The organism is Streptomyces bugieae, from assembly GCF_036352915.1.
GTDB lineage: Bacteria > Actinomycetota > Actinomycetes > Streptomycetales > Streptomycetaceae > Streptomyces > Streptomyces endophytica.
In genome coordinates, this window is the sequence record NZ_JAZBJP010000019.1 from 57,672 (window position 1) to 115,342 (window position 57,671).

A 57,671-nucleotide genomic window follows, 5' to 3' on the forward strand; every position below is an offset into this window, starting at 1 on the left:
GTGAGCTGCATCGCGCCGAGCGGGGCCGTGCCGAGCGGCCGCACGGACACCGTGCCGGCCGGGACATCGGGGCGCAGACCGGCGAGGGCGAGCAGTATGTGCACCGCGCCGGCCGCCGACACCGCTGCCGGGCGGCAGGCCGCCGGGTGCGGCACGGGGGCTCCGTCGGCCGTGCGCTGCTCCCCCGCGTACATCTCCGGGAGGCGGTGCCCGAAGCTCTCCGCCGCGTCGAGGACGCCGCGGGTCAGGGCTGCGGCGGCGCGCTCGTGGCCGGCCGCGGCCAGTCCGGCGGCGGCGATCGCCGACTCGTGGACGCGCACCGCACCGCTGCGGTGGCCGAACGGGTTGTAGCCGCTCTCCTTGGCCCCCAGTCCGCGCAGCCCCCACCCGGAGTCCATGGACGGCCCGCTCAGCAGCCTGGCCAGCTGGTCCGTCTGGGCCGCGTCCAGCAGGCCGGGTGCGAGGGCACCACCGCCGAGCAGTCCGGTGTCGAGGAGGTGGGCGGCGGTGGAACCCAGGTACGGGACGGGCCGGCCGTCGGCGGTGAGCAGCGCGGCGGGGCGGCCGCCGGCCCGGTCCTCCAGCCAGAAGTCCCGGCGGAACCGGGCGCGCAGGTCCGCGGCCCACTCGCGAAGGGCCGCGGCGTCGGCGGATCCGCAGGCGTCGAGGAGATCCGCGCCCAGCAGGGCGGCCCGATGGGCGTGGGCCTGGGTCTCGCAGCGGTACGGCCCGCCGGGAGCCGGATCGGGGATGTAGCCGCCGCGGGCGCGGCCCACCGGGTCGGAGACGATCCGCAGCCATCTCAGACACCGTTCCGCGGCGGGCAGCAGCCGTGCGGTCTCCGGCTCGGGCAGTCCCCAGCGGCGCGCCTCCGCGAGCACGGCGGGGAACAGCAGGGTCGCCTCGATACCCGTGCAGCTCGGCGGGGCGTGCGGTCCCGCGTCCCGCAGGGCTCCCGGAATTCGGCCGAAATCCGGCCCTGGTGCGGCCTGTTGGCTACGGGCGAGCGCCCTCAGGGTGCCCGCGGCGAGCCGGGTGCCCAAGGGCAGCAGCATTCTGGCGGCCCACAGCGCCTCGGCCGGTGCCAGCCCGCAGCGCCACGGGAAGCCGCCCGCCAGATAGACGTCCGCGGGCGCAGCCGGGTCCCGCATCGCCAGGCCGTACAGATCGTCCAGGCCGGCCGCCATGAGGGCGTCGGCCCGGTGGTCGTCGCACTCCAGCCGGGCGTCAGACCAGGAGCGGGGCGGCCGGTCTGCACGGGTGCGCGGCGTGAAGGTGCCGCTCCGCGGCCCGGGGATGCGGGCGTCCCCGGCGCGACGGTGCCCGGTGGGGCCGGGCCCCGGTCCGGTCGTCTGCTCCAGTACGGCGCGCAGCTCGATGGTGCGGCGGCCGCCGGCCGGGAGTTCGAGGTCCCAGCGCAGCAGCCCGGCCGAGGCCAGGGCGTCCTCGGGCGGCGGATCGGCGGTCACCACCGCGTGGACTCCCGGACCGGACCAGCGGAGGCCGGAGCCGTGGACGGCGGCGCGCAGCTCGGGGCCCGGCAGGCCGACGGCGACGGCTCCGAGCTCCGCCAGGTCGGTCTGCAGGTGGATCTCGACCGGCAGCCTGACGGGCCGGGTCGCGCTGCTGAGGAAGGTGATCCGCTCGGTGCCGTCGGCCGTCCGCAGCCGCTCCATGCGGATGTCCGGGTCCGGGCCCCGTTCACCGGTTCTGCGGATCGTGCCGACGAACCTGGCCCGGTCGGCGGCGGTCATCCGGCCCTGGACGACCAGCGGTTCACCGCCCGCGACCCGCAGCTCGCAGTGGGACAGGACCCGCCGTCCGTCCCGGTAGAAGCCCTCCAGGCCCTGGCCGGTCAGCTGTCCCGACGCGGGGGACACCGCCAGGGCCGGCAGTGCCACGCAGACCAGCGAGGAGTGGACGGGCTGCGGTTGAGGGGCCCGGGGCGGCGCCGGACGCCGTTCTTCGGACGGCCGGCGGGCAGGTTGGGTAGTGGGGACGATGCCTGGCACGCTCTGCGCTCCCTGGTGACGTCGGGGCTTCGTACGGCCTGCGCCATACAGGTGAACGCTCCGGCCGGCGCCCAGGTCACGCCGGCCGCACAACGACCGGGCGGTCACCGCCGGCTCCGGTCGTCATGACCGCTCCGCCGCCCGCCACGTCCCCCGGTCGTACGCGCCCCGGGGCCCGTACCGCCGCGGGGTCCCCGAGGACGTCCGGAGGGCGGCGTGGCACGGCCGGGCGCCGGGCGCTTCGCGGACCGGGATCGCTTCGCGCCGGAGCTGGGCGCGCAGCCTGTGGTGCTCGCCGCCTCCTCGTGTTGCTCGCGCAGGCAGCGGCGCAGTGGTTCAGGGTCGAGCCCCTCGTTGATCGCGCAGTGCAGCAACTGGGCGAAGGTGTAGTCGGGGTCGAGCGAGAGGGCGCACCCGAGGGCCACCCGCGCCGAGGGGCCGTCCTCCGTGGACCAGCTGACCCATCCGGCCAGGGTGAGCGGTGCCGTGGCGTGCTCGGCATAGCTTCCGGCGCAGCGGCGGGCGAGGGCCCGCCACAGGCGGAGGGCGGGGGCGGCCGCCGTGCCGTCCATCCACTCCGCCGCCCGGTCACGGGTGACCCGGTCCTGGAGCCCGAGGATGAGGCTGGCCGCCTCGGCGTTGGTGATCAGCGCGTCGTCGCAGGCGTCCCGGGCCCGGTTGCTGCCCGCGGGGGTGTCCTGGCGGAAGCGGTGGATCATTGCGGCGGCCAGTTCGAGGGTGTCCTTCCGTACGACCGCCGCGCCGTCCGGCCGGAGCATCCGGGGCAGCAGTGCCCGGGCCGCCGCGTCCAGGGCCCTTTCCTGTTCGGCGGCCCGCTGCCCGGTGCGGGGCCGCAGCCTGGCCTCCATCTCCTTGAGCGAACCGCGCACCTGCATTCCGGCGTAGGCGGCCGCGGCGGCCATGACGGACGTGCCCGGCATCACCATCTGGGTGCCGTCCGCGGGGCAGCACCGGAAGTCGGGGCAGCAGTAGGACCAGAAGCGCCCGTTGGAGAGGCAGAGGGCTTCGAGGACGGGGACGTCGAGCGCTCCACAGGCCGTGCGCAGCCGCTGGGCGAACGGCTGGAGCCGGTCCCTGACGTCGCGGCCGTTCTCGCCCGCCGCGGGCTCCTGACAGAGGTAGACGATGATCGCCGTGGGCCGCGGCGGCCCGTCCTGACCGGCCGGGATCAGGCATTCGGCGAGCTGGTCGGCGACGTCGGGCCATTGCGTCCGGTCCGCCGGAATGCCGAGCCGGACCCGGCCGCCGAACCGTCCGCGCTCGCCGTGCAGCGCGACCAGGACCACGCTGTCGTCCGGATAGAAGCCCATCAAGTACGGCAGCGCGTCGGCCAGCTCGGCCGGGCCTCGCAGGGTGACCTGGGACTCCGCGGACGGCTCCGGAAGCGCATCGGCAGGTGTCGGTACGGAGGGGTGCGGGGCGTCGGCTGCGCCGGCGGGGCGGAAGGTCTCGGTGGGGTCCGCAGGGTCGGTGGGCCGGGGATCGGTCGGCGCGTGGGAGGACTCCGGAGAGGGACTCGGGCCCGGGATCGAGGGGGTGGGAGGGGGCGAGGGGTTGAAGGGCGCCGAGGGCCTCGGGGAGCTGGAAGGGGTGGGCTGGGTGGATGGCGTGGGCGGCGTGGATGGCGTGGACGGGGTCGAGGAGGTCGAAGGGTTCGGAGGGGTGGGTGCGTCGGAGGGCGACGGGGACGTCTCGGAAGTCGCCGGGGACGTAGGTGAGTTGGGGTCGGTCTTGCGCTTTCGCGGTTCGCTCTGCGGATTCATGGCTCGAAGATCTCGCGATCGGTCGCTGCGCCGCGACCCCTGTGGATAACTCTGGGTGACGAGTTATCCACAGGCTCGGGCGGGGTTCGCGCATTGTCAGTGGCATCGGGTTGCATGGGGGCATGAGCAACGAAGATCTGCGTGCCGCGGCCGATGCCGTCCTGACCCGGCTCGTCGGCGATCCCGGCGGTACGGCCCGGCTGCGCGAGGACCAGTGGCGGGCGATCGAGGCCCTGGTCGCCGAGCGTCGTCGCGCGCTGGTCGTGCAGCGCACGGGCTGGGGCAAGTCGGCGGTCTATTTCGTCGCGACCGCGCTGCTGCGCGAGCGCGGCAGCGGACCGACCGTGATCGTCTCTCCGCTGCTCGCCCTGATGCGCAATCAGGTGGAGGCGGCGGCTCGGGCCGGGATCCGCGCGCGCACGATCAATTCGGCCAACACCGAGGAGTGGGACACCGTCCAGGCCGAGGTGGCGGCGGGTGAGGTGGATGTCCTGCTGGTGAGTCCCGAGCGGCTCAACAACCCTGATTTCCGTGATCAGGTACTGCCCAAGCTCGCGGCGGCGACGGGGCTGCTGGTGGTCGACGAGGCGCACTGCATCTCCGACTGGGGCCACGACTTCCGCCCCGACTACCGGCGGCTGCGCACGATGCTCGCCGATCTTCCGCCGGGTGTGCCCGTGCTCGCCACCACCGCGACGGCGAACGCGCGGGTGACCGCCGATGTCGCCGAACAGCTCGGGACGGGTGAGGGGACGGCCGAGGCGCTGGTGCTGCGCGGTCCGCTGGACCGGGAGAGCCTGAGTCTGGGGGTGCTGCCGCTGCCGGACGCCGCACACCGGCTGGCCTGGCTCGCGGACCATCTGCACGAGCTCCCGGGTTCGGGGATCATCTACACCCTCACCGTCGCCGCCGCCGAAGAAGTCACCGCCTTCCTGCGTCACCGCGGGCACACGGTCGCGTCGTACACCGGCAAGACCGAGAACGCCGACCGCCAGCAGGCCGAGGACGATCTGCTCGCCAACCGCGTCAAGGCGCTGGTGGCCACCTCCGCCCTGGGCATGGGCTTCGACAAGCCCGATCTGGGGTTCGTGGTGCATCTGGGCTCGCCGTCGTCACCGATCGCGTACTACCAGCAGGTGGGCCGGGCCGGCCGTGGCGTCGAGCACGCCGAGGTGCTGCTGCTGCCCGGCCGGGAGGACGAGGCGATCTGGAAGTACTTCGCCTCGCTGGCCTTTCCTCCCGAGGAACAGGTGCGCCAGACCCTGGACGTGCTGGCCGCCGCCGGCCGGCCGGTGTCACTGCCGGCCCTGGAGCCGCAGGTCGAACTGCGCCGCTCGCGCCTGGAGATCATGCTCAAGGTGCTCGACGTGGACGGCGCCGTGCAGCGCGTCAAGGGCGGCTGGATCTCCACGGGCCGGCCCTGGGCGTACGACGCGGAGCGCTATGCCTGGGTGACGCGGCAGCGCGAGGCCGAGCAGCAGGCGATGCGCGACTACGCCACCACGACCGGCTGCCGGATGGAGTTCCTGCGGCGGCAGTTGGACGACGAGGCGGCGGCCGCCTGCGGCCGGTGCGACAACTGCGCCGGTGCGCGGTTCAGCGCCGAGGTGTCGGCCGCGTCGCTGGATGCCGCGCGCGGTGAGCTGGGGCGTCCGGGCGTGGAGGTGGAGCCGCGGCGGATGTGGCCGACGGGGCTGCCGGCCGTCGGCCTCGACCTCAAGGGGCGCATTCCGGCGGGCGAGCTGGCCACGACCGGCCGGGCCCTGGGCCGGCTCTCCGACATCGGCTGGGGCAATCGACTGCGCCCGATGCTCGCGGCACAGGCACCGGACGGTCCGATTCCGGACGATGTGGCCTCCGCGGTGGTCACGGTCCTCGCCGACTGGGCGAAGGGGCCCGGCGGTTGGGCATCCGGCGAGGCGGACGCACCGGCCCGCCCGGTGGGGGTGGTCTGCCTCTCCTCGCGTACCAGGCCCCAGCTGATCCACTCGCTGGCCGAGCGGATCGCGGCGGTCGGCCGGATGCCGTTCCTGGGCGTGGTGACCTCGGAGGAGGACGGCGCCGACACCAGGATTCCGCGCAGCAACAGCGCCCAGCGGCTGCGCGCGCTGCACGGCTCACTCGGCGTACCGCCACAGCTGGCGCAGAGCCTCGCGTCCGTGGGCGGTCCGGTGCTCCTGGTGGACGACTACGCCGACACCGGCTGGACGCTGGCGGTGGCCGCCCGTCTGCTGCGCCGGGCCGGAGCCGAGGGGGTGTTTCCGCTGGTCCTCGCCGTGCAGGCGTAGGTGACGGTCCGGGCGTGATCAACGGGCGTTCGGTGGAACCGTGGCCGTCGGGGGTCCGCTGCCGACGGCTCGGGCCGGGGCCGGCTCACGGGTGCGACAGCAGGGAACATTCGTCACACATGGCGCGATTCCAGTCTCCTGAGGGAATTGCTCGTTGCCCGCATGCCTGTACGACCGCAAGAATTGGAGGTGCTTCCCCGTACCGGCCGTTCCGCGGTCACGCTCGGTCATGCCCTGGTGCTCGGACGTCAGGACTCCGACCGATGCGCTGACGCGTGGACGAAGGGAGGACCATGACCTTCGACTTCGTCCCGCCGCCGCGCCTTGCGCCGCCCTCATTGACCGATCCCGCCGCCCGGCTGGGCCGGATGCTGGAGCCCGCCGAGTGGGCATCGGCAGGCATACCCCTGCTGCGCAATCCCCGTGAGGTCGTCGCCGGTCTGCACGAGCGGCATCGTCCGGGGACGTCGACGGCGATCGTGGCGGTGCTCGATCCGCAGGATCGGGTGACGGCCAGCGCGTCCTTCACCGAGCCCGCGGCCGCCCCCGACGGCTGGGAGTTCCGTAATGCCTTGCTGGCGCATCTGCGCCGGGTGATCCCGCACGACCTCCGGTTGCGCGCCCCGGTCCGGACGGCTGTGCTGCTCTACTGCCGTGACGGGGACCCCCGTTGGACGGAGACCGACGGGGCGTGGATGTGGGGGCTGCGCGACGCCTGCACGCTGCACGGTCTGCGCTGCGGCGCGTACATCGCGCTGACCCCCGAGCGCTGGCAAGTCCTGGGCGAGGGCCGGGGCGGGCGCCGCCCCGGGCCTTCGGCCAAGGACAAGCGGCGCACGGACGCCCGTCCTACGGGAGCGGGCTTCGCCGCGGCGCGCCGCGGCACGGCACCGCGCCCGGACACACCCCGTACGGCCACGGTCGTCGCACAAGGCCGGCCGGCGCCACGGAGCACCGGTGGCGGGGCACCTGAGGCCCACCGGCACACGGCGGCACGCTGATCACCTCGCGCCGTACGGGAGCGCAAGACCGCACGAAAAACCGGCCGTACGCGGGGACATGGCCGTACGAGAAGGCGCGAGCCGTGGAAGACGCGCGAGCCGTACCCGCAAGCGAGGCCGGGGCCGTGCGGGAACGCAGGCGAGCCCGACGGCCGGGGAGGCCGACGGGCTGCTGCGAGCCGGAGCGGTCAGACGCCGGCGCCGAGGGCGGTGTTGATCCGCTGCGGGTCGCCGCAGACGATCAACAGCGTTCCGGCGCGGGCCATCGCCGACGGCAGCGCCCGCGCGGCGATCTCGTCCGTGCCGCCGTTCACGGCGACGATCACGACGGGGCGGCCGGTGGCACGCTCGGCCCCGGCGTCCGCGTAGAACACGTCGTCCGCGGCGTCGTGTTGGGCCCAGTAGGACGCCTCGCCGAAGGACAGCTCGTGCGCGGCCCACGGGTGGGTCTCGCCCGTGGTGAGCACCAGGATTTCACCCGGGGCACGCCCCGAGTCCAGCAGCAGGTCGACGGCTTCGTCGGCGGCGTCGATGGCACCGGCGGCGGGCGCCGGAATCAGCTGGAGCTGGGCTCCGGCCGTGCCGGTCGTGTCGGCCGGGGGCTGCGGGGAGCCGGTGCGCTGCGCCGGCGGAGCGGCGACAGGCCCACGCGGCGGGGCAGCGGGTCCGGGCTTGCCCGGACGGGCACTGGCCGCGGGTGCACCGCGCGGCGGCGCGGGGCGGGGACCGGGGCCAGGGACAGGACGGGGGGTCGGCGCGGTACGGCCGGCGGCCGGAGTTGCGCGGGGACCCGGGACACTCTCGTGAATCTGAGGCTCCTCGGGGATGAGAGGCATAAAGGGATGTCTATCAAACGTAAGTGCGGGACACGTCATCGGGTACCGAATTGATGCCCGCACCGCTCAGAAGTCGAAGCCGAGTTGGCCGCCGGCTTCCAGAGCGGCTGCTTCGGGGGTGATGCGCACCTTCTTCAGATGCCGCCACCGGGGCAGCGCGTCCATGTAGGACCACGACACTCGGTGGTGCGGCGTGGGTCCGTACTCCTCCAGGGCGATGCGATGGGTCGGCGACGGGTAGCCGGCGTTGGTCGCGAAGTCGAAGTCGGCGTATTCCAGGCCCACTTCGGCCATCATCGCGTCGCGCTGCACCTTGGCGAGCACGGACGCGGCGGCAACCGCGATGCAGGACTGGTCCCCCTTGATGACCGTGCGGACCTGCCACGGCGTGCCCAGGTAGTTGTGCTTGCCGTCGAGGATGATCGCGTCCGGACGGACCGGCAGCGCCTCCAGGGCGCGTACGGCCGCGAGCCGCAGCGCCGCGGTCATCCCCAGCTCGTCGATCTCCTGCGGCGAGGAGTGCCCCAGGGCGTACGCGGTGACCCACTGACCGAGCACTGCGCACAGTTCGGCGCGGCGCTTGTGGGTCAGCAGCTTGGAATCGGTGAGTCCGTCGGGCGGTCGGCGGAGTCCGGTGATGGCCGCGCAGACGCTGACCGGTCCGGCCCAGGCTCCGCGTCCGACCTCGTCGATCCCTGCAACGATCTTGGCGCCCGTCGTGGCGCGCAATGATCGCTCGACAGTATGGGTGGGGGGCTCGTACGGCATGGCGCCAGCCAGATTACGCCTATTCGGCCCAGCGTTCCGCATCGGATCCACACCTGGCCGCAATCCGTGGCGGTGCGGGAGCGGACGGACCGGGCGGGTGACCCTACCGATGGGTACGTGAGCCGCCGGTGTGTGGCCTTCCGGCCCCGGCGGATCGTTGCCGTTCACTTTCTCGGACGCGAGTGGGCAGCGCGAAGTGGTGGGTTCGCGCCGCCCGTTGGCGCCAGCGGCCGCGTCCGGAGCTCGGCCGGGTACGGGGGGGCGGATCAGCTCCCGGGGCAGCGGGACGCGGCGTCACGGTGGCGCGGCGCCGCGAGGCAGGTGTGGGCAGGCGTGCGGTCAGTGCGGTGGATGCAGTCAGTGCGGTGGGTGCGGTGGGTGCGGTCAGTCTTCGAGGGTGGGGGCCCAGGACGGGAGGGGCTCGGTGCCCTCCAGCCATGCCGCAGGGGGCGCGCCGGCGGGGTCGGCGGCGACGATCCCGCCGACGATGCCGCAGGTGGTGTCGACGTCGCCGCCGGCCCGCACGGTGGTCCAGAAGGCCTTCTCGTAGTTGCCGAGATGGCGGGCCGCCGCCCACAGGGTGAAGGGCACGGTGTCATGGGCGCTGGTGCGCCGGCCGCAGCCCAGGACGGCGGCGACGGTGCCGGAGTCGGCGTAGTCGAGCATGTCCCGGGCCCGGCGGAGTCCGGCCTGTACGGCGCTGCGCGGGATCAGCTCCAGCACCCCGTCGAGCAGCTCCTCGGGGCCGGTCCGCCGGCTCGGGTCGGCGACCAGGGCGGCCGCCGCGGCCACGGCCATGGCGCCGACCACGGCCTCGCGGTGCTGGTGGGTGGTGTAGGCGGAGATCTCCGCCTGGTGCGTGGCCTGCTCGGGGTCGTCGGCGTACCACGCGCCCAGGGGGGCGATGCGCATGGCGGCGCCGTTGCCCCAGGACCCCTGGCCGTTGAAGAGCGCCGACGACAGCTCGCGCCAGTCGCCGCCCTCGCGGATCAGCCGGAGCAGGCGGTTGACGGCCGGACCGTAGCCGCGGTCGAAGTCGTGGTGGCCTGCGAAGGAGGCGGCCAGGGCGTCCTGGTCGATCCGGCCGTGCGCGACGAGCACGGCCAGGACGGAGCAGGCCATTTCCGTGTCGTCGGTCCACTGCCACGGGGTGGGCGGCAGCTCGCGGCGCTTGAGGGCGGGATAGTGGGCGGGGACGAAGAACTGGGATCCGAGGGCATCGCCCACGGACAGTCCGCGCAGGCTCGCCAGAGCCCGCGCACAGCGGTCTGCGTCACGGTGGTCGGGGGTCATCGGTGTGCACTTTAACCGGTGATGCCATAAGGCTCGGGTTCACACCAGCGCTCGAAAGGCCGGTCGAGGGTGTAGCGACCGTCCGGACCGAGCAGCAGGGTGCGCCATTCGGCGTTTCCCGGGTTGGACAGCGACTCGAATTCGGCGACGCTCCAGTGGAACCAGCGCATGCAGAACAGCCGCATGGTGAGACCGTGCGTGACGATCAGGACGTTCGGCGGATGGTTCGGATCCTCGAAGCTGCGCCACAGGCTCTCCAGGAACGCCCCGACCCGGTCGTAGACGTCCGCACCGGACTCGCCCTGGGCGAAGCGGTAGAAGAAGTGGCCGTACGCGTCCCGGTACGCCTTCTGCAGCCGTACGTCGTCGCGGTCCTGCCAGTTCCCCCAGTCCTGCTCGCGCAGCCGCGGCTCCTCGCGCACCCGGACCCTCCCCGGGTCGAGGGCGAGCTCACGGAAGGTCTGGTGGGTGCGCCGGTAGGGCGAGACGTAGGCGGAGATCCGCTCGTCGCCGAACATCTCGCGGAGCGGGCCGCCTGCCTCCTCCGCCTGCCGCCGCCCCGTCTTGGTGAGGGAGAGGGCGTGATCCGGTTCCCGCTCGTAGATGGAGTCGTCGATGTTCCCCTCCGACTCGCCATGCCGGAGGAGCACGATGCGTCGGGGGCGAGCCATGCGGCCAGCCTAAAACGCCTGCCCTGTACATGTCGCACGCGGCCCGTCGCAGCTGTCGTCGCGGCACTGTCCGGGGCGTTCGGCACCCGGGGTGGCCCGGGCGCCCGGGGGCCGAGGGCATGGCCGTGCCGACGCCGGAGGTGGTGTCCGGCGGTGGTGTCCGGCCTCGATGGGCTGGTCCGGACTCGATGGGCCGGTCCGGACTCGAGGGGCCGGTCCCGGCTCGTCCCGTCGATCGGGTCGGCGTGGGCGCCCGCCGGTGCGTACGGCTTGCGCACGGACGGGAACACGGCCGCGGGGGGGGGAGCGGGCGGCGGCCTCCTTCGGCTCGGCTCCGCACCGGTCGCGGCGGTGACCGCGGCAGGCAGCCGGCTCAGGCGGCGACCAGGGCCGGGCGGCCGTTACGTATTTCGTAGGGGTGGCCGCCGAAGCGCCGGCGGAGCAGGCGGTCGTGGGTGACCATGACCAGGGCGCCGGGCCAGGCCGCCAGTGCCGCTTCGAGCTCCTCGACCAGGCCGAGGGCCAGGTGGTTGGTGGGTTCGTCGAGCAGCAGCAGGTCGGCCGGACGGGCCAGCAGCCGGGCCAGCGCGAGGCGACGCCGCTGACCGGCCGAGAGCGCCCCGACGGGCACCTGGAGATCGCGTTCGCGGAACAGGCCGAAGGACAGCAGCAGATCGGCCAGCTCTTCCGGATGGCCGGCCAGACCCCGGCGGAAGGCGTCCAGCAGCGGCTCGGCCGGGCGGGAGACCGGTATTTCCTGGGCGAGGAAGCCGATCCGTCCGCGGCGCCGCACCATGCCGCTGTCCGGTGCCGTGAGACCGGCCAGGACCCTGAGCAGGGTGGTCTTGCCGGCGCCGTTGGGGCCGTGGATGAGCAGCCGCTCCCCCGCCGTGATGCTGAGGGAGTCCACGGCGAGCCGGCCCCCGACCCGTACGCCGTCGAGCTGGACGAGGGTGCCCTCGGTCCCGCCGAGCCCCGGTGCCGCCCGGAAGCGGAGGGGTTCCGGGGGCTTGGGGACCGGGTGTTCCCTGAGTCTGCGCAGCCGCTCCTGGGCGTTGCGCACCCTGCTGGACACCGATGCCTGGACCCGGCCCTTGGCCCGGTCGTACGCCATCTTGTTGCCGTCCTTGATGGCCCGGCCCGGGGCGACGCCGTGCGCCGTGCCGGCCGCGAAGTCGGTGAGGTGGGCGATCTCTCCGCACCATGCGGCGTATTCCTGCTCCCAGCGCCGGCGGGCGGTGGCCTTGGTCGCCACGAAGGTGCCGTAGCCGTCGCCGTAGCGGACGAGTCCCCGACGGTCGGCGTCGACCTCGACGATCGCGGTGGCGATCCGCTGGAGGAAGAGCCGGTCGTGCGAGACGGCGAGGATCGTGCCCCGGTGGGCGAGCAGGGCGCCCTCCAGCCAGTCGAGCGCGGCGGCGTCGAGGTGGTTGGTCGGTTCGTCGAGGAGCATCACCTCGGGGGCCGCGGCGATGAGACAGGCGAGGCCCAGACGGGCCTGCTCGCCGCCGGAGAGACTGCCCAGCAGCCGGTCGTGGCCCAGTCCTTCCAGCCCGAGGGCGTGCAGGGCCGCCTCGACGCGGGCGTCGGCCTCATAGCCGCCGCGCAGCTCGAACAGCGTGAGCAGATCGCCGTACTCGTCGAGCCGGGCGGCCGGGGCATCGCCGAGTCCGCTCTCCAGTGTGCGGAGCCGGCGCTCCATGTCCCTGAGATCGGCCAGGGCCGCGTCGATCGCGTCCTGGACGGTGCGGTCCGGCGGAAGGTCGGGGGTCTGTCCGAGGTATCCGATGCCGCCGTCGGCGGTCAGCACGACATGACCGTCGTCCGGCTGCTCGACGCCCGCGATCAGGCGCAGCAGCGTCGACTTCCCGGCGCCGTTCTCCCCCACTATCCCGACGCGTTCGCCGGGCCGCACCGACAGTGAGACACCGTCGAGCAGCAGGCGCTCGCCACGGGACTTGGTGATGTCGTGCAATGAGATCTGAGTGGGCATACAACCTCCCCCGACAAACGCAACCCTCGTTGCGTTACTCTGATGATGACACGGCACACCCAACTAACGCAACTGGAGTTGCAATTGACTGAAGAATCCGCGCACGACGAGGCCGGCAGCACCGAGCCCTCCGCCCCCGGCACCCGCCGCCCCGGCGGCCGGACCGCCCGCACCCGCGCCGCGGTCCGCGACGCCGTGCTGGCCGGCCTCACCGAGCACGGCTACCCCGGCCTGACGGTCGAATATGTCGCCGAGCACTCCGGCGTGCACAAGACCACGCTGTACCGCCGCTGGAAGGACATCGAGGGCCTGGTCGCGGACGCCCTCGACCTGGCGGGCGAGGACAGCTGGACCCCGCCGGACACCGGGTCACTGGAAGGCGATCTGCGGGCGCTCGCCCATGAGGTCGTCGCCTCCTTCACCGATCCCGCGGTGGCCGCGTCGGGCTCCGCGATGATCGCCGCCGGCTTCCAGTCGGAACGGGCCGCGGAGGCCCTGCGCGCCTACTACGCCGAGCGGTTCACGCGCTGCGAGGCCCTCGTGGAACGCGCCGCCGAGCGCGGCGAGTTGGCCACGCCGCTGGATGCCGGCGCGCTCGTCCGATCCGTCTCGGCACCGCTCTTCTTCCGCCTGTTCATCACCCGGGAGCCGATCGACTTCGCACTCGCCGACCAGGCCGTGGCGGCGACACTGGCCGCCACACGCGCGGGGGTGTTCGCCGGCGGCGACACCGTGGGAGCCGCTCCGGACGCGGCCTCCTGACCCCTGCGGGCGGGGCGGGCCGGGCCGGTCACACCGTCCAGGACGGTTCGAGCTGCACCACGTCCCCGGCGATCGCCCGGACGTCCGCGGCTATCTGGGCCCGCAGCGCCAGCCGCTCCACCCGTTCGGGCCGGTACTTCCCGCGTTCCGCCGCCGACTGCCACATCGAGAGGACAAGGAACTCCTCCCCGGGCGCCCGCCCCAGCATCCCCCGGAGCATCCCCGGCGAGCCCGCCATCGCCGGGTTCCAGACCTTCTCCTGCATCAGCATGAAGTGGTCCACGCGTTCCTGGCGCACCTGGCAGTGCGCCAGCCGCAGCACGTCCACGTCACCGAACGCCGGCCGGAAGCCCACCTTCACGTCGAATTCGTGCTCGAAGAGCCGGACTTGGGCGTCCTTGTAGGTGCCGGTCTGCGCGGCCGCGAGCCGGTCGTGCGAGCGGGCCATGAAGGAGTCGTAGAACGCCCGGCTCTCCCAGAAGGCGACCAGATGCGCCACGTCCGGCCGGCCCCGGCTCCATCCGCCGCCCTGTCCACGAAACCCCGGTTCACCCAGCAGCCCCGCCCATTTCCGCTGCCCCCGCTCGAACCCTCGACGGTCCACTACGGTGAGGCGAATCCACTTGACCAGCACCGCGCCATCGTACGGCCCGGGGGCCGATCCGGATCACTGTGCGTACCACCCCGAACTTCCTTACGGACGGGGATCGATGGGCGTCAGTACGCCCAGCCGCCGCTCCACCGCCTCGGCCGCCTCCAGACACAGGTCCTCCCGGTAGGAGCGGCCGATCAGCTGCACGCCGTACGGGAGCCCCTCCACCACTCCGGTGGGCACGGCGACCGCGGGCACCCCCACGAAGCTGGTGGCCGTGCACAGCCGCATGGCGCTCTGCACCCGCCGATACCCCTCGTCGTCCCGCACCTCCTCCCCCGGCGCGAACGGCGGCTCGGTGAACACCGGGCCCAGGACCAGCGGATACTCCTCCAGGAACTGCGCCCAGGCCCGTTGGATGCCCATCCGCACACCGGTCAGCCGCAGGTACTCGGTCAGCCCCACAGGAGCGGCCTCGGCCATGCCCCGCTCGATGTAGCGGTGCCCGCCCTCGCCGAGCAGCGGCTTGACCACCGGCCAGGTGGTGGCGAACTCGGTGCGCGTCATACGGGCATACGCCTCCAGGGCCTCGTCCAGCCGTGGCACATCGGCCACCTCGCTCACCTCGTACCCGGCGTCCCGGAGCGCGTCCGCGGCGCTCTCCACCGCCTCACGCACCGAGGGATGCACACCGTGCCCACCCGGGTCGGTCACCATCGCCACCTTGACGGGCCGCCCCAGCGACTCGCCGTACAGAGGCACCGGTACCGTCCTCGGGTCGCAGGGATCGGCTCCTGCCAGTACCTCGTAGGAGAGCCGGAGATCGCCGACCGTCCGGGCCAACGGCCCGTCGACCACGAGGAGCTGGGCCACGAGGGACGGATCGTCGGGTCCGATACGGTGATCGGCGGCGAACCGCCCATAGGTGGGCTTGAGTCCGGCCACTCCACAGAAGGACGCCGGGATGCGCACCGACCCTCCGGAGTCGTTGCCGAGGCCGAGCGGAGCCATACCGCTCGCCACGGCCGCACCGTCACCACCACTCGTGCCACCCGGGGTGACCGCCCCGCTCCAGGGGTTCGCGGTGTCCCCGAACAGCTCGCTCCGGGTGTGGACACCGGCCAGGATGAGCGTCGGCATATTGCTGTGCCCGATGGGGATGCCGCCCGCCGCGCGCAGCCTTGCCACTGGGGGCGCATCGGCGCGTGCGACGAGGCCACGGAAGCGCTCCGCGCCGAAGGTCGTCGGTACACCCTCGATGGCGGTGCTCTCCTTCACCGTGAACGGCACCCCGGCGAGCGGTCCCAGTTCCGCCCCGTCGGCGCGCTTGCGGTCGACCGCCGCCGCCTCGGTCCGGGCACGTTCGGCGAGCAGCTGAGTGACGGCGTTGACGGCCGGGTTGACCTCACCGATCCGTGCCAGATGGGCGTCTACCAGCTCCACCGCCGACACGTCTCCGTCGCGCACCGCCGCCGCCTGGGCAGCGGCCGTCAGCTTCCACAACGCGCTGTGCATTTCTCCCCTTTCGGAGCCCGGGCCCGGACGTCGTACGTTCCGCCGCGGGTGCCGGACCACCCCGTTTTTTCGATGCACCTGCATCGGTTCGGCATCGTAACCTTGCCAGCGATACGCCCGCATCGAATAAACCGGAGCGCACGGGATGCCCAAGCAGGTGGACCACGAGAGCCGACGTCGGCAGATCGCCGAGGCGGTGTGTCAACTCGCCGACGAGAGCGGGCTGGAGGGGGTGACGCTGCGCGATGTCGCGGCGCGCGCCGAGGTGTCCATGGGGGCCGTGCAGCGCTGCTTCCGCACCAAGGAGGAGATGCTGGTCTTCGCGCTCGGCCACATCGGCGAGCGGGTCGGCGCACGGGTCGCGGCGCGGCTCACCGCCTCGCCCGCACAGTCGGCCCGCACCGCGTTGGGCCACGCCACGACCGAGGTCGCACTGCTCCGGGACGAGCACCGGGCCGAGGCCCGGGTCTGGCTCGCCTTCGTGGCCCAGGCCGCCGTCAGCCCCGCACTGGCCGAAATCCTGCGCAGCAACTACGCCGGTCTGCAGACGGTGTTCACGCGACTGATCTCCGAGGCTTCCGAAACCGAAGCCCCGGAGCGGGCGGCACGCGCACTCCTCGCCCTCACCGATGGCCTCACCGCCCACGTCCTGATCGGCCACCTCTCCCCCGCCGCCGCCCTGGACGTCCTCGACGGCCATCTGCACCACCTCTGGAACCAGAAGGCATCCTGAGGCGCATACGAATCACCCGCCCCGAGGCCCCAAGGGCACTTTCCGGCCACCTGGAAGGCCCTCAAGTCACCTCTGACCAGGGGAAGTTCCCGGGCACCCTCGGGAACGGGGCGTGGCACGATGGTCACCAACGGGAAGTCCCGGGGGACCGTCCGCGCGACCGCGTCGGCGGTGCCGTACCCCGGGGGACGAGGGAAGGGAAGCCCGGTGAGCACGCTCAACAAAGGGATCGAGAAGGTCGAAGTAGCGCTCAAATGGGATCCGAGCCCGATGGGCATGCCGGACCATGACCTCGACATCGTCGCGGCGCCCTACACGGCCGACGCACCCCATGGCGACCCGGCCTACCTGGTGCACTTCGACAGCAGGTCACCCGACGGGACCATCAATCTCAACCGGGACAGCCGGACCGGCCAGGGTTTCGGCTGGGACGAGATCATGACGCTCGAACTGGACCGGCTGTCCGAGACCTACGTACGGGTGGTCGTCGGCGTGGCCATCCAACAGGGCGACGACCGCATCACCTTCGGCGACGTCGCCAACGCGGCCGTACGCATCCGCCAGGGCTACACCGACCTGGCCTCGCACGGCTTCGCCGAGGTCGCGCAGTCGACCGCCACGACGGTCGCGGAGTTCACCCGGGACGAGACGGGCAGCTGGCACTTCAACGCCGCACTCCGCGGCTTCGACACCGAACCGGCCGACTTCGCCCGGCTGATGGGGCACTGACCGAGGCGTTCCTGCGGCACCCACTGGAACGGGACCGGCGCCGTAGGGCCGCTCCTCATGGAGGGCGCGGCTATCCGCCCTCCCTCTTGCGGCGGCGGTGCGCCGCGACCCGAGCCCGTGACGCGCAGGCGGTCGAGCAGTAGCGGCGCGCGCTCCCGGGGCCGAGGCCCAGATAGAGCGTGGTGCACCCCGGAGCGGCGCATTCTCCCCAGGGGATACGGCCGTATTCGGTGAGGATCTGCGCCAGCGCCAGGGCACTTGAGGCCATGAACCACTCGGCCCAGGTCGCGTCGTCCCCCCGGTCGATGTGCAGATGCCAGGTGTGCCCGTCGTGTCGCGAGAGGTGCGGACGGGCGCCGCATTCGGCCAGCAGCGCATTGATGGCGTGGGCGGCCCGGTCGACGTCGGGCTCGGCGAGGAGGGCGCCGAGCCGGTCCGCGGCCGCCCGCAGCCCCTCGGCGTCCTCTCTGGTGAACGCCTGCTCGGTGAGGTCCTCTTGGCGTTCACCATGGCGCGCGAGCAGCCCGGCCAGCGCCTCCCGGGAGATCCCGGGATCCGCGCGCACCGCATTCACCAGATCCTTCAGCCGCTCCGCGGGCCGGTACCCACGCCGCGCCTCCGCCGCCTCAGCCGTCACGGACTCCCCACTCCCCGCGCTCCTGGCGCATACCCATGATCCCGTTCACACCTCTCCAGAGTAACGGCTTGTGTCAATAAGCCGTTACACCGCATTCTTGGGGCCACGGTCCGCTCACCGGAAATCTGGAGATGCCTATGCCGCGGCAGCCCGCCACCCCGGGAGAACGCAGCGGATTACCGCTCTATCTGGCCACCGCCTTCTTCGCCCGCCTCGCCGATGAAGGGATGGCCGTGGCGGTCGTCCTGCTGGCGGTGGACCGGACCGGGAGCGCGGCGCAGGGCGCGTTCGTCCTCACCGCCTGGATGGCGCCGCATGTGGTCGCGGCTCCCCTGGTGGGCGCCCTCGCTCCCCGGGTACGCCGCCTGCGGCTGTGCCACCTCGGGGCACTGGGCGTTTTCGCCGCGGCCATCGCCGTACTGTCGCAGTTCCTCGGGCGGGCCCCGCTGCCGGTGACGCTGGGCGTCGCCCTGGCCGGCGGCGCTTGCGGCCCGGTCGTCTCCGGGGGGCTGTCCAGCCTGATCGCCGTTCTGCTGCCGACGGGTGGGCGGCGCGACCGGGCCTACGCCCTGGACGCGACCGTCTACAACGCCGCCTCGGTGGCCGGACCCGCCGTGGTCAGCGCGGTGGCGGCACTGGCCTCACCGGGCGCGGCCACGCTGCTCCTCGGGGGCGCCGCGGCACTGGGGGCGGCGCTGGCCGGCGGGCTGCCGTTCGGACACACGGAACAGCCGGCCCCCGGCGCCGCGCCGGCCACCACGCTGCGCACGGACCTCATGGCCGGGCTCGCGGCCGTATGGCGCACCCGTGAGCTGCGCGCCATCACGGCGGCGACCTGTCTGGCGTTCGGCGGCCTCGGCGGGCTCACCACCACTACGGTGCTGCTGGCCGCCCATCGGGGACAACCGGGGGCGGGTGGCGCCCTGATGACCGCGTTCGCCCTCGGGGCACTCATCGGCTCGCTGCTGGTGGCGCGCCGGCAGCCGCCCCTCCCGGACCACCGCCTCGCCACCGTCGCGCTGTGCGGAACCGGCCTGGCGCTGGCCGCCGCCGCGCTGCTCCCCTCCCCGGTGGCCGGGCCGGCCCTCTTCGCCCTCGCGGGCGTGTGCGACGGCCCGTTGCTGACCGCCACGCTGCGCATTCGCGCCGCGCACGCGCCGGCGCGGACCCGCGCGCAGGTCTTCACCCTGGGGGCGGGACTGAAGTTCACCGCGGCAGCCGTGGGCGCGACGCTCGTCGGCGCGGCGGCCGCGCTGCCACCGGCTCTCCTCCTGGCCGGCATCGCCGGTGTCCAGCTGGCCGCCGCGGCCCTGCACGCTCTGCTCCGCCCCCGGACGAGCGGCCGCGACGGTGCCCCGAGCACGCCGGAGGGGACCGGCGCTCGACCGGTCCCCTCCGTACGTCCTTGAGCCCTGCCGGCCCGCCGAGCGGGCCGTACGGGCCGCCCCGGAGAGGTCTCCGGGGCGGCCCGTCACAGGCTCAGCTGCAGCCGCTGGTCGACCCGCAGCCCTCGCACAGGTAGCAGCTGCCGGCGCGCTGCATCTTCGTGCCGCAGGAGAAGCACAGCGGGGCGTCGGCGTTGATGCCCAGCTGCATCTCGACCAGTTCGGCGTTGGTGTGCGCCTGCTTGGGAGCCGGGGCGGCGGCCTCCTCGACGATCTTCACCGCCGGGGTGGACTCCTTCGGCGGGTCGATCTGGCGCGGCGCCGACTGGGCCAGGCCCTCGACGTCGACCTCGTCGTCGGCCGGCTCGTAGGAACCGGTCTCCAGGTGGCGCTGGCGCTCCTCGACGGAGTGGATGCCCAGGGCCGAGCGGGTCTCGAACGGCAGGAAGTCCAGCGCCAGGCGGCGGAAGATGTAGTCGACGATCGACTGCGCCATCCGCACGTCCGGGTCGTCGGTCATACCGGCCGGCTCGAAGCGCATGTTGGTGAACTTCGAGACGTAGGTCTCCAACGGGACGCCGTACTGGAGGCCGACCGACACCGCGATGGAGAAGGCGTCCATCATGCCCGCGAGGGTCGAGCCCTGCTTGGACATCTTCAGGAAGACCTCGCCAAGACCGTCGTCCGGGTAGGAGTTGGCGGTCATGTAGCCCTCGGCACCGCCGACCGTGAAGGAGGTGGTGATCCCCGGACGGCCCTTGGGGAGGCGCCTGCGGACCGGGCGGTACTCGACGATCTTCTCGGCGACCGGCTCGACCGCGGCCTTCTTCTCCTCCTCCTTCTTCTTGGCGGAGAGCGGCTGACCGACCTTGCAGTTGTCGCGGTAGATCGCCAGCGCCTTCAGGCCGAGCTTCCAGCCCTGGAAGTAGACGTCCTCGATCTCCTCCACGGTGGCCGTCTCAGGGACGTTGACCGTCTTGGAGATGGCACCGGAGAGGAACGGCTGGGCGGCGGCCATCATGCGGACGTGGCCCATCGGGGAGATGGAGCGCTCGCCCATGGCGCAGTCGAAGACCTCGTAGTGCTCCGGCTTGAGGCCCGGGGCGTTGACGACATTGCCGTGGTCGGCGATGTGCGCGACGATCGCCTCGACCTGCTCGGGCTGGTAGCCGAGCCGCTTGAGCGCCTTGGGGACCGTGTTGTTCACGATCTGCATGGAGCCGCCGCCGACCAGCTTCTTGAACTTGACCAGCGCCAGGTCCGGCTCGACGCCCGTGGTGTCGCAGTCCATCATCAGGCCGATCGTGCCGGTCGGGGCCAGCACGGACGCCTGGGCGTTGCGGAAGCCGTTCTTCTCGCCGAGGCGCAGCACGTCCTGCCAGGCCTCGGTGGCCGCGGCCCAGACCGGGGTGTCCAGGTCGTCCATGCGCACCGCGGCGCCGTTGGCGTCCGAGTGCTGCTTCATGACGCGCTTGTGGGCGTCGGCGTTCCGGGCGTAGCCGTCGTACGGGCCGACGACCGCGGCCAGTTCGGCGGAGCGGCGGTAGGAGGTGCCGGTCATCAGGGAGGTGATGGCACCGGCCAGCGCGCGGCCGCCGTCGGAGTCGTAGGCGTGGCCGGTGGCCATCAGCAGGGCGCCCAGGTTGGCGTAGCCGATGCCCAGCTGGCGGTAGGCGCGGGTGGTCTCACCGATCTTCTGGGTGGGGAAGTCGGCGAAGCAGATGGAGATGTCCATCGCGGTGATGACCAGCTCGACGACCTTGGCGAAGCGCTCGGCGTCGAAGGACTGGTTGCCCAGGTCGTCGTCGCGCAGGAACTTCAGGAGGTTGAGCGAGGCGAGGTTGCACGAGGAGTTGTCCAGGTGCATGTACTCGCTGCACGGGTTGGAGGCGGTGATCCGGCCCGTCTCCGGCGAGGTGTGCCAGTGGTTGATGGTGTCGTCGTACTGGATGCCGGGGTCGGCGCACGCCCAGGCGGCCTCCGCCATCTTGCGGAACAGGCCCTTGGCGTCGATCTCCTCGATGACCTCACCGGTCAGGCGGCCGCGCAGGCCGAACTTCGAGCCGGACTCGACGGCCTTCATGAACTCGTCGTTCACGCGGACCGAGTTGTTGGCGTTCTGGTACTGGACGGACGTGATGTCGTCGCCGCCCAGGTCCATGTCGAAGCCCGCGTCGCGCAGCGCGCGGATCTTCTCCTCCTCCTTCACCTTGGTCTCGATGAAGGCCTCGACGTCCGGGTGGTCGACGTCGAGCACGACCATCTTGGCCGCGCGGCGGGTGGCGCCACCGGACTTGATCGTTCCGGCGGAGGCGTCGGCGCCGCGCATGAAGGAGACCGGGCCGGAGGCGTTGCCACCGGAGGAGAGCAGTTCCTTGGAGGAGCGGATGCGGGAGAGGTTCAGACCGGCACCGGAGCCGCCCTTGAAGATCATCCCCTCTTCCTTGTACCAGTCCAGGATCGACTCCATGGAGTCGTCCACGGACAGGATGAAGCAGGCGCTGACCTGCTGCGGCTGCTTGGTGCCGACGTTGAACCACACCGGGGAGTTGAAGCTGAAGATCTGGTGCAGCAGGGCGTACGCCAGCTCGTGCTCGAAGATCTCGGCGTCCGCCGGGGAGGCGAAGTAACCGTTCTCCTCGCCGCTCTTGCGGTACGTCTTGACCACGCGGTCGATCAGCTGCTTGAGGCTCGACTCGCGGCTCGGGGAGCCCACCGCGCCACGGAAGTACTTGCTCGTGACGATGTTGACCGCGTTCACCGACCAGAATTCGGGGAACTCGACGCCACGCTGCTCGAAATTGACCGAGCCGTCGCGCCAATTGGTCATGACGACGTCACGGCTGGCCCATTCCACCTCGTCGTACGGATGCACGCCGGGCGTGGTGTGAATGCGCTCGATACGCAGACCCTTGCTCGCCTTGCTGCCCTTGGCGCGGGAGCCTCGTGCCGGGCCGCTCGTCGTCTCTGTCATTCCGCCTCCCTGTATACGGGCAAACGCCCATATGTGCGCACGCATTCCGTGGCACGGTGTTTGTCTTTCTGCTACCGGGGCGCCCTGCTCTCGCCCCGATACAGGTCTGGATGCGCGCCGAGCTCAGTCGGCGGCGGTGGCGGGCACGGGAACGGCCGCGTCGGCCTCCCCGTCGTTCCCGCAGCCCGGGCCGGGCGGGCCCTGCTCGCGCTGCTCCCGCAGCTCGGCAATGGCCGCCTCGAAGTCCTCGAGCGAATCGAAGGCCCGGTAAACGGACGCGAAGCGCAGGTACGCGACGAGGTCGAGTTCCTGCAGCGGGCCCAGTATGGCGAGCCCGACGTCATGGGTGGACAGCTCGGCGCTGCCGGTCGCGCGCACCGCTTCCTCGACCCGCTGGCCGAGCTTGGCGAGCGCGTCCTCGGTGACCGGGCGGCCCTGGCACGCCTTCCGCACCCCGGCGATGACCTTGTTGCGGCTGAAGGGCTCGGTGACCCCGCTCCGCTTGATCACCATCAGGGACGCCGTCTCGACGGTCGTGAAACGGCGGGAGCAGTCGGGGCACTGGCGGCGCCGGCGGATCGCCGTCCCGTCGTCCGTCGTCCGGCTGTCGACCACCCGGCTGTCGGGGTGCCTGCAGAAGGGGCAGTGCATGGCTCGACCCTCCTCACCCTCGCTATACGGACGTACGTACGCCAACGATCCCGGCGCACCACGAATAACCTCCGCCGGTCCCCATGGGCCCTCCGGAGCAGCCCCAAGCATAGGCGATCCCCGCGCCCCGAAGGACCAGGGACCACAACTTGTGGGCGGCCGATCGCATCTAACCACTAGATGTGGTGTCGGCCCGCTTACATCCGCCTACCGCGTGTCGCGAGGGGGGCGGGCCGGACGGCCGCCCACGAGGGTACGGGACGCCACCCGCCGGGGGGTGCGGCGGGGCGGGGATGACACAATCGGGCCGACCGCACGACCCCTCCGTTGCGCGCGAAAATTCGTCGCTCGGCCATACACCCAGCCACTTGATCGGGTCAGCCAATCAGCGAATATTTCACTCGAACGTGTGTTTGGCGCAACCTTTCGAAAGCAACTACCGTTGGCTAACTAGGGAGAACATTTCGAGAGGGGCCGACGTGACCACCACCGCAGACAGCGCGACCATCACCGCACAGAGCCACTCCCAGAGCCGGTTCGAACAGCCGCAAAAGGCACCGCGGCCGCCGATGGAAGACGCCACGTTGGACTCCGAAGAGCAGAAGCCCGCCCGATCGCTTCCCGGCCGGCCCCCAGGAATCCGCGCGGACAGTTCGGGGCTCACGGACCGCCAGCGCAGGGTGATCGAGGTGATCCGGGATTCGGTGCAGCGGCGCGGATATCCACCGTCCATGCGGGAGATCGGCCAGGCCGTCGGGCTGTCCAGCACCTCGTCCGTCGCCCACCAGCTCATGGCCCTGGAGCGCAAGGGCTTCCTGCGACGCGACCCGCACCGCCCGCGGGCGTACGAGGTCCGCGGCTCGGACCAGACCGCCACCAGCGCCGCGACGGAGACCGCCGGCAAGCCGGCCGCGTCCTACGTCCCGCTGGTCGGCCGGATCGCCGCCGGTGGCCCGATCCTCGCGGAGGAATCGGTCGAGGACGTCTTCCCGCTCCCCCGCCAGCTCGTCGGCGACGGTGAACTGTTCGTCCTGAAGGTCGTCGGCGACTCCATGATCGAAGCCGCGATCTGCGACGGCGACTGGGTCACGGTCCGCCGCCAGCCGGTCGCCGAGAACGGTGACATCGTCGCCGCCATGCTGGACGGCGAGGCCACCGTGAAGCGCTTCAAGCGCGAGGACGGCCATGTGTGGCTGCTGCCGCACAACTCCGCGTACCAGCCGATTCCCGGTGACGAGGCGACCATCCTCGGCAAGGTGGTGGCCGTACTGCGGCGGGTCTGACCCACCCCTCTCGACCGGGCTCCGGGACCACTGCGCCGGTCCCGGAGCCCTGCTGTGCGTATCGGACCCACCGGGCCGGTACCCGCAGCAGGGCTCTGCGCCCCCTGGCTCGCGCGCCCGTTACTGCTCCGACTTCTCCTCCGCCGCCTTGGCGGCCGCGTCGATGGCCGCCAGGGAGCGGCGGACCTGGTTCCGGTCGGTGGTGTACCAGAAGTCGGGCATCGAGGCGCGCAGGAACGAGCCGTAGCGGGCCCGCTCGACCCGCGGGTCCAATACGGCCACCACTCCGCGGTCGCCCGTGGCACGGACCAGGCGGCCGGCGCCCTGGGCCATCAGCAGCGCGGCATGGGTGGCCGCCACGGCCATGAAGCCGTTGCCGCCGGCCTCCTCGACGGCCTTCTGCCGGGCGCTCATCAGCGGATCGTCCGGGCGCGGGAACGGCACCCGGTCCATCACCACCAGCTGGCAGTTCGGGCCCGGCACGTCGACGCCCTGCCAGAGGGAGAGCGTGCCGAACAGGCAGGTCCGGGCGTCGGCGGCGAAGGCCCGGATCAGCTCGCCGAGGGTCTCCTCACCCTGGAGCAGGATCGGCATGTCCAGCCGGCCGCGCAGTTCCTCGGCGGCGGCCTGGGCGGCCCGCATGGACGAGAACAGGCCCAGGGTGCGCCCGCCGGCGGCCTCGATCAGCTCGGCGAGCTCGTCGAGCATGTCGCCGCGGCTGCCCTCCCGGCCCGGCTGGGCGAGGTGCTTGGCGACGTAGAGGATCCCCTGCTTCGAGTAGTCGAAGGGCGAGCCGACGTCGAGGCCCTTCCACGGGGGTGCGTCCTCGCGCTGGGTGCCCTCCGGGGAGAGCCCCAGGGAGGCCGCGACGCCGTTGAAGTCACCGCCCAGCTTGAGCGTGGCGGAGGTGAGGACCACCGAACGGTCCTCGAAGAGCTTCTCGCGCAGCAGCCCCGAGACGGACAGCGGCGCCACCCGCAGGGACGCGCCGAAGCGGTCGTGGCGTTCGTACCAGACCACGTCGTATTCGGAGCCGTTGGCGATGCGCTCGGCGACGGCGTGGACGTTCTCCACCGAGGCGAGCGCCTGCTTGCGGACGGCGTCCTCGTCCTGCACCGATTTGTCGCGGGTCGAGCCGAGCGCCGAGATGACCTCCCGGGCCGCGTCGCGCAGCGCCATGAGGCAGTAGCCCAGGTCCTCGGGGATCTCCTCCAGGCGGCCCGGCAGGGCCAGCTCCATCAGGCGCTCGAAGGTCTCAGCGGCGGTCTGCAGCTGATCGGCGGCCTTTTCGTTGACGAGCTTGGCGGCCCGGCGCACGGCACGGTTGACCTGGCCGGGGGTGAGCTCGCCGGTGGCGACGCCGGTGACCCGGGAGACCAGCTCATGGGCCTCGTCGATGATCAGGACCTCGTGCTGCGGGAGGACGGGGGCGCCCTCGATCGCGTCGATGGCCAGCAGCGCGTGGTTGGTGACGACCACGTCGGCCAGCTTGGCGCGCTCCCGGGCGGCCTCGGCGAAGCACTCCGCGCCGTACGCGCACTTCGAGGCGCCCAGGCACTCCCGGGAGGAGACCGAGACCTGGCCCCAGGCGCGGTCCGAGACGCCGGGCGTGAGGGCGTCGCGGTCGCCGGTCTCGGTCTCGTCCGCCCAGTCCCGCAGCCGCAGCAGGTCCTTGCCGAGCTTGCTGGTGGGGGTGGCCTGCTCGAAGACGTCGAAGAGGCCGTCCTCCTCTTCCTGCGGGGCGCCCTCGTGGAGGCGGTGCAGGCACAGGTAATTCGAGCGGCCCTTGAGCATGGCGAACTCGGGGCGGCGGCGCAGCTGGGGGTGGAGCGCGTCCACCGTCCGCGGAAGATCGCGCTCCACCAGCTGGCGCTGGAGCGCGAGGGTGGCCGTGGCGACGACCACCCGCTCGCCGTGGGCGAGCGCCGGCACCAGATAGCCGAGGGACTTTCCGGTGCCGGTGCCGGCCTGGACCAGCAGGTGGGAGCTGTCGTCGACGGCCTCGGCGACGGCCTCGGCCATCGCCACCTGGCCGGGGCGCTCGGTGCCGCCGACGGCGGTGACGGCGGCGTGGAGCAGATCGGGGAGGGAGGGCTTCGTCATAGCGCTGCAAGCCTACGCGGGACCACTGACACCGCGCCGGGTCACGGATGGTGGAGGGGGTTGGGAACGGTGCCGTGCACGGCGGCGTGCGGGCGCTCGCGGCGGTCGCGGTAGCCGTCCACATGCAGACGGTTGCGGTTCAGGCACAGCCGCTCGATCCGCGGGGTGAGCAGGTCGAACGTCTCGTACCGCTCCTTCAGGCCCGGGAAGCGCTCGTGGTGGCGGAGGATCTCCGCCCGTACGAGTGACCAGAACTCCTGCTCGGGAACGCCGAGTTGGTCCGCGCACAACGGGGCGAGGTAGCGGAAGACGCCGACGAACAGGCCGGAGTGGATGAACTGGGTGAGGAACCCGGGCGGTTCGGTGAGCAGGACCGTGCGCACGTCCTCCGGCATGGAGTCGTGCTCCGGCAGCGGCTGGGAGCTGGTGTTGACGTCGTCGACGAAGTCCTTGACCGCGAGGCGGGTGGGGACGTCGTTTTCGTCGAAGACCACGATGGCGTTCTCTCCGTGCGGGGAGAAGACGGTGCCGTACTGGTAGAGGAAATGCAGCAGCGGGGGGAGCAGCGCGGCGAAGAGGCGGGCCAGCCAGTCGCGGGGGGCCAGGCCGGAGCGGTGCACCAGCTCGGCGGTCAGCGCGTGGCCCTGCGGGTCGGTCTGCAGCAGGGCCGCCAGGGTGCGGCCCCGTTCGCCGGGGTCGAGGCAGCCGTGCAGCGGCTCCCGCCAGATGCAGCCGAGCAGTTCCTTGAACTGGTACGGGACGCCGGGCAGCCGGTCGTAGAGGGGGTGTTCGACGGTGACCGAGGCGATCTCGCCGAGCAGGATCACCCGGGTCTCGTCGCGGAGATAGGGGTCGGCGTCGCGCAGGCCGTGGACCCAGCGGGTGACCGCGGGCGCGGCGAGGGTGCGCTCGGTGGGCAGTCCGCGCCAGACCAGGGTGTTGAGGATGGACAGCGGCAGCTTGACCGTACGGGCTCCGGGCCGGCTGACGTTGAGGAAGGTGCGGATCGACTGCTGCGGCAGCCGGAGGTCGTTGTCAGTGGGCAGCGCGATGATGGATCTGTCCGCGAGTTGCGGGGCGAAGAGCGGGGCGATGGTCTCGTCCCACTGCCAGGGGTGTACGGGGAGGAAGAGGTAGTCGGCGGGGTCGCGTCCCTCGTCGGTGATGGCGCGGGCGAAGGCATGACGGGTGGCGGGGGTGAGTTCCTCGCCGTAGAGACGATCGGGGGTGGCCAGCGTGGGGATACCGCGGTAGTGGGCGATGCCGTGGTGCGCGGCGAGCCAGGGCAGGCGCTGGGCGGTGCGCGCTTCGGGGGCCCAGGTCGCCGCGTCGGTGGCCGAGAAGCCGAGCCGGCCCTTGTTGGCGACGAGCCAGGGGTGACCGGTCTGGTGGCCTTCGAGGGCGGCGTAGTCCAGGTCGGCGAGGTCGGCGGCGCTGAGGGCGGTGGCGTCGAGCCGGGTGTCGGCGGCCAGGGTGGCGGTCAGCTCCCGGATGAGGTGGCCGGTGGTGTCGCCGGACAGGCCCAGGACGGTGTCGTGGGCGTGCCTGAGGAAGTGGAAGGGGTCGGTGTCGGGGGTGATCGAGTCGGGGTCGACGCGCCAGTGGCCGTAGGCGCCGCGGCGGGCCCGGAAGCGGTAGGTGAGCCCGTCGGAGACCGGGAGGCGGTAGCGGGTGACGCCGTCCGGGCCGGTGCCGTCGGGCTCGGGGGCGAGGACTTCCTCGTAGGCGAATTCCGCCAGGATCTTGGCGAAGAGCCGGCGGGCGGCGTGCTGCCAGGCGTGCTGCGAAGGCTGGGGCTCAGGAGGCAAGGCGGGACTCCTCGAAGCGGGACCGCCCCGGCTCGTACGGGGGACAACCGGAGCGGCGGGGTGGACGGCGGACCGGTGCGGGGCCGTCGACGGACGGCCCCGGGGTCAGAGCAGGTGGCGGTGGGCGCGGTCGCGGACCATCAACGCCGCGCGCTTTTCCGGGAGTTCGATCTCGTCGGCGTAGCGGAAGCCCGCGGTCAGGAAGGCCGCGACGGACGCGGTGTTGCGCAGGTCGGGCTCGGCGAGGACCCGCGTGCAGTCCGGGCGGCGGTCGAGCACGAGGTCGGCGGTGGCGCGCAGCAGGGTGCTGCCCAGGCCGCGGCCGCGGTCGTGGGCGCGGCCGAGGAGGAGGTGGATCCCGGTGTCGTGGGGGCGTGCCGGGTAGTGCTGGGCGAGCGGGTCGAGATCGGCGCGGTAGATCTCCCAGTAGCTCATCGGTACGCCGTCGAGCACGCCCAGGCAGGGCACGCTCCGGCCGTCCCCGTCGAGCTGGCCGCGCAGGTGGGCGGCGGTGGTCTCCGGCGGCCCGGCCAGCTCCCAGAAGGCCGAGACGGCCGGGTCGTTCATCCAGGCGGTGATCCGCTCCAGGTCGCGGTCGGGCCGGACGGGGACGAGTTGGAACGGCCCGGCGGGTGTGCGGGCCGCTCCCCAGGCCGCCAGATCGTCGAGGAGCGGGCCGGCGGGGACCGGCGGCCGCCCGGGGCCGCCGGTGCCCCGGCTGGTGCGTTCCGCCGTGCGCGGGTGGCGGACGGCCTGGTCGGCGCTGGAGTCGATGCCGGAATCGGTGGATGGCACGGCGACGCTCTCCTCTCGTGGCCGGATGCCGCGTGGCCTTGTGGGTCGCGGGGCGTCGGCGCCGGGGACGGTGGGCGGGGGGCTGCGGTCGGACGGATCGGTGTCCTACGGAACGAGGGGGTTGGGCAGGGTGACGTAGACGGACTGGGTTTCGACGGGACCGACGAGTTCGTCCAGGCCGTGCAGCCGGGTCGCGAGGTTGGCCTTGCAGCGCAGGGTGCGGGCGGCCAGCAGCTGCTCGGGGAGCGGGGAGCGGTGTCCTTCGGGGGCCGTGGCGGCGTCGGCGAGGAACCTCCGGAAGGCGGCGAGCAGGATCTCCTCGCGGGCCAGGTGCTGGGACCCGAAGGCCCCGATGAGGCCGAGGACGTTGTTGATGCCCAGGTAGTAGGCGAAGCGTTCGTCGACGACGTCGTCGGCGACGAAGGAGTCGCTCACGGCGCCGATGCCGGGCAGCCGCCGTTCGAGGTCGGCGCGGCGGGAGGCGCGGAAGTAGTAGCCCTGGTTGTCGCGGTAGCGGCCACCGGTGGGCCAGCCGTCGGGGTCCAGCAGCACGAGGGTGTTCTGCTGGTGGGCCTCCAGGACGATCCCGGCCGTGCCGTCGAGCCACAGCAGGGGCCGGACGACCGCTTCGAGGTAGCGCAGGAACCACTCCGTGGCGACGGCGCCGGTGGGGCGTCCGGTGCGGGCGGCGAGGGTCCCGACGAGGTCTTCGAGGCGGGAGCGGACGCCCGCGTGGCCGGGCCAGGGGCGGGGCGAGGTGAGACCGGCGATGCAGACGGCGTCGTCGGTGCGGGTGAAGGGGTTGTGGCGGATGACGACGTCCAGGCCCTGGACGGGTTCGCCGTCGGGGCCGTCGACGGCGAGGTAGGCCGGGTCGCGGACGATGTCGAAGCAGGGGTGGGCGGTCTGCCACTGCTCGCCGAGTCCGGTGCGCAGCAGCCGGTGCACCTCGACGCCGCGGACCAGTTCCTTGCGGAGGTTCTCCCGGCGGGAGTTGGTGATGCGCAGCCCGAGGGAGAGCTTGAGCATGGCCTCCGCGTCGGGGCGGTGGACGGTGCGGACGGAGGAGGTGGGGTGCCAGAGCGGGCCGTGCGGGCCCAGGTCGTGCAGCAGTCCGGCATCGAGGAGGGCGGTGAGGTCCGGGCGCCCGGCCAGCTCCCGGGCCTGCCAGGGGTGCAGTGGCAACGGCACGGTCTCGTCGGGGAGTTGCAGGCCCTCGCCAGCGAGGCGGGCGGTGAGCCGTTCCGCCGGGACGGGCTTGCCGCGTTCGGTCCAGGCGGAGTCGGTGGCGACGGCGGAGCGGTGCACGGCGATCCAGTGCAGCGGGAAGGCGCCGCGCAGTTCGGGCGAGTAGGCCCGGGTCTCGGCGTCGCTGAGCCCTTCCCGGCTCTTGGGGGTGGGGTGCAGCGGATGGCCGAGGAGGAGGGACTGCTCGGCTTCGAGGAAGAGCGCGGCGTGGTCGTCGGCGGGCCGGGCGCGCCGGTCGGCGAGGAAGGCGGCGACGTTCCGGACGGAGTTGGCGACCCTGCCGAGGAGTTCGGCGCCGTCGCCGTCCGGTGTCGGCTCGCTCTCCGGGGCCGTCCGTTCCCCGCCGTCGGCGACGCGGTGTTCGCCGCCGTCCGAGGCCCGCCGGTCGCCGCCGTGCGCGGCCTCGCGGCGCAGCAGCGCGGCGAGCGTGACGGCGTCCAGCGGGGCGGCACCGGCCGGGGCGCCTTCGAGGCCGGGCGCGCCCAGGCGGTGCCAGCCGGTGGGCGACCAGTAGCGGACGGGGATGTGCAGGGCGGTGGCGCTGGCCGGCAGCGGGAGGCGGAGCCGGCCGCCGGCCGGCCGCGGGCTGCCGTTCTCCCGCAGCCAGCAGCGCAGCAGGTGCTCGATGCCGGCGGCGTCCGCGGCGACCGCCGGATCCGGGTGGTCAAGCGGGTCGCGCTCGCCGGGGACGCGGTCGTAGGGGGCGGGCGCGGTGAGCGGACCGGCGGCCCGGTCCGGGCCCTCGTGGGTCGGCTGGTGGCAGGCGTCCTCCGGGGCGCGCCGCTGCTGGCGGGGGACGGACTCGATCGTGCCGGCGCCGTGCTGCCGGTCGGGGTGGTGCTCGGCGGGCGGGGTGCCGTCGGGGCCGGGGCGTTCGTTCATGGGGTGGTGCCTCACAGTGTCGTGGGGGACGAGCCCGTCGGCCCGGGGTTGGTGCGGACCGCCGCCGTGATGGCGTCGGCGAGGCGGTCGAGGATCGCGTCCGCCTGTTCGTCGGTGATGGTCAGGGGTGGCAGCAGCCGTACGACGGCGGAGTGCCGGCCGCCCAGCTCGACGATCAGGCCGCGGTCCAGGCAGGCCTGCTGGACGGCGGCGGCGAGGTGCGGGGCGGCGGGGCGGGCGCCGCCGGGTTCGAGGTCGCCGTCGGGGTCGACGAGTTCGAGGCCGAGCATCAGTCCGCGGCCGCGGACGTCGCCGATGCAGTCGTGGGTGCCGGCCAGGGCGCGGAGCCGGTCGAGCATCCGGGCGCCGAGTTCCCCGGCGCGTTCGGCGAGGCCGTTGGCGCGGACGTGGGCGAGGGTGGCGCGGCCCGCGGCCATGGCGAGCTGATTGCCGCGGAAGGTGCCGGCGTGCGCGCCGGGCTGCCAGGCGTCGAGTTCCTCGCGGTAGACGATCACGGCCAGCGGCAGGCTGCCGCCGATCGCCTTCGACAGCACGAGCACGTCGGGCACGATGCCGCTGTGCTCGATCGCCCAGAAGGTGCCGGTGCGGCCGACGCCGGTCTGGACCTCGTCCACGATCAGCGGGATCTGCCGGGCCGCGGTGAGCTCCCGCATTTGCCGCAGCCAGCCGTCCGGCGCGGGGATCACCCCGCCTTCGCCCTGGACGGGTTCCAGGATCATCCCGGCCGGGCGGGGCACCCCGCTCTTGTGGTCGTCGAGGAGGTTCTGGGTCCAGCGGGCGGCGAGTTCGGCGCCGCGCTCCCCGCCGGTGCCGAAGGGGCAGCGGTAGTCGTAGGGGTAGGGCAGCCGGGCCACGCTGGTGTGCCGGGCGCCCCCGGAGGCGGCGAGCGCCTCGGCGGTCATGCCGTGGTAGGCGCCGGAGAAGGCCATCAGGCCGTCCCGGCCGGTGGCGGTGCGGACGAGTTTGAAGGCTGCCTCGACGGCGTCCGTCCCGGCCGGACCGCAGAACTGGATCCTCCCCTTTTCGGCCAATTCCCTGGGCAGCGTGGCGAACAGCTCGGTGGTGAAGGCGTCCTTGACCGGGGTGGCCAGGTCGAGGACGTGCAGCGGGGCGCCGGAGTCGAGGACCGTGCGGATCGCTTCCAGCACGACCGGGTGGTTGTGGCCGAGGGCAAGGGTGCCGGCGCCGGAGAGGCAGTCGAGGTAGCGCCGGCCGTCGGCGCCCTCGATGGTCAGCCCGCGGGCGCGCACCGGGACGATGGGCAGCGAGCGCGCGTACGTACGGGCTGCGGACTCACGCAGGGACTGTCGGCGCAGGATCCCCTCGTGGGCCGGCGGTGCGGCCGCCGGCACGGTTTCGGTCAACGCCACGGCAGTTGTGTCCTCCTGCTTGGTGAGCTGCTGCATACCGAGCGGGCCGGCGGGCAGCCCGGCCGTCCCCCGTACGTACCAACGACGACGGCGACGCCGGATCACGGCCCGGAGCAAGATCCTTGACGGGCTGGAACCGGGGACCCGAGTACCGCCGTCCCCATCGTCACCGGCATAGTGGGGTCTTGCGCCCGGATCTTGAGGTTCATGACAACTTCCGGAACCGGAGCAACTCCGCTCAAGCCACACCACTCGATTCATCAGGGGGATCCCACCCATGCGACCCATACGACGGCCCGTCCTGGCCGCCGCCGCGCTCACCGCTGTAGTGGCGCTCACCGCCACCGGCTGCGGGCCGGACAGCGACAACGCGGACGCCAAGCCCAGTCAGTCCGCGGCGGACACCACGGGTGGGGGTGCGATCAAGATCCCCAAGGACATCCAGGACAAGCTCAAGGAACACGGCGTCGACCTGGACAAGTGGAAGAACGGCGAGTGGAAGAACTGGGACCGGGACAAGTGGCTCCGGGAGGCCGGGGAGTTCATCAACCCGATCATCAAGAACTTCTGGAACCCCGACAAGATCGAGAAGGTCAAGCCGCCCAAGGACCCCAGCAAGCCCGAGGACATCTCGGAGGACCAGGGCAAGACGGATCCTGAGCCGGCCGCCGTCCCCGCTCAGGCCGTCAAGACCCCGTACACCGCCACCGCTCCCGGTGTGGGTCTGCTGCTGTTCAGCACCCCCGAGGGCGAGTCGCGCTGTTCCGCCACGGTCGTCAAGGACCCGGCGCACCCCGGTAAGTCCAACCTGGTGTGGACCGCGGCGCACTGTGTGCACGCCGGCAAGAACGGCGGCTGGTACCGCAACATGATGTTCGTGCCGAACTTCAACAAGACCGGTGGGACCGCCGGCCAGTTGAAGAACAAGCCCTTCGAGGAGCGCGTCCCGTCGGGCAAGTGGTGGGCCGACGACATGGCGACGTCCAGCGAGTGGATCAAGGACGGCGGCGCCGTTCCGGGCGTGCCGATGGCCCCGTACGACTTCGCGCTGATGCACGTGAAGCCGGAGGAGAGCACCGGCGGCAAGTCGCTGGAGGAGATGGCCGGCGGCGCGTACCAGGTCGACTTCAACGCCCCGGCGATGGCCAAGATCCCCAGCCTGACCGCGCAGGGCTACCCGGCCGAGCCGCCGTTCGACGGTGCCGCGCAGCAGAGCTGCACCGACAAGCCGACCCGGCTGTCGATGGACGCCAACAAGCCGACCATGTACCGCATCGGCTGCACCATGACCGGTGGCTCCTCCGGTGGCCCCTGGTTCATCAAGGGTGCCGACGGCAAGCCGGTGCTGGTGTCCAACATGTCGATGGGTCCGCGCCCGGCCCGCTGGTCGGCCGGCCCGCACCTGGGCCCGGAGGCCAAGGCCATGTTCGACAACATGAGCAAGAAGTGGGCGAGCAAGCAGTGATCCGCTGAGGTGGGACGGTGCCCGGCACCGTCCCACCGGGCCGCCACCACGGCGAAGGCCCGCTCCGGTCTCCCGGAGCGGGCCTTCCGCGTATCTACGGGCCGTGCGTGCCGGCCCTTACGCCGCCGGTACGAACGGGCGGAACTCGGCGGCCAGTTCCTCGTGCACCCGCGCCTTGAGGACCGTGCCCTCGGCGGTGTGCTCCTCGGAGAGGACCTCGCCCTCGGCGTGCGCCCGCGAGACCAGGGCGCCCTGGGTGTAGGGCACCAGCACCTCGATCTCGACCCGCGGCCGGGGCAGCTCCTCGTCGAGCAGGGCCAGCAGCTCCGCGAGGCCCTGGCCCGTACGGGCCGAGACCGCGATCGCGTGCTTCTCCTGGCGCAGCAGCCGCTGGAGGACCAGCGGGTCGGCCGCGTCGGCCTTGTTGACGACCACGATCTCGGGCACGTCCGTGGCACCGACGTCCCGGATCACCTCGCGGACGGCGGCCAGCTGCTCCTCCGGCACCGGGTGCGAGCCGTCGACCACGTGGAGGATCAGGTCGGAGTCGCCGACCTCCTCCATCGTGGAGCGGAACGCCTCGACGAGGTGGTGCGGCAGATGCCGGACGAAGCCGACGGTGTCGGCGAGGGTGTAGAGGCGTCCGCTGGGCGTCTCGGCCCGCCGGACGGTCGGGTCCAGGGTGGCGAACAGGGCGTTCTCCACCAGCACGCCGGCGCCCGTGAGGCGGTTGAGCAGCGAGGACTTGCCGGCGTTGGTGTAGCCGGCGATGGCGACCGAGGGGACCTTGTGGCGCCGGCGTTCCTGGCGCTTGATGTCCCGGCCGGTCTTCATCTCCGCGATCTCCCGGCGCAGCTTCGCCATCCGCTCGCGGATCCGCCGCCGGTCCGTCTCGATCTTGGTCTCACCGGGACCACGGGTGGCCATACCGCCGCCCGCCGAACCGGAGCCACCGCCACCCATCTGCCGGGACAGCGACTGGCCCCAGCCGCGGAGCCTGGGGAGCATGTACTGCATCTGCGCCAGCGAGACCTGCGCCTTGCCCTCCCGGGACTTGGCGTGCTGGGCGAAGATGTCGAGGATCAGGGCGGTCCGGTCGACCACCTTGACCTTGACGACGTCCTCGAGGTGGATCAGCTGGCCCGGGGAGAGCTCACCGTCACACACCACGGTGTCGGCCCCGGATTCGAGCACGATGTCGCGCAGCTCCAGGGCCTTGCCCGAGCCGATGTACGTGGCCGGGTCCGGCTTGTCGCGGCGCTGGATGACGCCGTCGAGCACCATCGCGCCGGCCGTCTCGGCCAGCGCCGCGAGCTCGGCGAGGGAGTTCTCCGCGTCCTGCACCGTCCCGGAGGTCCACACACCGACGAGCACCACGCGCTCCAGACGGAGCTGGCGGTACTCGACCTCGGTGATGTCCTCGAGCTCGGTGGAGAGGCCCGCCACACGGCGCAGGGCCGCACGGTCCGAGCGGTCGTACTGGTCGCCGTCGCGCTCCCCGTCGATCTCGTGGCTCCAGGCGACGTCCTCTTCCATCAGTGCGTCGGCCCGAAGGCTCTCGGCGAGGCGCTGCCGGTCCTGCGGAAGGGAAGAAGAGGAGGTCATTTGATCCTTTGTGTCGTTGGGAAGCCCTCACGGGGACCGGTTGGCCGGCCCCACCGGGACTGTCGTAGGTGTCAACGTACGACACGCCCCGGAGATTCCCGGGCTGCCGGCGCCGACCCGATGATGGTCGCACGGCCCGGGAGGGCCGTCACGCGGGTTTTCCGGGCGCGGCGGGTTTTCCGGCGGGCTTCACCGGAGCTCCGGTTTTGCCGGGCTGTCCGCCTTTCGCGGGCTGCCCCGGCTGCACCGGCTTGCCGAGATCGCCGGCCGCGCCGGGCCGCCACTGCGGGTGGCCGGGCATCGGCGGGGTGTGGGCGCCGTAGAGCCACTCCTGGAAGAAGCCGGTGAGGTTCTGCCCGGAAATCTTGGAGGCCAGCGCGGTGAAGTCGGCGGAGTCGGCCACGCCGTCCTTGTGGTGGGCCACCCATTCGCGTTCGAGCCGGTCGAAGGCCGCCGGGCCCATCTTCTGCCGCAGGGCGTAGAGGACGAGGGCGCCGCCGTCGTAGACGATGGGGCGGAAGATGCTGATCTTCTGGCCGGGGCTGGGGGCCTTGGGCGCGGCGGGCGGCCCGCCCTCGGCCCGCCACCCGTCGGACTGCTCGTACGCCCGGTGCATCCGGGTCTCCAGGCTGGCCCGGCTGTCGCCCTTCTCCTGGGCGTAGAGCGCCTCGTACCAGGTCGCGTGCGCCTCGTTGAGCCAGACGTCGGACCAGCGGCGCGGGCTGACGCTGTCACCGAACCACTGGTGTGACAGTTCGTGCACCATCACGGACTCCACGTACCAGGCGGGCAGGTGCTCGGCCGTGAACAGGTCCTTCTCGAAGAGCGAGAGGGTCTGGGTCTCCAGCTCGAATCCGGTGTGGGCGTTGGCGATCAGCACCCCGTACGCCTCGAAGGGGTAGGGGCCGACCTTGCGCTCCATCCAGGCGACCTGCGCCGGCGTCTTGGCCAGCCATTTGTTGAGCACCGCGCGGTTCGCGGTCGGGACCACGTCGCGGATAGGCAGGTCGTGCGGTCCGTGTTTGAACAGCACGCTGGACTTCCCGATGGAGACCTGCGCGAGTTCGGTGGCCATGGGGTGGGCGGTGCGGTAGGTCCAGGTACGGCGTGCCGCGCGGGTGCCGGACGCCCCCAGGGGCAGGCCGTTGGCGACCGCGGTCAGCTCCTGGGGCGCGCTGATGCGGAAGGTGAAGAACGCCTTGTCGGAGGGGTGGTCGTTGCAGGGGAAGACGCGGTGGGCGGCGTCCGCCTGGTTGGCCATCGCCAGCCCGTCGGTGGTGCGGAGCCAGCCGCCGTTGGTCTTGCCCCGGGGGTCGCTGGTGTGCTGGACGGAGATCTTGACCTGCTGTCCCCGGGAGATGTGGGACGACGGGATGACCACCAGGTCCTCGCCGTGCTGCTCGTACCGGGCGGGCAGGCCGCCGACCTTCACGGAGCGCACCGTGCCGCGGGCGAAGTCGAGGTTGAGCTGGTCGAGCTCGGTGGTGGCGTGCGCGGTGATCTCCGTGGTGGCGTTCATCGGCCGGTCGTTGTGGCCGGAGTAGTCCAGGGAGACGTCGTAGGACGTGACGTCGTAGCCGGTGTTGCCGAGCATGGGGAAGAGCCGGTCGCCCAGACCCTGCGCCCCGAGGGGCTGCGGCTCGGCCACGCCGAGGGTGGCGACGGCGGCCAGCCCGAGTGCGGCGGCCCGGCGGCCGGAGCGCCGGAGCCGGCCGGTTCGGGCACGGCGCGGCGCGGGGACGGTGCGGTCGGGGTCGCGGGACGGTCGGCGTGAGCGAAGGGACATGAACTACGGCTACCAACGCGGCCGCCTCCGCCGTGGGCGAGCCGTCAAACGGCACCCGAACGGGCGGTGCCCCGTGCGCCTGTCCCGCAGGGCGTCCTCCGGACGGCCCACAGCCGTCCGACGGGCCGTCACCATCCGTGGCCGGTCCGCCCTCAGGGGCGCATCGCCGCGGTCTGCCGGACCCGTCCGGCCCGCAACACGTCGAAGACGCCGGGCACTTGCCGCATGGCGCGCATCAGGGACGGCAGCCCGGCGGCGTTCGGCAGGTGGAGCGTGTACGTGTGGCGCACGCGCTGTTCGTGCGGGGGTTCGACGGCGGCGGACACCACGGCGGCGCCCTGGGCGGCGATCGCCTCGGTGAGGTCGGCGAGGAGGTGCGGCCGGCTGAAGGCCTCTGCCATGAGGGTGACCCGGCAGCCGTGGGCGCCCTGTCCCGCGCCCCGCCAGCGCACCCCGACCGGCTGCCGTCCGGTGGCCGCCATCCGGGCCACGACGGGGCACAGGGCGCGGTGCACGGTGACCGCGCCGCCCCGTACGGCGAAGCCGGTGACGGTGTCCGGCGGCACCGGTGTGCAGCAGCCGGCCAGCCGGACCGCGGCGCCGGGCAGGTCCGCGACCGCGAGGACCGAGCCGGGCGTGGCGCGGGCCCCTGCGGGGTGCTCGTCGCCGGGGGCGGGCCGGCCGGCGGACGAGGGCCCGGAAGGGGTCTCGGCGGGCCCCTGTGGGCCGATGGCGGGAGCCTGGGGGCCGGACAGCCAGCGGGCGATGGCGAGCCGCGCGGCGGGCGTACGGGCGTGGTCGAGCCATTCCGGCGAGGGGCCGGCGGCGGAGTCCGGGGCCATCAGGAGCTGCAGACTGTCGCCGTCGTGCAGGACGGTGGCGAGGGTGGCGAGCCGGCCGTTGACGCGCGCGCCGATACAACAGTGCGCCCGCTCGCCGTGCCGCTCGTACGCCGCGTCCACACAACTGGCGCCGGCGGGCAGGCCGATGGCCTCGCCGGCCGCCCCGTCCGTGGCGTCCGACCCGTCCGAGGGCGCGTCCGCGCAGAAGACCGTGATCTCCCGGTCCTGGGCGAGATCGTCGTGCAGCGAGGTCCAGAAGGTGTCCGGGTCGGGGGTGGTGCGCTGCCACTCCAGCAGGCGGGAGAGCCACCCGGGGCGGGTCGGGTCGGCCCGCTCGCCCTCGGGGGCGTCGGGCCCGTCCGTGGGGGCGTACGGGTTGCCCAGCGCGATCACGCCGGCCTCGGCGACCCGGTGCATCTGGTGGGTGCGGATCAGGGTCTCGCCGATCTCCCCGGACGGGACGGTGACGGCGGTGTGCAGCGACTGGTAGAGGTTGAACTTCGGCGTCGCGATGAAGTCCTTGAACTCGGAGACGACCGGCGTGAAGCAGGTGTGCAGTTCGCCGAGGACGGCGTAGCAGTCGGCGTCCTCGGCCACCAGCACCAGCAGCCGCCCCAGGTCGGCGCCGGTCAGCTCGCGGCGGGCCAGCCGTACGCGGTGCACGGAGACCAAGTGCCGTGGCCGGACGAGGACTTCGGCGTCGATGCCGGCCTCGGCCAGGACCGTGCGCATCCGCTCCGCGATGTCGGCGAGCGGGTCGGGCCGGCCGGCGTACTCCAGGACGAGGGCCTGCGTGGTGGCGTACTCCTCCGGATGCAGGATCGCGAAGACCAGGTCCTCCAGCTCGGCCTTCAGCGCCTGGACGCCGAGGCGTTCGGCCAGCGGGATCAGCACGTCGCGGGTCACCTTGGCGATCCGGGCCTGTTTCTCGGGCCGCATCACGCCGAGGGTGCGCATGTTGTGCAGCCGGTCGGCAAGCTTGATGGACATCACCCGGACGTCGTTGCCGGTCGCCACCAGCATCTTGCGGAAGGTCTCCGGCTCGGCGGCGGCGCCGTAGTCGACCTTCTCCAACTTGGTGACGCCGTCGACCAGGTAGCAGACCTCCGCGCCGAACCGTTCGCGAACCTGATCCAGCGTCAGATCGGTGTCCTCGACGGTGTCGTGGAGCAGCGAGGCGGTCAACGTCGTGGTCTCCGCGCCCAGTTCGGCGAGGATCAGGGTCACGGCCAACGGGTGGGTGATGTACGGCTCGCCGCTTTTGCGCAGCTGCCCGCGGTGCGAGGACTCGGCGAGCAGATAGGCCCGGGCGAGGGTGTCCAGGTCGGCGTCGGGGTGGTGGCGGCGGTGCACCTTGGCGACGTGTTCCAGGGCGTGCGGGAGGCCGTCGCGGGGGGCCGCGCCGAGTGCGGCGCGGCCGATGCGGCGCAGCCCTCTGAGCTCCAGTCGGCGGCGGCCGCGCCTGCGGCCCGCTGCTCCAGGGTTACCAGGGTTCGTGGCCTCTGCGCTCATGGGCACCTCCGGCAGCGTCGACCGGCGGTGGGACGCGCCAGTTCCGGCATCCCGGGCCGGTGCTTGATGCTATCGAGCCCATCACGCAGCGCTGTCCACCTCTCGCTCAGAGTGATACGGATCACCCGTTCGAGCGAATCTTTTGGCCTGAACCGTTTCTGCAGGGCGGGCGGGGAGTGTCCCCGCCCGGCCTCCCTGCCGTGGGCCGGTCAGGCGAGCGCGGCGGCCAGCCAGGAGGGGTCGAAGGTGCCCTCGGCGACGATCTCGGCCGGTCCGGTCATCTCGACCGTGCCGTCCGGCAGCTCGGTGATCTTCAGGCTGCCGCCGAGCACATCGACCGTGTACGTGACAGGGGTTCCGGTCGTCGCCGGGTCCAGACCGTCCCTCCGGACGGCCGCGACGGCCACCGCGCAGGCGCCGGTGCCGCAGGACCGGGTCTCGCCCGAGCCGCGCTCGTAAACCCGCATCGCCACGTGCCGGGGCCCGCGGTCGACCACGAACTCGATGTTGACGCCGTCGGGATAAACCGCGGCGGGGCTGAACGGCGGTACGGCCAGCAGGTCGCCGGCGTGGGCCAGGTCCTCGACGAACGCGACCGCGTGCGGATTGCCCATGTTGACGTTGCGGGCCGGCCAGCTGCGGCCGCCGAGCGTGACCACGACGCCTTCCTCGGGCAGCTCGGCGCGGCCCATGGAAACCGTGACGTCGCCGGTCTTGGCGACGTGGACGCGGCGCACGCCGGCGCGGGTGGCGATGGCGAGGTCGCCGGCCTCGGCCAGGCCGGCGTGGAGGAGGTAGCGCGCGAAGACCCGGACGCCGTTGCCGCACATCTCGGCGATCGAGCCGTCGCCGTTGCGGTAGTCCATGAACCACTCGGCCTCGTCGGCCTGATCGCGCGCCTCCGGGTGCGCGGCGGCCCGTACGGCGCGCAGCACGCCGTCACCGCCCAGGCCGGCCCGCCGGTCGCAGATCCGGGCGACCGCGGCCGCGGGCAGGTCGAGCAGGCCGTCCGGGTCGGGGACGATCACGAAGTCGTTCTCGGTGCCGTGTCCCTTGAGGAACGGCACCCGCTGCGTACTGGTCACCCTTGCATCGTACGGGGCGGGGGTGACAGGGGTGGGCGGGGCGGGGTTGGGGGCCGCTCGGAGCGGTGTGCTCGGAGGGGTGTGCTCGGAGCGGTGTGCTCGGAAGGGTGTGCTCGGAGGGTGTGCGCGCTCGGGGGGTGCTCCTGACCCGCCCACCCCCCGAAGGGGGGTGGGCGGCGGGGAAAAAAGTGGCAGGGGAAAGAGGAGCACGTCATGAGGAAAGAGGAGCGCGCCATTCCGCGCAGCCGGCAGAGGGACGCCGTGCAGCCGGGACAGGACGCCGCGCAGCCCGGAGAGAGGCGGGCTCACCGTCGCCCGGACAGGAGCGCGTCAGCGCAGTCGGGCCACGCGCCAGATGGCCAGGGCCGCGGGGACGGCCACCACCAGGGCGTACAGCAGGACCACCCGCCAGCTGGCGCGGCGGCCGGAGCCGCGGGCGGGGAGTCCTGGCCAGGTGTGGCCGACGCGGCGGGCGGCCATCATGCCCCAGCCGGCCGCGCAGCAGCACAGCAGCAGGCCGAGCATCGCGATCACCGCGCCGCCGTCGCCGCCGAACTCGAAGGCCAGCGGGAAGGCGAACATCAGCGAGCCGAGGGCCGCCAGCCCGACGATCGGTGCGAGCTGCCACAGCCGCAGCCGGCGCGGCGGACGCAGCTCACGGAACGACTCTCCGCCCTCACCGGACCCGCCGGCGGCGTCCGGTCCGTCGGAGTCGTCCAGCGCCCCGGTGGCGTCCAGGGCGTCGGGGTGGCCCAGAGGTACGGAGGTCCCCAGGGGATCGGACGGGGCGAGCGGGTCGCGGCCGAGGGCGTCGCCGTCGGACGGACCGTCCTCGGCGAAGCCGTCGTGGGACAGGTCGCCGTGCGGGCCGTCGGCGGTCAGCGGTGCCGTGTCGGTGTCCGTGTCAGCGCCGTTGTCCGGCTGCTGGGCTCGGTTGCGAGGGCCGGCCTCCATTGCCACGCGCCCTCCCCACTGCCGCATGCACGCCTCGATCGAAGGTCGATGATGACACGCCCTCAGGGGCCCTGATGACGGCCGGAGCGTCCCGATGCCATGACGTGATCAGGCTGTGACCGGTCGTTCGAGCAAGGCCAGAGCCTGCTCAGGGAGTTCCGCCCGGTGCTCGGCCGCACCGCTGAGCCAGTGGACGCGCGGGTCCCGGCGGAACCACGAGTCCTGACGGCGCGCGAAGCGCTTGGTGGCGCGCACCGTCTCATCACGCGCCTGCGCTTCCGTGCACTCCCCCGCCAGCTGCGCGAGCACCTGCTGGTAGCCGAGCGCCCGGGAGGCGGTCAGGCCCTCCCGCAGCCCTTCGGCCTCCAGGCGGCGCACCTCGTCGACGAGGCCCGCCTCCCACATCCGGTCGACCCGCCGGGCGATCCGCTCGTCGAGTTCGGGGCGCGCGACGTCGACCCCGATCTGCACGGTGTCGTAGACCGCCTCGTGACCGGGGAGGTTGGCGGTGAAGGGGCGGCCGGTGATCTCGATGACCTCCAGGGCGCGCACGATGCGGCGGCCGTTCCCGGGCAGGATGGCGCGGGCGGCCTCCGGGTCGGCGGTGGCCAGCCGGGCGTGCAGGGCGCCGCTGCCCAGTTCGGCCAGTTCGGCCTCCAGACGGGCGCGCACCGCAGGGTCGGTGCCGGGGAACTCCAGGGCGTCGATGGCGCCGCGTACGTACAGGCCGGAGCCGCCGACGAGGACCGGGGGGCGGCCCTCGGCGAGCAGCCGGTCGATCTCGGCGCGGGCCAGCCGCTGGTACTCGGCGACGTTGGCGGCGCGGGTGACCTCCCAGACGTCCAGGAGGCGGTGCGGTACGCCCTGCTGCTCCTCGGGCGTGAGCTTGGCGGTCCCGATGTCCATGCCGCGGTAGAGCTGCATGGAGTCGGCGTTGATGACCTCGCCACCCAGGTGTCGGGCGAGCGCGACGCCCAGATCGGACTTTCCGGCCGCGGTGGGGCCGACGACGGCGATGACCCGCGGAGCGGGGACGGCGGTGTTCACCACGTCAGTCTCCCAAACATCGCGGGCCCATCTCGAACGAGCGACGTGACGGGCCACCGATGAGGTCGTTGCCTGTTGCGAGGTCCCGAGAGAGCCGGTGCAGCACCGGCGCCCGTGGGCGGCGCAACGGTCCGCTCCGGGCGGCAGGGGATTTCGCCCACATGAAGAGCGTAGGAGCAGTTATGGGCGTGTTTTCGCGGTTTCGCCGCCGTAAGTCCGAAGCGTTGACGGAGGAGAGCGCCGCAACGTCGGTGACGGCCGAGGCGGAGGAGCCGGCGAAGTCGGCCGCTTCGGCGGAGGCCGAGGGCGCCGACGAAGCCCTGGGGGCCGGGGAGGCCGAGAAGGCCGAGGAGTCCGCGGGGGCCGAGGAGGCCGCGGCCGGCGACGGGTCCGCGGCGGACGCGGTGGCCGAAGGCGTGGCGGACGACGCGGCGGAAGCGGCGGCCCCGGAGGTGTCCGGTGACGGGACGGGTGACGGACAGAGTGCGGAGACCGCCGAGGCGGCCGCCGAACAGGCCGCTGAGACGGCACCCGGACCGGCCGCCGAGCAGGCCGCCGACGGGGAAGCGCACGGTGCGGCGGAGCAGACCGCGGAGAGCGCCGGGATTCCCCGGCAGCAGTCGGTCCGGGCCGCGGCGGACAGCGAGTCGGGCGAGGGCGCACGGAAGTGACGCAGGAGTAATTCACGCGCGTCGGAAAGACGGGCGGCGCACGACGGCCGCGAGGTGGCTCACCACCTCGCGGCCGTCGTGTCGTGTCCACCACGGAGCGGAGGTCGCCGGACCAACCCCCAGGAGGGTCGGCGCGCCACCGGGCTGCCGGTGACGACCGACCCGCCGTAGTGGCTCACCGCCGCAGTGGCCTACCCGCCGTAGTGGCTACGACCAGGTGGCGACGAAGTACCCCACGCCGTACGGGGCCTCCTCGCGCAGCAGCCGGCCGCCCAGCCCCGCGCCCTCGGCGGCACCCGCCAGGAGCTGCCAGCCGGCCCGTCCGGAGGCCTGGAGGGCGGCGGCGAGCTGGGCGTCCAGCGCGCTCAGCGCGGCGACGTCGGCGGCGCCCAGCGCGCGGGCCACGGCGGCGTCGAAGGGCTCGGCCCGGTCGTCGAGGTAGCCGGGCGCCTTGACCGTCCGGCAGGCGCTGCCGTCGCCCATCACCAGCAGGGCGACCCGGGGCGCGCGGGTGGCGATCTCCCGGCCGGCCGCCAGGGCCCGTTCAGCGGGCAGCGCCGGGTCCAGGCCCAGGCCCTCCACGGGGGCGTCGGCCCAGTCCGCGCGGGAGAGCAGCCAGGCGCCGATGGAGAGGGACGGCGGGAGCGGCCGCTCGGCGGCGGCCTCCGCGGCGCCCAGCGTCACGTCGATCGGCACCCCGAAGCCGCGGAACGATCCGACGGCACCCTCGGGGTGCGGGCCGCGGGTGACCTCGTCGGCGGGGCCGACGACGACCAGCCGGTCCGGGCGGGCCGCGGCGAGCAGGCCGATCGCGTCGAGGCAGGCGGCGCGCAGCGGTTCCAGCTCGGGCGCGGCCCCGGCGGCGACCTCCGGGACGAGCAGCGGCGGGCAGGGGCAGATGGCGGCGGCTACGAGCATGCCACGCAGCGTAACGCCCCCGGCCCGCCGTCCTCGCGGTCAGTCGCAGCCGCAGCCCGCGGTGGGTGCCGGGCTCGGGGCCGGGGCACCGATGGTGGGCAGGCCCAGCAGGACGCCCTTGGGCTTCTCGGCCGGGGCGGCGGTGCGCTTCTCCCAGGCGTCGCCGGCGCGGGTGCGGCGGACCGCCTTGGCCGGGCCCTCCGCGAGGAGGTGGTGCGGAGCGGCGTAGGTCACCTCGACGGTCACCACGTCGCCGGGGCGGACCGGCTCCTCGGGCCGGGTGAAGTGCACCAGGCGGTTGTCCGGCGCCCGGCCGGAGAGGCGGTGGGTCGCGTCGTCCTTGCGGCCCTCACCCTCGGCGACCATGACGTCCAGGGTGCGGCCGACCTGCTTCTTGTTCTCCTCCCAGGAGATCTCCTCCTGGAGGGCGACCAGCCGCTCGTAGCGCTCCTGGACGACGGCCTTGGGGATCTGGCCGTCCATCTCGGCCGCGGGGGTGCCGGGGCGCTTGGAGTACTGGAACGTGAACGCCTGGGCGAAGCGGGACTCGCGGACCGTGTGCAGGGTCTGCTCGAAGTCCTCGTCGGTCTCGCCCGGGAAGCCGACGATGATGTCCGTCGAGATCGCGGCGTCCGGCATGGCGGCGCGCACCTTCTCGATGATGCCGAGGAACCGCTCCTGGCGGTACGAGCGGCGCATGGCCTTGAGGACCTGGTCGGAGCCGGACTGCAGCGGCATGTGCAGCTGCGGCATCACGTTGGGCGTCTCGGCCATGGCGGCGATCACGTCGTCGGTGAAGTCGCGCGGGTGCGGGGAGGTGAAGCGCACCCGCTCCAGGCCCTCGATGTTCCCGCAGGCGCGCAGCAGCTTGCTGAAGGCCTCGCGGTCGCCGATGTCGGAACCGTAGGCGTTGACGTTCTGCCCGAGCAGGGTGATCTCGCTGACGCCCTCGGCGACCAGCGCCTCGACCTCGGCGAGGATGTCGCCGGGCCGGCGGTCCTTCTCCTTGCCGCGCAGCGCCGGGACGATACAGAAGGTGCAGGTGTTGTTGCAGCCGACGGAGATCGACACCCAGGCCGCGTACGCGCTCTCGCGGCGGGTCGGCAGCGTGGAGGGGAACGCCTCCAGCGCCTCGGCGATCTCGACCTGCGCCTCTTCCTGGACGCGGGCCCGCTCCAGCAGGACCGGCAGCTTGCCGATGTTGTGCGTCCCGAAGACCACGTCGACCCAGGGGGCCTTCTTGACGATGGTGTCGCGGTCCTTCTGCGCGAGGCAGCCGCCCACGGCGATCTGCATGCCGGGGTGCGCCGCCTTCTTGGGGGCGAGCTGGCCGAGGTTGCCGTAGAGGCGGTTGTCGGCGTTCTCCCGCACCGCGCAGGTGTTGAAGACGACGACGTCGGCCTCCTCGCCCCCCTTGGGCGCACGGACGTACCCGGCCTCCTCCAGCAGCCCGGACAGCCGCTCGGAGTCGTGGACGTTCATCTGGCACCCGTAGGTGCGGATCTCATAGGTCTTCGGCACGCCCACGACGTGGCTGCGGTCGGTGCTGCTGGTCATTCCTCAAGGGTAAGGGCCCGCCGGAGAAGCCTTCTCCCCGCGGGCCCGGAGGCCCGTCCGCGCCCGCCCCTGACCGGCGGGCGAGGCCTCGTCACCCCCCTCGACATCACTCTCCTCCCTGGGAATCGCTCCCCCCGAAGAGCTCGATCAGCCGCAGTACCTCCGCCCCGAAGTACCGCTCCGACGCATCCGGCCGGTCCCGTAGGGCGGCCGCCGCCTCCCGGACGGCCGGATCGTGCCGCTGCTGGGCCGCGGACGTCGTCGCCCACCACACCTCGTGGTCGACGTCCGGTTCGGCCAGGGCGCGGGCCAGCAACTCCTCGAAGGCGGGCCGGACCCCGAAGCGGGGCTCCAGCACGGTGAGGATCGCGGTGTGCCCGGTGCGGACCCTCAACTCGCCCAGCGACAGCTCCTCACAGGTCGTCCCGAACGCGCCCCGGACGGTCCTGCGCCGGACCGGCTCCGCCGGCCCACTCCTCCCGGTCGTCCCGTGCCTGCGCCGCAACTCGTCCACGGCTCCCGTCTCGTGCCAGTACCGGGCCAGCGCCAGGGCGTCGCGCCCCGCGCCGTCCTTGTGCCAGAGCTGTGCGCCGCGGCGGACGAGCGCTTCCGTGATCTCGTACGCCCCGCGGTCGACCGCCCGCAACAGGGCGGTGCGGCCGTCGGGGGCCACCCGGTCCAACCGCGCCGCCCCGCTCAGCAGCTCCACCACCGGCAGGTCGAAGGCGTCCACCGCCAGGCAGAGCGCCGGCGTGCCGGCCCCGTCGACGGTGTCCGGATCGGCCCCGGCGTCGAGCAGCGCGTCCGCCGCCGCCACGTCCCCGCTCCGTACGGCCGCGATGAGTGCCTCGTCGTCCACGTCCCGTCCCCCGTTCCGCGTCCCGCGCGCCCACCGGCGGCCCGCCGTCAAAGGATCACGGCCGAGCGGAGCGTGGTCGACCCCAGGCCCCGGCCCCCCTCCCGCCGAAGCCGCGCACCTGGCAGGATCCCGCCCATGGTCACCGCACTCCCCCGCCCGGGCCACCGGGCGTTCCAGGCAGGCGTCGCGGCGCTGGTCGTGCTCGGGCTGGCGCTGTGGTGGCTGCTGTCCATGGGGAGCGCGCCCGCGCCGAGCGGCCAGGTGACGATGGCGACGGGCGTGCCGACGGGGGTGTACGCGCGCTACGGGGAGCTGCTGCAGCAGGACCTGGCGCACGACATGCCGGACCTACGGCTGCGGCTGATCCGCAGCGAGGGGTCGATCGACAATCTGCGCCAACTGGTGTCCGGGCGGGCGGAGTTCAGCATCGCCACGGCTGACGCGGTCGCCACCTACCAGTTCCGGGGCGAGCCGGGCGCGGACCGGCTGCGGGCCTGTGCGCGGCTGTACGACGACTACATGCAGCTGGTGGTGCCCAAGCGGTCGGCGGTGCGCTCGACCAAGGATCTGCGGCACCTGCGGGTGGGTGTCGGGAGCGACGACTCGGGCGTGCAGCTGATCACCCGGCGGCTGCTGGAGGCGGCCGGACTCGACTTCGACCAGGACATCAAGCCCGTGCGCGTGGGCATCGACCGGATGCCGAAGCTGCTGGAGCAGGGGAAGCTGGACGCCTTCTTCTGGTCGGGCGGGCTGCCGACGACGGCGGTCCAGCGGCTCGCGGAGCGGTTCCCCGTACGGCTGGTGCAGCTCGGCGACCTCACCGAGGGCCTGCACCGGCAGGGCGAGCGCACCCGCTACTACCGGGCGGCGGTGATGCCCGCCGACGCCTATCCGCGGGCCCAGGACGGGCAGGCGGTGAAGACGATCGCGGTGGCGAACCTGCTGGTCACGACGGACCGGGAGGACGCGGCGCTGACCCAGGGCATCACCCGGACGGTGATCGACAGCCGGGACTGGATCGGGCGTCAGGTGCATGCCGCGCAGAAGGTGGACCTGCGGACGGCGGTGTTCACCGATCCGCTGCAGCTGCACGAGGGCGCCCGGCGCTACTACGTGTCCGTGAAGCCCTGAGTGACCCCCGGCACCCCCGAAGAGCATCCCGGCCCAAAAAAGCGCCCTGGCCTGCGACGGACGGTGCCGTCGCAGGCCAGGGCGGACGCGCGGGGCGTCAGGCGGGGATGATGTTCTCCGCCTGGGGGCCCTTCGGGCCCTGGGTCACGTCGAACGAGACCTTCTGGCCCTCCAGGAGCTCACGGAAGCCCTGAGCCTGGATGTTCGAGTAGTGGGCGAAGACGTCGGGGCCGCCGCCGTCCTGCTCGATGAAGCCGAAGCCCTTTTCCGAGTTGAACCACTTGACGGTGCCGGAAGCCATGTTTTTCTCCATTCATGGGGCAAACCGGGAACCGCACCGTGCGGTCCCCTTCGCCGCGATCATCGCCCCACACCGGAAACGGCCCGGAAACTCCGGAAAACAGGAACGCCCGGGGCTACCAGCCTCCGGGCGCACACAACGTTCATGGGTACCACAACTGCAACGTCCTTCGACGGTAGCACACGGCGCGGACCAACCCGCCTGTTCAGGGCGCGGTGCGCGGCAGGGTCACGGTGACCTCCAGGCCGTGCGGCGGGTGCGGGGCGTAGGCGATGGTGGCGCCGCCGGCGGTGAGCAGGGCGCGGGTGATCGACAGGCCGAGCCCGGAACCCGAGACGTTCTGGTGGCGGCTGCTGCGCCAGAAGCGGTCACCGACCCGCGCCAGTTCGTCCTCGGTCAGCCCCGGGCCGCGGTCGGCCACGGTGATCCGCACCCGCTCGCCGTCCGGTGCCACGCGTACGGTCACGGGCCGGCCGGCCGGGGTGAACTTCAGGGCGTTGTCGACGACGGCGTCCAGGGCGCTGGAGAGGGCGACCGGATCGGCCCAGCCGGTGACCGCGGGCTGGCCCTCGTAGGTCAGCCGGACGCCCTTGTCGTCGGCCATCGGGCGCCAGGAGTCGACGCGCTCGGCGGCCAGCGCGGCCACGTCGGTGAGCTGCAGGTCGGCGGCGGTGTGCTCGGCGAGGGCGAGGTCGAGCAGATCGTCCAGGACCCGGGCCAGCCGCTTGCCCTCGGTGCGCACCGAGGCGATCTCCTCGTTGCCCTCGGGGAGTTCGAGGGCCAGCAGCTCGATCCGCAGCAGCAGCGCGGACAGCGGGTTGCGCAGCTGGTGGGAGGCGTCCGCGACGAAGGCGCGCTGCTGTTCCAGCACCTCCTCGACGTGGTCGGCCATCTCGTTGAAGGAGCGGGCCAGCCGGCGCAGTTCGGGCGGTCCGGCGGTGCCGGCGACCCGGGACTTCATCCGGCCGGTGGCGATGTCGTGGCTGGCCGCGTCCAGGACCCGTACGGGCCGCAGCACCCAGCCGGTGAGCCGGAAGGCCGCGCCGACCGCGACGAGCATCGCCGCGCACTCGCCGGCCGCGATCAGCAGCCAGCCGTGCAGGATCCGGGCGCGCATCTGCCCGGTGGGCGAATCGGTCATGACCACCGCGACCACGTCGCCGTCGCGGATCACCGGAGAGGCGACCGGGACGCGGCCGTCGTCGTCCCACGGCCAGATCTGGTGCGGGTCGTGGCTGCGGCGGCCGGCCAGTGCCTCGCTGAAGGCCCGGGCGCCCTCCCCGTCGCGGGGCACCGGCATGTCCTGCGGGGCGGCGGCCATCGGCGAGCGGTCGCGGTAGAAGACGCCGGCCCGGATCCCGTACAGGCCGTAGTAGCGGGCCAGCTCCGTGCGGAGGGTGGCGCGCCGCTCGTCCTCCTCGGGCGTCTTGTGCCCGGCGTCGGCATCGGGGCGGGCGGTGACGAACTGGGCGAGCGAGGCGAACCGGGCGGCGTCGTCGATCCGGTCGACGACCACCTTCTGCTGCTCCACGCCGGCGGTGATGACGCCGAGCGGGATGCCGAGCGCGAGCAGCACACCGGCCATCAGGACGATGAGGAGCGGAAGGAGTCGGGTGCGCACGGGCCCGCGGCGGCCTTCAGGGAGCCTGGGAGGCCGGGGAGGCCGGCACGACCAGGCGGTAGCCGACGCCGCGGACGGTCTCGATCAGGGCGGGCATGCGCAGTTTGGCGCGGAGCGAGGCGATGTGCACCTCCAGGGTCCGGCCGGTGCCCTCCCAACTCGTCCGCCACACCTCGCTGATGATCTGCTCCCGGCGGAAGACCACCCCGGGCCGCTGGGCGAGCAGCGCCAGCAGGTCGAACTCCTTGCGGGTCAGCGGCACCGCGGTGCCGTCCACGGACACCTGGCGGGTGGGGAGTTCGACGGTGACCGCGCCGAGCCGCAGCGGCGCCTCGGGCACGCCCTCCTCGGCCGGCTGCTCCGTACCGCCGGCCGGCGGCACCGCGTTCCGCCGGCTCACCGCGTGGATACGGGCCAGCAGCTCACCGGTGTCGTACGGCTTGACCACGTAGTCGTCCGCGCCCAGGTTGAGGCCGTGTATGCGCGAGCGCACGTCGGAGCGCGCGGTGACCATGATGACCGGGGTCGCGCTGATCTTGCGGATCCGGCCGCACACCTCGAAGCCGTCCTGGTCGGGCAGCCCGAGGTCGAGCAGCACCACCGCGAACGGCTCGGCGGCATCGGGCAGCAGGGCCTTGAGCGCCTCCTCACCGCTGCGCGCGTGGACGACGGACAGGCCGTGCTTGGCGAGCACGGCGGCCAGCGCCGCGGCGACGTGGTCGTCGTCCTCGACCAGCAGCAGTCTCATCGGGCCTCCTTCCCGGGTGCGTGCGGACAGGCCACAGGGCATCTACGGCGATGGCGGGTGCGCGCGTCAAGAGCAGGCCACCTCCCGGCCGCCATCCGTTACCCAGCCGGTACGCCGGTGGCACCGCGCCACGACGGAACCCGGCCGGCCGCCCCCTCCCCCACCCCTTCACCGTGAGTGTCCCGCTGCGACCGGATCGTTATGCTCAAGTTCCCCTCAGATGTAATGACGCTGGTCGCGAGCCGTCACTAGGGTCCTCCCCAACCGAGGAGGACGGAGCTGTACGCCGATGAGTGAAGTATCGGTGACCAAGAACGCCGAGGGTTCCACGCCGGCGGGTGACCAGCTGGTCGTGCTGGACAACGTGAACAAGCACTTCGGCGCGCTGCACGTGCTCCAGGACATCGACCTGACGATCAACCGGGGCGAGGTCGTCGTCGTGATCGGGCCCTCGGGCTCCGGCAAGTCGACGCTCTGCCGCACGATCAACCGCCTGGAGACCATCGACTCCGGCAGCATCACCATCGACGGCAAGCCGCTGCCGCAGGAGGGGCGCGAACTGGCCCGGCTCCGCGCGGACGTCGGCATGGTCTTCCAGTCGTTCAACCTCTTCGCACACAAGACGGTGCTGGAGAACGTGATGCTGGGCCAGACCAAGGTCCGCAAAACGGACAAGGCGGCCGCCGAGCAGAAGGCCCGCGCCCTGCTGGACCGGGTCGGTGTCGGCACCCAGGCGGACAAGTACCCCGCACAGCTCTCCGGCGGGCAGCAGCAACGGGTGGCGATCGCCCGGGCGCTGGCCATGGACCCGAAGGTGATGCTGTTCGACGAGCCGACCTCCGCGCTGGACCCGGAGATGATCAACGAGGTGCTGGACGTGATGCAGCAGCTCGCCCGGGACGGCATGACGATGGTCGTGGTCACCCATGAGATGGGCTTCGCGCGCTCCGCGGCGAACCGAGTGGTCTTCATGGCGGACGGCCGCATCATCGAAGAGGCCGAGCCGAACCAGTTCTTCAACAACCCGCGCAGCGACCGCGCCAAGGACTTCCTGTCGAAGATCCTCCACCACTGAGGCCGCAGTTGGGCCACCATTATTGCCAACACTTGCTGAACCAAAGGATGTTCACCATGAGGATGCTCAAGACGGCCGCGGCCGGTGCGGTGGTGCTCGCGCTGGCGGCCACGGCGACCGCCTGCGGCGGCGAGTCGGGAACGGCCGGCGACAAGCCGGCCGGAGGCGAGGTCTACAGCGGCTCGTACAAGGTCGCCAAGGACGTCAAGGTCAACTCGGCGGTGCTGAAGAAGGCCCAGCAGAAGGGCCAGATCGTCATCGGCGTCAAGGCCGACCAGCCGTTCCTGGGCTACCAGGACCCCTCGTCGGGCAAGTACTCCGGCTTCGACATCGAGATCGCCAAGATGGTCGCGGCCGACCTGGGCTTCTCGGAGAAGCAGATCAAGTTCAGCACGGTCGACTCCAACGTCCGTGAGACCAAGATCTCCGGGCACGACGTCGACTACTACGTCGGCACCTACACGATCAACGACGAGCGCAAGAAGCAGGTCGGCTTCGCGGGCCCGTACTACACCGCGGGTGCGGACCTGCTGGTGCGCAAGGACGACAAGGCCATCACCGGCCCGGACTCGCTCCGCGGCAAGACGGTCTGCTCGATCACCGGGTCCACCCCGCTCCAGGAGATCAAGAAGCCGAAGTACGGCGCCAAGACCCTGGAACTGGGCAAGTACTCGGACTGCGTCAAGAAGCTGATCGACGGCGACGTCGACGCGGTCACCACCGACGACGCGATCCTCAAGGGCTACGCGGCCCAGCGCCCGACGAAGCTCCGCGTGGTGAACAAGCCGTTCACCAAGGAGCCCTACGGCGTCGGCATGGACAAGAACGACAAGGCCCTGCGCGACGCGATCACCACCGCGCTGGAGAACCACATCAACAACGGCGACTACAAGAAGGCGTACGAGGGCACCCTCGGCAAGTCCGGGTCGGCCTACGTCGCCCCGAAGACGCCGCTGCCGCGGTACTGAGGCGCCGGACCGCTTCTCCTGACCGCGCCGCCCCGTACGCCCGCCGTGGCCGGGTGTGCGGGGCGCGCTGTCTTCAACCCGTCTCTTCCCTGCCCGCCGTCGACCCGATGACCGCTACCGCGGAGACCCCATGAACGTACTCCTCGATCATCTGCCCGCGTTCCGTGACGGGTTCCTCGGAACCCTGGCGATCACCGCGGCGAGCGCGGTGATCGCCCTGGTGCTCGGCGTCCTCATAGCCGGATTCCGGGTCTCTCCGATCCCGCCGCTGCGCGCGTTCGGAACGGCCTGGGTCACGCTGCTGCGCAACACCCCGCTGACGCTGCTCTTCCTGATCGCGATGTTCGTCGTGCCCCAGGTGCTCTTCAAGGGACTGAGCCCCTTCGTGCTGGCCATGCTGGCGCTGGGCTTCTACACCTCCTCGTTCGTGTGCGAAGCGGTGCGCTCCGGCATCAACACCGTGCCGCTGGGCCAGGCGGAGGCCGCGCGCAGCCTCGGGATGACGTTCTCGCAGACCCTGCGGCTGATCGTCCTGCCGCAGGCCACCCGCACCGTGCTGCCGCCGCTGAGCAGCATCTTCATCGCACTCACGAAGAACTCCGCCATCGCGGGTGCGTTCAGCGTCACCGAGCTGTTCGGCTTCGCCAAGCTGCTCAGCGACCAGGGGTACGCGATCGCCTGGATCTTCCTGTGGGTCGCGCTCGCCTACCTCGTCATCACCTTCGCCATCAGCGGCGCCTTCCGGCTGCTGGAGCGCCGGATGGGGGTCGCCCGGTGAACGGACGCGACATGGGGGTCCCCCTGGCCGAGGGCTGGGGGCGGAACGACAGCACGTGGGGGCCGCGCGCACGCGGGGCGGAACGAAGTGAGGTAACGGCATGAGTGGGGCCAGCGTTCTCTACGACGTCCCCGGGCCGAAGGCGAAGGTGCGCAACCGCGTCTACACCGTCCTCGGTGGGCTCGCGGTACTCGCGCTGATCGGGTTCGTGGTGATGCGGCTCAACGCGACGGGCCAGTTCGAGCCCGAGCGGTGGGACATCTTCAACAACGCGGGGGTGCGCACCAACATCCGCAACGGCCTGCTGACGACCCTCGAGGTCTTCGCGGTCGCCGCGGTGCTCTCCCTGGTCCTCGGCATCCTGCTGGCGGTCGGGCGGCTGTCGGACCACAAGCCCGTGCGCTGGCTGGCGACCGGGTTCATCGAACTCTTCCGCGCCGTCCCGCTGCTGATCACCATCTACGTGATCTGGGTCCTGCTGCTCACCAACCGCGACGCGCTCGGCCTCAGCGGCGACCAGCCGCAGTTCTGGGCCCTGGTCATCGGGCTGACCGTCTACAACGGCTCGGTCCAGGCCGAGGTGCTGCGGGCCGGCATCGACTCCGTGCCCAAGGGTCAGCGTGAGGCCGCCTACGCCCTGGGCATGAGCAAGACCCAGGTCATGACGACCGTGCTGATCCCGCAGGCCGTCCGCGCGATGCTGCCGACGATCATCAGCCAGCTCGTGGTGACGCTGAAGGACACCTCCCTCGGCTACATCATCACGTTCGAGGAACTGCTCTACACCGCCCGCCTGATGAGCACCAACATCCTCGTCAACGGTGAGGACACCTACGTCCCGTTCATCATCGTCACCGGCTCCATCTACGTCGCGATGTGCCTGGCGCTGTCCGCCCTCGCCAACTGGATCGAGCGGCGCGGCCGGCGGGCGAAGACCGGGATCGGCGTGGCGGCGGCCGGCGAGCCGGTGACCGCCACCGACGCCCTGGAGACCGCGCCCCCGGCCGACGTCCCGGCGGACGCGAAGGACTGACGGTACGACGGCCCGCGCGGCCGGTACGGAACCGTCCGGAGGCGGTGGCAACGGCGCCACCGCCTCCGTCACTTGACGCGAGCGGCCGCAGTGGGTTGCATACGCTGTGTGATCACGCACCGGGCTCCAACTGCCAGTTCCCGCATGTCCCGTACGTACCAGCGGCCTCGGGGAGCGGCGCCGTGGACCCGGTGATCGTCGCCGGGGGCGGGCCGGCCGGCCTCTCCCTCGCACTCGCCCTCGCCCGGCTCGGCGTCCCCTCCATCGTCCTCGACGAGACCACCGGCGAGGAGGACACCCGGCCCGCCCGCACCGCCGTCCTCCGCGAGGACACCGCGGCGTTCGTCGGCCGGCTCGGCTGCGCCGCCACCCTGGAGTCCGCCGGCGCCCGCTGGACGGCCTGGCGGATCATGCGCCGCCGGCGCCTGGTGGAACGCGTCGCCTTCGCCCCGCACCCCACAAACGACGCGGCCGGGCCCGCCGCCACCTCCCCGGTGCACCTCCCCCAGCACGCCCTCACCCGCGCGCTGCGCGCGGCACTGGAGCGGGAGAAGCTCGCCGAGGTCGTCACCGGCAGCCGGCTGACCGACCTCGAACAGGACGAGCACGGCATCAGCGCCCGCACCCGCGGCCCCAACGGGACGTGGTGGCGCGGGAGTTACCTCATCGGCTGCGACGGCCCCCGGTCGACCGTGCGCAAGCTGCTGGACATCCGCTTCCCCGGCCGTACGGCCGTCGAGCGGCACGCGGTGGCCGCGCTGCGCTGCGAACTCCCCTGGCCCGGCGAGGCCCTGCTGCACCGCTCACCGCCCCGGCAGGGCGGCGCACCGGGCAGCGAGGTCTCCGCCCGCCCGCTGGCCGACGGTGTCTGGCGGCTGGACTGGCTGCTGCCCCCGGGGCGCGAACTGGTCACGCCGGACGCCCTGGTCGCCCGGATCCGCGACTCGCTGGCCGGCTGGACCACCGAGTACCCGGTCGAGGCCGGCGACGGTACCGGCACGGACGGGGGCGGCGCCCGGCATTCCGGCCACGGCCGGCCGGTCCCCCCGTACGAACTCCTCGACACCGGCGTGCACACCGTCCACCACCGGCTGGCCCGCTGCTGGCGGCAGGGCCGCGCCTTCCTCGCCGGGGACGCCGCACACCTGCTGGGCGCGCTCGGCACCCAGGGCCTGGACGAGGGGCTGCGGGACGCCGAGAACCTCGCCTGGAAGCTGGGGCTGGCCTGGCACCACGGCGCCACCGAGACGCTGCTCGACAGCTACCAGGCCGAGCGGCGGGGCGCGGTCGCGGCCCGGCTGCGCGCCGCCGACCAGGCGCTGCCGCTGCTGCGGGACGGCCGCTCGGCCCGCTGGCGCACCGTCCTGCCCGGCGCCGCGCGCGGCCGCAGCACACTGCTGACCGACGGCCACCTGGGCCGCGGCCCGCTGGGCGCCCCACCGGTGTACGCCCGCACGCCGCTGGCACCGCCCGCCGCGCACACCGGCGGACCGCTCGTCGAGACGCCGCCGGGAGCGCCGGTGACGGACGTCCCGGTGACCGCGCCGGACGGTTCGGTGGTACGGCTGCGCACCCGTCTCGGGCGCGGGCTGCTGGTGGTGCTGGTGGCGCCCGGCACCACCGTCTGGGACCGCCGGCACTGGCAGTCGGCGGGCCTCATGCCCCGGCTGAGCAGCGCCGCCGCGGCGCTTCCGATGCCCGCCGAAGTCCTGGTCACCGAGTCCTACCCGGGCGCCGCCGCCCACACCGTCCTCCTCGTCCGCCCCGACGGCCACCTGGTCACCGCCCTCGCCCCCGGCATCCGCCCGACGGAACTCCACGCCTGCGCGGAGGCGGTACGGGGCGGCGCACCTGACGACGCATCGGGGATCCCGGGGGCGTATGGGCGGGCGGGGGGCTTGGGGGCCGCGGGGTTTGCCGGGGGTGCGGGCGCCGGGGAGGGTGTCGGAGCCGAGGAGGGTGCCGGGGCTGGAGGTGGTGCCGGGGCTGGGGGCAGTGCCCGGGAAGGTGCACAGGCTGGGGAGGGGGCTGGGTTTGGTGAGGGTGCCGGGGCTGGTGAAGGGGCTGGGTTTGGTGAGGGTGCCGGGGCTGGTGAGAGGGCCCGGGACCGGGAGCGGTACGGGGACGAAGAGAGGGACGAAGCGGGAGGGGCGGACGAGGACGGGGACGAGGACTGGGGCGGGGACTGGGGCGAGGACTGGGGTAAGCCGGGCAGCGGCGCCGGCGCCGACCCTGGAACGAGCGCAGGGGACCGCGAGGGGCACGGCCCCGGCCCGCTGGCGGGCACCGGGGTGGATGCTGGAGCGGGCGCCCGAGAAAGCCGCTGGCCGAGCACCGGCGCAGAGCCCCGCCCCGATCTCCCGGCGGAACCGCCCAGTTGATCCGTCTTGTTGGCCCGTCCCCTTGATCCGGCCCGTTGATCCGTCCCGTTGCCTTGTCCAGTCGATCCGTCCTGTTGGCCGGTCCCGTTGGCCCATCCCGTTGCCTCGTCCAGTCGATCCGTCCTGTTGGCCGGTCCCGTTGGCCCATCCCGTTGGCCCGTCCGCTGTCTCGTCCAGTTGACCCGTTCCGAACCAGCGTGTTTCACTCCGAGAGTGACTGACCACAGCTCGCGGTTCTGGCGGAGGGTCCATCTGGACCTGGTCCGCTATGCGGGCTGCATGTGTCGTCCGTCCTGTTGATCCGCATTTCCTTCCCCGCGCGGCCGCCTGCCCCTGTCCGGCAGCCGCGCCTCTTCGCGATCACTCAGGACGGTTTCCGTGCCCGACGTACGTACTCCCGCGCGCCCGCACGCCCCCGGCAATGACACCGCCGGCAAGGACGGCGGGCCCAGCGCCTCCGCACTCCTCGACTTCGTCCGCCGTACCGCCGCGGACCCGGCACTCATCGCCTCGCTGCCGCTCGACCCGGAAGGCCGGACGTGGATCCGGCTGGACGGGCCGGGCGGCAGCGAGGCCTGGCTGATCGGCTGGCCGCCCGGCACCGGCACCGGCTGGCACGACCACGGCGGCTCGCACGGCGCGTTCGCCACGGCGACGGGCGAGCTGACGGAGCAGTCGCTCACCGCCCAACTGCCCACCGAGGGCTGGAAAACCCTGGAACTCGCCGACGGCGTCGACCGGGAACGCACACTCCGCGACGGCCGCGGCCGGGCCTTCGGCCCGCACCACGTCCACCAGGTCCTCAACACCTCGCCGGACACCCACGCGGTCTCCGTGCACGCCTACTACCCGCCGCTGCCGCTGATGCGCCGCTACAGCCGCACCGGTCAGGTACTCCGGCTGGAAGAGGTCGAGCGCCCGGAGGAGTGGTCGTGAGCGCCATCGACGCCCTCCTCGCCGACGCCCGCCGCCAACTGGGCCGGCGGGTCGACCCGGAGAAGGCGGCCGCCGTCCAGCAGGCGGGCGGCCTGCTCGTCGACATCCGTTACGCGGAACTACGCGACCGCGACGGCACCATCCCCGGCGCCCTGATCGTGGAACGCAACGAACTGGAGTGGCGCCTGGACCCCACCAGCGCACACCGTGCGCCGGAAGCGACCCATCACGATCTGCCCGTCGTGGTGATCTGCAACGAGGGCT

General features: G+C 72.7%; 46 protein-coding genes and 1 pseudogene (2 of these 47 cut by a window edge). 18 read left to right on the forward strand and 29 right to left on the reverse strand.

Annotated elements, in window-relative coordinates; translation table 11 throughout:
* Both V2J85_RS25405 and V2J85_RS25410 read right to left on the reverse strand, forming a co-directional pair.
* Window positions 1–1,901, reverse strand: the 5' portion of a protein-coding gene (locus V2J85_RS25405; protein WP_330822815.1) for a glycogen debranching N-terminal domain-containing protein. It extends 100 nt beyond the left edge of the window; the window shows 1,901 of its 2,001 coding nt (coding positions 1–1,901); its start codon is at window positions 1,899–1,901; its stop codon lies beyond the left edge, outside the window.
* A gap of 215 nt (window positions 1,902–2,116) precedes the next feature.
* Window positions 2,117–3,343, reverse strand: coding sequence for a DUF4192 domain-containing protein (locus tag V2J85_RS25410; RefSeq protein WP_419836833.1), 1,227 nt, complete (start codon window positions 3,341–3,343; stop codon window positions 2,117–2,119).
* Window positions 3,344–3,918: 575 nt separating this feature from the next.
* Here V2J85_RS25410 and V2J85_RS25415 point away from each other — a divergent pair.
* Complete coding sequence (locus V2J85_RS25415; RefSeq protein WP_261955299.1) at window positions 3,919–6,084, forward strand: RecQ family ATP-dependent DNA helicase; 2,166 nt, start codon at window positions 3,919–3,921, stop codon at window positions 6,082–6,084.
* A 293-nt stretch (window positions 6,085–6,377) separates the two neighbouring features.
* Entirely contained in the window at window positions 6,378–7,085 is a 708-nt protein-coding gene (locus V2J85_RS25420) for a hypothetical protein (RefSeq protein ID WP_261955300.1), read from the forward strand.
* 188 nt (window positions 7,086–7,273) lie between these two features.
* Here the strand turns inward: V2J85_RS25420 and V2J85_RS25425 are convergent, their stop codons facing one another.
* The 5 genes from V2J85_RS25425 to V2J85_RS25445 all read right to left on the reverse strand — a co-directional run bounded on the left by V2J85_RS25425 (window position 7,274) and on the right by V2J85_RS25445 (window position 12,646).
* On the reverse strand, window positions 7,274–7,921 hold the full coding sequence (locus V2J85_RS25425; RefSeq protein WP_330822816.1) for a hypothetical protein: 648 nt from the start codon (window positions 7,919–7,921) through the stop codon (window positions 7,274–7,276).
* Between the two features lie 66 nt (window positions 7,922–7,987).
* Window positions 7,988–8,689: a ribonuclease HII gene (locus V2J85_RS25430; protein ID WP_261955302.1), complete on the reverse strand. Its 702-nt coding sequence runs from the start codon at window positions 8,687–8,689 to the stop codon at window positions 7,988–7,990.
* Window positions 8,690–9,073: 384 nt separating this feature from the next.
* The gene (locus tag V2J85_RS25435; RefSeq protein WP_261955303.1) at window positions 9,074–9,982 is read right to left on the reverse strand and encodes an ADP-ribosylglycohydrolase family protein; all 909 of its coding nucleotides are present in this window, start codon (window positions 9,980–9,982) and stop codon (window positions 9,074–9,076) included.
* A gap of 11 nt (window positions 9,983–9,993) precedes the next feature.
* Window positions 9,994–10,653 carry a histidine phosphatase family protein gene (locus V2J85_RS25440; RefSeq protein WP_330822817.1) on the reverse strand — a complete coding sequence of 220 codons (660 nt, stop codon included), beginning with the start codon at window positions 10,651–10,653 and terminating at the stop codon, window positions 9,994–9,996.
* A 373-nt stretch (window positions 10,654–11,026) separates the two neighbouring features.
* Complete coding sequence (locus V2J85_RS25445) at window positions 11,027–12,646, reverse strand: ABC-F family ATP-binding cassette domain-containing protein (RefSeq protein WP_330822818.1); 1,620 nt, start codon at window positions 12,644–12,646, stop codon at window positions 11,027–11,029.
* Window positions 12,647–12,730: 84 nt separating this feature from the next.
* Here V2J85_RS25445 and V2J85_RS25450 point away from each other — a divergent pair, with 84 nt between their 5' ends.
* On the forward strand, window positions 12,731–13,408 hold the full coding sequence (locus tag V2J85_RS25450; protein WP_330822819.1) for a TetR/AcrR family transcriptional regulator: 678 nt from the start codon (window positions 12,731–12,733) through the stop codon (window positions 13,406–13,408).
* Between the two features lie 28 nt (window positions 13,409–13,436).
* Here V2J85_RS25450 and V2J85_RS25455 read toward each other — a convergent pair whose 3' ends face one another.
* Both V2J85_RS25455 and V2J85_RS25460 read right to left on the reverse strand, forming a co-directional pair.
* A complete protein-coding gene (locus tag V2J85_RS25455) occupies window positions 13,437–14,042 on the reverse strand; it encodes a YdbC family protein (RefSeq protein ID WP_261955307.1) in 606 nt (201 codons plus the stop codon).
* A 60-nt stretch (window positions 14,043–14,102) separates the two neighbouring features.
* Window positions 14,103–15,515, reverse strand: coding sequence for an amidase (locus V2J85_RS25460; protein WP_330822820.1), 1,413 nt, complete (start codon window positions 15,513–15,515; stop codon window positions 14,103–14,105).
* A gap of 145 nt (window positions 15,516–15,660) precedes the next feature.
* On the opposite strand from V2J85_RS25460, the gene V2J85_RS25465 reads away from it, so the two are divergent.
* Together V2J85_RS25465 and V2J85_RS25470 are read left to right on the forward strand one after the other, a co-directional pair.
* Complete coding sequence (locus tag V2J85_RS25465; RefSeq protein WP_261955309.1) at window positions 15,661–16,248, forward strand: TetR/AcrR family transcriptional regulator; 588 nt, start codon at window positions 15,661–15,663, stop codon at window positions 16,246–16,248.
* Between the two features lie 120 nt (window positions 16,249–16,368).
* A complete protein-coding gene (locus V2J85_RS25470) occupies window positions 16,369–16,977 on the forward strand; it encodes a TerD family protein (protein WP_330822821.1) in 609 nt (202 codons plus the stop codon).
* Window positions 16,978–17,047: 70 nt separating this feature from the next.
* Here V2J85_RS25470 and V2J85_RS25475 read toward each other — a convergent pair whose 3' ends face one another.
* Entirely contained in the window at window positions 17,048–17,614 is a 567-nt protein-coding gene (locus V2J85_RS25475) for a CGNR zinc finger domain-containing protein (RefSeq protein ID WP_330822823.1), read from the reverse strand.
* A 137-nt stretch (window positions 17,615–17,751) separates the two neighbouring features.
* On the opposite strand from V2J85_RS25475, the gene V2J85_RS25480 reads away from it, so the two are divergent.
* Window positions 17,752–19,023, forward strand: coding sequence for an MFS transporter (locus V2J85_RS25480; protein ID WP_261955312.1), 1,272 nt, complete (start codon window positions 17,752–17,754; stop codon window positions 19,021–19,023).
* A 70-nt stretch (window positions 19,024–19,093) separates the two neighbouring features.
* On the opposite strand, the gene V2J85_RS25485 is transcribed toward V2J85_RS25480, so the two are convergent.
* A complete protein-coding gene (locus tag V2J85_RS25485) occupies window positions 19,094–21,973 on the reverse strand; it encodes a vitamin B12-dependent ribonucleotide reductase (protein ID WP_330822825.1) in 2,880 nt (959 codons plus the stop codon).
* Window positions 21,974–22,096: 123 nt separating this feature from the next.
* Window positions 22,097–22,624 (reverse strand): transcriptional regulator NrdR, encoded by a 528-nt coding sequence (gene nrdR / locus V2J85_RS25490; RefSeq protein ID WP_261955314.1) that lies wholly within the window; start codon window positions 22,622–22,624, stop codon window positions 22,097–22,099.
* Between the two features lie 479 nt (window positions 22,625–23,103).
* Here nrdR and lexA point away from each other — a divergent pair, with 479 nt between their 5' ends.
* A complete protein-coding gene (gene lexA, locus V2J85_RS25495; protein WP_261955315.1) occupies window positions 23,104–23,907 on the forward strand; it encodes a transcriptional repressor LexA in 804 nt (267 codons plus the stop codon).
* A 120-nt stretch (window positions 23,908–24,027) separates the two neighbouring features.
* Here lexA and V2J85_RS25500 read toward each other — a convergent pair whose 3' ends face one another.
* The 5 genes from V2J85_RS25500 to V2J85_RS25520 all read right to left on the reverse strand — a co-directional run bounded on the left by V2J85_RS25500 (window position 24,028) and on the right by V2J85_RS25520 (window position 32,134).
* Window positions 24,028–26,010: an ATP-dependent DNA helicase gene (locus V2J85_RS25500; RefSeq protein WP_261955316.1), complete on the reverse strand. Its 1,983-nt coding sequence runs from the start codon at window positions 26,008–26,010 to the stop codon at window positions 24,028–24,030.
* A gap of 41 nt (window positions 26,011–26,051) precedes the next feature.
* The gene (locus V2J85_RS25505) at window positions 26,052–27,818 is read right to left on the reverse strand and encodes an IucA/IucC family protein (RefSeq protein ID WP_261955317.1); all 1,767 of its coding nucleotides are present in this window, start codon (window positions 27,816–27,818) and stop codon (window positions 26,052–26,054) included.
* A 105-nt stretch (window positions 27,819–27,923) separates the two neighbouring features.
* Window positions 27,924–28,613, reverse strand: coding sequence for a GNAT family N-acetyltransferase (locus V2J85_RS25510; RefSeq protein ID WP_261955318.1), 690 nt, complete (start codon window positions 28,611–28,613; stop codon window positions 27,924–27,926).
* A 105-nt stretch (window positions 28,614–28,718) separates the two neighbouring features.
* Entirely contained in the window at window positions 28,719–30,743 is a 2,025-nt protein-coding gene (locus V2J85_RS25515) for an IucA/IucC family protein (protein WP_330822827.1), read from the reverse strand.
* A gap of 11 nt (window positions 30,744–30,754) precedes the next feature.
* Window positions 30,755–32,134, reverse strand: coding sequence for a diaminobutyrate--2-oxoglutarate transaminase family protein (locus V2J85_RS25520; RefSeq protein ID WP_330822861.1), 1,380 nt, complete (start codon window positions 32,132–32,134; stop codon window positions 30,755–30,757).
* A gap of 277 nt (window positions 32,135–32,411) precedes the next feature.
* Between V2J85_RS25520 and V2J85_RS25525 the strand changes: the two genes are divergently transcribed.
* The gene (locus V2J85_RS25525; RefSeq protein ID WP_330822829.1) at window positions 32,412–33,599 is read left to right on the forward strand and encodes a trypsin-like serine peptidase; all 1,188 of its coding nucleotides are present in this window, start codon (window positions 32,412–32,414) and stop codon (window positions 33,597–33,599) included.
* A gap of 117 nt (window positions 33,600–33,716) precedes the next feature.
* Here the strand turns inward: V2J85_RS25525 and hflX are convergent, their stop codons facing one another.
* The 6 genes from hflX to miaA all read right to left on the reverse strand — a co-directional run bounded on the left by hflX (window position 33,717) and on the right by miaA (window position 42,430).
* Complete coding sequence (gene hflX / locus V2J85_RS25530) at window positions 33,717–35,204, reverse strand: GTPase HflX (protein ID WP_261955321.1); 1,488 nt, start codon at window positions 35,202–35,204, stop codon at window positions 33,717–33,719.
* Window positions 35,205–35,352: 148 nt separating this feature from the next.
* Complete coding sequence (locus tag V2J85_RS25535; RefSeq protein WP_261955322.1) at window positions 35,353–36,990, reverse strand: M1 family metallopeptidase; 1,638 nt, start codon at window positions 36,988–36,990, stop codon at window positions 35,353–35,355.
* 152 nt (window positions 36,991–37,142) lie between these two features.
* Window positions 37,143–39,344 (reverse strand): RelA/SpoT family protein, encoded by a 2,202-nt coding sequence (locus tag V2J85_RS25540; RefSeq protein WP_330822831.1) that lies wholly within the window; start codon window positions 39,342–39,344, stop codon window positions 37,143–37,145.
* 209 nt (window positions 39,345–39,553) lie between these two features.
* Window positions 39,554–40,429, reverse strand: coding sequence for a diaminopimelate epimerase (dapF, locus tag V2J85_RS25545; RefSeq protein WP_261955324.1), 876 nt, complete (start codon window positions 40,427–40,429; stop codon window positions 39,554–39,556).
* A 330-nt stretch (window positions 40,430–40,759) separates the two neighbouring features.
* The gene (locus tag V2J85_RS25550) at window positions 40,760–41,383 is read right to left on the reverse strand and encodes a hypothetical protein (protein WP_261955325.1); all 624 of its coding nucleotides are present in this window, start codon (window positions 41,381–41,383) and stop codon (window positions 40,760–40,762) included.
* 108 nt (window positions 41,384–41,491) lie between these two features.
* Window positions 41,492–42,430, reverse strand: a complete 939-nt coding sequence (gene miaA / locus V2J85_RS25555) for a tRNA (adenosine(37)-N6)-dimethylallyltransferase MiaA (RefSeq protein ID WP_261957404.1) — start codon at window positions 42,428–42,430, stop codon at window positions 41,492–41,494.
* Between the two features lie 188 nt (window positions 42,431–42,618).
* Between miaA and V2J85_RS25560 the strand changes: the two genes are divergently transcribed.
* Window positions 42,619–43,101 carry a hypothetical protein gene (locus tag V2J85_RS25560; RefSeq protein WP_330822833.1) on the forward strand — a complete coding sequence of 161 codons (483 nt, stop codon included), beginning with the start codon at window positions 42,619–42,621 and terminating at the stop codon, window positions 43,099–43,101.
* Between the two features lie 207 nt (window positions 43,102–43,308).
* On the opposite strand, the gene V2J85_RS25565 is transcribed toward V2J85_RS25560, so the two are convergent.
* The 3 genes from V2J85_RS25565 to V2J85_RS25575 form a co-directional block, all read right to left on the reverse strand.
* A complete protein-coding gene (locus tag V2J85_RS25565) occupies window positions 43,309–44,019 on the reverse strand; it encodes a class III extradiol dioxygenase subunit B-like domain-containing protein (RefSeq protein ID WP_261955327.1) in 711 nt (236 codons plus the stop codon).
* Between the two features lie 39 nt (window positions 44,020–44,058).
* Complete coding sequence (miaB, locus tag V2J85_RS25570; protein WP_261955328.1) at window positions 44,059–45,576, reverse strand: tRNA (N6-isopentenyl adenosine(37)-C2)-methylthiotransferase MiaB; 1,518 nt, start codon at window positions 45,574–45,576, stop codon at window positions 44,059–44,061.
* Window positions 45,577–45,682: 106 nt separating this feature from the next.
* The gene (locus V2J85_RS25575; protein ID WP_330822835.1) at window positions 45,683–46,435 is read right to left on the reverse strand and encodes an ankyrin repeat domain-containing protein; all 753 of its coding nucleotides are present in this window, start codon (window positions 46,433–46,435) and stop codon (window positions 45,683–45,685) included.
* 135 nt (window positions 46,436–46,570) lie between these two features.
* On the opposite strand from V2J85_RS25575, the gene V2J85_RS25580 reads away from it, so the two are divergent.
* Window positions 46,571–47,566 carry a TAXI family TRAP transporter solute-binding subunit gene (locus tag V2J85_RS25580; protein ID WP_330822836.1) on the forward strand — a complete coding sequence of 332 codons (996 nt, stop codon included), beginning with the start codon at window positions 46,571–46,573 and terminating at the stop codon, window positions 47,564–47,566.
* A 97-nt stretch (window positions 47,567–47,663) separates the two neighbouring features.
* On the opposite strand, the gene V2J85_RS25585 is transcribed toward V2J85_RS25580, so the two are convergent.
* From V2J85_RS25585 to V2J85_RS25595, 3 genes are all read right to left on the reverse strand, one after another.
* Window positions 47,664–47,867 carry a cold-shock protein gene (locus V2J85_RS25585; RefSeq protein WP_030288153.1) on the reverse strand — a complete coding sequence of 68 codons (204 nt, stop codon included), beginning with the start codon at window positions 47,865–47,867 and terminating at the stop codon, window positions 47,664–47,666.
* Between the two features lie 205 nt (window positions 47,868–48,072).
* Window positions 48,073–49,488 (reverse strand): sensor histidine kinase, encoded by a 1,416-nt coding sequence (locus V2J85_RS25590; protein WP_261955331.1) that lies wholly within the window; start codon window positions 49,486–49,488, stop codon window positions 48,073–48,075.
* Between the two features lie 16 nt (window positions 49,489–49,504).
* On the reverse strand, window positions 49,505–50,236 hold the full coding sequence (locus V2J85_RS25595; RefSeq protein ID WP_261955332.1) for a response regulator transcription factor: 732 nt from the start codon (window positions 50,234–50,236) through the stop codon (window positions 49,505–49,507).
* A gap of 289 nt (window positions 50,237–50,525) precedes the next feature.
* On the opposite strand from V2J85_RS25595, the gene V2J85_RS25600 reads away from it, so the two are divergent.
* The 8 genes and pseudogenes from V2J85_RS25600 to V2J85_RS25635 form a co-directional block, all read left to right on the forward strand.
* Window positions 50,526–51,311, forward strand: coding sequence for an amino acid ABC transporter ATP-binding protein (locus V2J85_RS25600; RefSeq protein ID WP_261955333.1), 786 nt, complete (start codon window positions 50,526–50,528; stop codon window positions 51,309–51,311).
* 56 nt (window positions 51,312–51,367) lie between these two features.
* Window positions 51,368–52,279: a glutamate ABC transporter substrate-binding protein gene (locus V2J85_RS25605; RefSeq protein WP_330822839.1), complete on the forward strand. Its 912-nt coding sequence runs from the start codon at window positions 51,368–51,370 to the stop codon at window positions 52,277–52,279.
* A gap of 130 nt (window positions 52,280–52,409) precedes the next feature.
* Entirely contained in the window at window positions 52,410–53,057 is a 648-nt protein-coding gene (locus tag V2J85_RS25610; protein ID WP_330822840.1) for an amino acid ABC transporter permease, read from the forward strand.
* A 100-nt stretch (window positions 53,058–53,157) separates the two neighbouring features.
* Entirely contained in the window at window positions 53,158–54,090 is a 933-nt protein-coding gene (locus V2J85_RS25615) for an amino acid ABC transporter permease (RefSeq protein ID WP_261955336.1), read from the forward strand.
* Window positions 54,091–54,272: 182 nt separating this feature from the next.
* Window positions 54,273–55,944: pseudogene (locus tag V2J85_RS25620) on the forward strand (FAD-dependent monooxygenase); the annotation flags it as partial.
* A 740-nt stretch (window positions 55,945–56,684) separates the two neighbouring features.
* Window positions 56,685–56,771, forward strand: a complete 87-nt coding sequence (locus tag V2J85_RS25625; protein WP_311044721.1) for a putative leader peptide — start codon at window positions 56,685–56,687, stop codon at window positions 56,769–56,771.
* A gap of 78 nt (window positions 56,772–56,849) precedes the next feature.
* Complete coding sequence (locus tag V2J85_RS25630) at window positions 56,850–57,407, forward strand: cupin domain-containing protein (protein ID WP_261955338.1); 558 nt, start codon at window positions 56,850–56,852, stop codon at window positions 57,405–57,407.
* Window positions 57,404–57,671, forward strand: partial view of a rhodanese-like domain-containing protein gene (locus V2J85_RS25635; protein ID WP_330822843.1) — the 5' portion only. It continues 125 nt past the right edge of the window; only the first 268 of its 393 coding nucleotides appear in the window; it begins with the start codon at window positions 57,404–57,406; the stop codon falls past the right edge of the window. Before V2J85_RS25630 ends, V2J85_RS25635 begins: the two co-directional genes overlap by 4 nt.

Bases quoted from the DNA above. Each gene is read 5' to 3' on its own strand.
- V2J85_RS25435 (WP_261955303.1), bottom strand. From the start codon at position 9,982: ATGACCCCCGACCACCGTGACGCAGACCGCTGTGCGCGGGCTCTGGCG.
- V2J85_RS25465 (WP_261955309.1), top strand. From the start codon at position 15,661: ATGCCCAAGCAGGTGGACCACGAGAGCCGACGTCGGCAGATCGCCGAG.
- hflX (WP_261955321.1), bottom strand. From the start codon at position 35,204: ATGACCTCCTCTTCTTCCCTTCCGCAGGACCGGCAGCGCCTCGCCGAG.
- V2J85_RS25600 (WP_261955333.1), top strand. From the start codon at position 50,526: ATGAGTGAAGTATCGGTGACCAAGAACGCCGAGGGTTCCACGCCGGCG.
- V2J85_RS25480 (WP_261955312.1), top strand. From the start codon at position 17,752: ATGCCGCGGCAGCCCGCCACCCCGGGAGAACGCAGCGGATTACCGCTC.
- V2J85_RS25535 (WP_261955322.1), bottom strand. From the start codon at position 36,990: ATGTCCCTTCGCTCACGCCGACCGTCCCGCGACCCCGACCGCACCGTC.
- V2J85_RS25485 (WP_330822825.1), bottom strand. From the start codon at position 21,973: ATGACAGAGACGACGAGCGGCCCGGCACGAGGCTCCCGCGCCAAGGGC.
- V2J85_RS25500 (WP_261955316.1), bottom strand. From the start codon at position 26,010: ATGACGAAGCCCTCCCTCCCCGATCTGCTCCACGCCGCCGTCACCGCC.
- V2J85_RS25525 (WP_330822829.1), top strand. From the start codon at position 32,412: ATGCGACCCATACGACGGCCCGTCCTGGCCGCCGCCGCGCTCACCGCT.
- miaB (WP_261955328.1), bottom strand. From the start codon at position 45,576: ATGACCAGCAGCACCGACCGCAGCCACGTCGTGGGCGTGCCGAAGACC.
- V2J85_RS25580 (WP_330822836.1), top strand. From the start codon at position 46,571: ATGGTCACCGCACTCCCCCGCCCGGGCCACCGGGCGTTCCAGGCAGGC.
- V2J85_RS25460 (WP_330822820.1), bottom strand. From the start codon at position 15,515: ATGCACAGCGCGTTGTGGAAGCTGACGGCCGCTGCCCAGGCGGCGGCG.
- V2J85_RS25515 (WP_330822827.1), bottom strand. From the start codon at position 30,743: ATGAACGAACGCCCCGGCCCCGACGGCACCCCGCCCGCCGAGCACCAC.
- V2J85_RS25565 (WP_261955327.1), bottom strand. From the start codon at position 44,019: ATGCTCGTAGCCGCCGCCATCTGCCCCTGCCCGCCGCTGCTCGTCCCG.
- V2J85_RS25615 (WP_261955336.1), top strand. From the start codon at position 53,158: ATGAGTGGGGCCAGCGTTCTCTACGACGTCCCCGGGCCGAAGGCGAAG.
- V2J85_RS25605 (WP_330822839.1), top strand. From the start codon at position 51,368: ATGAGGATGCTCAAGACGGCCGCGGCCGGTGCGGTGGTGCTCGCGCTG.
- V2J85_RS25420 (WP_261955300.1), top strand. From the start codon at position 6,378: ATGACCTTCGACTTCGTCCCGCCGCCGCGCCTTGCGCCGCCCTCATTG.
- V2J85_RS25550 (WP_261955325.1), bottom strand. From the start codon at position 41,383: ATGGAGGCCGGCCCTCGCAACCGAGCCCAGCAGCCGGACAACGGCGCT.
- V2J85_RS25410 (WP_419836833.1), bottom strand. From the start codon at position 3,343: ATGGGCTTCTATCCGGACGACAGCGTGGTCCTGGTCGCGCTGCACGGC.
- V2J85_RS25440 (WP_330822817.1), bottom strand. From the start codon at position 10,653: ATGGCTCGCCCCCGACGCATCGTGCTCCTCCGGCATGGCGAGTCGGAG.
- nrdR (WP_261955314.1), bottom strand. From the start codon at position 22,624: ATGCACTGCCCCTTCTGCAGGCACCCCGACAGCCGGGTGGTCGACAGC.
- V2J85_RS25445 (WP_330822818.1), bottom strand. From the start codon at position 12,646: ATGCCCACTCAGATCTCATTGCACGACATCACCAAGTCCCGTGGCGAG.
- V2J85_RS25425 (WP_330822816.1), bottom strand. From the start codon at position 7,921: ATGCCTCTCATCCCCGAGGAGCCTCAGATTCACGAGAGTGTCCCGGGT.
- V2J85_RS25595 (WP_261955332.1), bottom strand. From the start codon at position 50,236: ATGAGACTGCTGCTGGTCGAGGACGACGACCACGTCGCCGCGGCGCTG.
- V2J85_RS25430 (WP_261955302.1), bottom strand. From the start codon at position 8,689: ATGCCGTACGAGCCCCCCACCCATACTGTCGAGCGATCATTGCGCGCC.
- V2J85_RS25585 (WP_030288153.1), bottom strand. From the start codon at position 47,867: ATGGCTTCCGGCACCGTCAAGTGGTTCAACTCGGAAAAGGGCTTCGGC.
- V2J85_RS25415 (WP_261955299.1), top strand. From the start codon at position 3,919: ATGAGCAACGAAGATCTGCGTGCCGCGGCCGATGCCGTCCTGACCCGG.
- V2J85_RS25470 (WP_330822821.1), top strand. From the start codon at position 16,369: ATGGTCACCAACGGGAAGTCCCGGGGGACCGTCCGCGCGACCGCGTCG.
- V2J85_RS25540 (WP_330822831.1), bottom strand. From the start codon at position 39,344: ATGAGCGCAGAGGCCACGAACCCTGGTAACCCTGGAGCAGCGGGCCGC.
- V2J85_RS25610 (WP_330822840.1), top strand. From the start codon at position 52,410: ATGAACGTACTCCTCGATCATCTGCCCGCGTTCCGTGACGGGTTCCTC.